This window comes from Plantactinospora sp. ZYX-F-223 (assembly GCF_039649625.1).
In the GTDB taxonomy this organism is placed as follows: domain Bacteria; phylum Actinomycetota; class Actinomycetes; order Mycobacteriales; family Micromonosporaceae; genus Plantactinospora.
On sequence record NZ_JBDJAV010000028.1, the window covers coordinates 1 to 57,671 of the forward strand.

Annotated in this window: 47 protein-coding genes (1 of these 47 running past the window's edge); 28 read left to right on the plus strand and 19 right to left on the minus strand. The window is 72.2% G+C overall.

Features of this window, described 5'->3' with window-relative positions:
• Together AAH979_RS26265 and AAH979_RS26270 are read left to right on the plus strand one after the other, a co-directional pair.
• A partial coding sequence (locus tag AAH979_RS26265; protein WP_346260795.1) for an RNA-guided endonuclease TnpB family protein occupies positions 1–391 on the plus strand: 391 nt, incomplete at its 5' end.
• A 314-nt stretch (positions 392–705) separates the two neighbouring features.
• Complete coding sequence (locus tag AAH979_RS26270) at positions 706–1,158, plus strand: DUF2000 domain-containing protein (RefSeq protein ID WP_346260796.1); 453 nt, start codon at positions 706–708, stop codon at positions 1,156–1,158.
• Positions 1,159–1,170: 12 nt separating this feature from the next.
• Here the strand turns inward: AAH979_RS26270 and meaB are convergent, their stop codons facing one another.
• Positions 1,171–2,115, minus strand: coding sequence for a methylmalonyl Co-A mutase-associated GTPase MeaB (gene meaB, locus AAH979_RS26275; RefSeq protein WP_346260906.1), 945 nt, complete (start codon positions 2,113–2,115; stop codon positions 1,171–1,173).
• 71 nt (positions 2,116–2,186) lie between these two features.
• Positions 2,187–3,386, minus strand: a complete 1,200-nt coding sequence (locus tag AAH979_RS26280) for an acetyl-CoA C-acetyltransferase (RefSeq protein WP_346260797.1) — start codon at positions 3,384–3,386, stop codon at positions 2,187–2,189.
• 67 nt (positions 3,387–3,453) lie between these two features.
• On the opposite strand from AAH979_RS26280, the gene mce reads away from it, so the two are divergent.
• Complete coding sequence (mce, locus tag AAH979_RS26285) at positions 3,454–3,924, plus strand: methylmalonyl-CoA epimerase (RefSeq protein WP_346260798.1); 471 nt, start codon at positions 3,454–3,456, stop codon at positions 3,922–3,924.
• Between the two features lie 25 nt (positions 3,925–3,949).
• Here mce and AAH979_RS26290 read toward each other — a convergent pair whose 3' ends face one another.
• Positions 3,950–4,831 (minus strand): phytanoyl-CoA dioxygenase family protein, encoded by an 882-nt coding sequence (locus tag AAH979_RS26290; protein WP_346260799.1) that lies wholly within the window; start codon positions 4,829–4,831, stop codon positions 3,950–3,952.
• 202 nt (positions 4,832–5,033) lie between these two features.
• Between AAH979_RS26290 and AAH979_RS26295 the strand changes: the two genes are divergently transcribed.
• From AAH979_RS26295 to AAH979_RS26315, 5 genes are all read left to right on the plus strand, one after another.
• A complete protein-coding gene (locus tag AAH979_RS26295; protein ID WP_346260800.1) occupies positions 5,034–6,077 on the plus strand; it encodes a TIGR03621 family F420-dependent LLM class oxidoreductase in 1,044 nt (347 codons plus the stop codon).
• 191 nt (positions 6,078–6,268) lie between these two features.
• On the plus strand, positions 6,269–7,537 hold the full coding sequence (locus tag AAH979_RS26300) for a cell division protein DivIVA (RefSeq protein ID WP_346260801.1): 1,269 nt from the start codon (positions 6,269–6,271) through the stop codon (positions 7,535–7,537).
• A gap of 192 nt (positions 7,538–7,729) precedes the next feature.
• Positions 7,730–9,958, plus strand: a complete 2,229-nt coding sequence (locus AAH979_RS26305) for a hypothetical protein (protein ID WP_346260802.1) — start codon at positions 7,730–7,732, stop codon at positions 9,956–9,958.
• Positions 9,959–10,042: 84 nt separating this feature from the next.
• A complete protein-coding gene (locus AAH979_RS26310) occupies positions 10,043–11,266 on the plus strand; it encodes an AI-2E family transporter (RefSeq protein ID WP_346260803.1) in 1,224 nt (407 codons plus the stop codon).
• Positions 11,267–11,518: 252 nt separating this feature from the next.
• Positions 11,519–12,871, plus strand: coding sequence for a hypothetical protein (locus AAH979_RS26315; protein ID WP_346260804.1), 1,353 nt, complete (start codon positions 11,519–11,521; stop codon positions 12,869–12,871).
• Here the strand turns inward: AAH979_RS26315 and AAH979_RS26320 are convergent.
• Genes AAH979_RS26320 through AAH979_RS26335 form a run of 4 tightly spaced genes read right to left on the minus strand, consistent with a single transcriptional unit; the run spans position 12,856 to position 17,070 of the window.
• Entirely contained in the window at positions 12,856–14,199 is a 1,344-nt protein-coding gene (locus tag AAH979_RS26320; RefSeq protein ID WP_346260805.1) for a Coenzyme F420 hydrogenase/dehydrogenase, beta subunit C-terminal domain, read from the minus strand. The genes AAH979_RS26315 and AAH979_RS26320 overlap by 16 nt on opposite strands.
• On the minus strand, positions 14,199–15,569 hold the full coding sequence (locus AAH979_RS26325) for a polysaccharide pyruvyl transferase family protein (protein WP_346260806.1): 1,371 nt from the start codon (positions 15,567–15,569) through the stop codon (positions 14,199–14,201). The genes AAH979_RS26320 and AAH979_RS26325 overlap by 1 nt, the downstream gene beginning before the upstream one ends.
• A complete protein-coding gene (locus tag AAH979_RS26330; RefSeq protein WP_346260807.1) occupies positions 15,566–16,201 on the minus strand; it encodes a PIG-L family deacetylase in 636 nt (211 codons plus the stop codon). The genes AAH979_RS26325 and AAH979_RS26330 overlap by 4 nt, the downstream gene beginning before the upstream one ends.
• Positions 16,201–17,070 carry a glucose-1-phosphate cytidylyltransferase gene (locus tag AAH979_RS26335; RefSeq protein WP_346260808.1) on the minus strand — a complete coding sequence of 290 codons (870 nt, stop codon included), beginning with the start codon at positions 17,068–17,070 and terminating at the stop codon, positions 16,201–16,203. The genes AAH979_RS26330 and AAH979_RS26335 overlap by 1 nt, the downstream gene beginning before the upstream one ends.
• A gap of 134 nt (positions 17,071–17,204) precedes the next feature.
• On the opposite strand from AAH979_RS26335, the gene AAH979_RS26340 reads away from it, so the two are divergent.
• Positions 17,205–18,239, plus strand: a complete 1,035-nt coding sequence (locus tag AAH979_RS26340; protein WP_346260809.1) for a transposase — start codon at positions 17,205–17,207, stop codon at positions 18,237–18,239.
• On the opposite strand, the gene AAH979_RS26345 is transcribed toward AAH979_RS26340, so the two are convergent.
• The gene (locus AAH979_RS26345) at positions 18,179–19,408 is read right to left on the minus strand and encodes a class I SAM-dependent methyltransferase (protein ID WP_346260810.1); all 1,230 of its coding nucleotides are present in this window, start codon (positions 19,406–19,408) and stop codon (positions 18,179–18,181) included. The genes AAH979_RS26340 and AAH979_RS26345 overlap by 61 nt on opposite strands.
• Before the next feature lie 179 nt (positions 19,409–19,587).
• Here AAH979_RS26345 and AAH979_RS26350 point away from each other — a divergent pair, with 179 nt between their 5' ends.
• The 4 genes from AAH979_RS26350 to AAH979_RS26365 are packed head-to-tail and all read left to right on the plus strand — an operon-like array spanning position 19,588 to position 24,324.
• The gene (locus AAH979_RS26350; protein ID WP_346260811.1) at positions 19,588–20,619 is read left to right on the plus strand and encodes an SDR family oxidoreductase; all 1,032 of its coding nucleotides are present in this window, start codon (positions 19,588–19,590) and stop codon (positions 20,617–20,619) included.
• Positions 20,616–21,833, plus strand: a complete 1,218-nt coding sequence (locus AAH979_RS26355) for a methyltransferase domain-containing protein (RefSeq protein ID WP_346260812.1) — start codon at positions 20,616–20,618, stop codon at positions 21,831–21,833. The genes AAH979_RS26350 and AAH979_RS26355 overlap by 4 nt, the downstream gene beginning before the upstream one ends.
• 30 nt (positions 21,834–21,863) lie before the next feature.
• Positions 21,864–22,757, plus strand: coding sequence for a glycosyltransferase family 2 protein (locus AAH979_RS26360; protein ID WP_346260813.1), 894 nt, complete (start codon positions 21,864–21,866; stop codon positions 22,755–22,757).
• Position 22,758: 1 nt separating this feature from the next.
• Positions 22,759–24,324 (plus strand): lipopolysaccharide biosynthesis protein, encoded by a 1,566-nt coding sequence (locus tag AAH979_RS26365; RefSeq protein ID WP_346260814.1) that lies wholly within the window; start codon positions 22,759–22,761, stop codon positions 24,322–24,324.
• Between the two features lie 18 nt (positions 24,325–24,342).
• Here AAH979_RS26365 and AAH979_RS26370 read toward each other — a convergent pair whose 3' ends face one another.
• From AAH979_RS26370 to AAH979_RS26380, 3 genes are all read right to left on the minus strand, one after another.
• Positions 24,343–26,451, minus strand: a complete 2,109-nt coding sequence (locus tag AAH979_RS26370; RefSeq protein WP_346260815.1) for a GDSL-type esterase/lipase family protein — start codon at positions 26,449–26,451, stop codon at positions 24,343–24,345.
• A 104-nt stretch (positions 26,452–26,555) separates the two neighbouring features.
• Positions 26,556–29,450 (minus strand): PQQ-dependent sugar dehydrogenase, encoded by a 2,895-nt coding sequence (locus AAH979_RS26375; protein WP_346260816.1) that lies wholly within the window; start codon positions 29,448–29,450, stop codon positions 26,556–26,558.
• A gap of 161 nt (positions 29,451–29,611) precedes the next feature.
• On the minus strand, positions 29,612–32,509 hold the full coding sequence (locus tag AAH979_RS26380; RefSeq protein WP_346260817.1) for a PQQ-dependent sugar dehydrogenase: 2,898 nt from the start codon (positions 32,507–32,509) through the stop codon (positions 29,612–29,614).
• 559 nt (positions 32,510–33,068) lie between these two features.
• Between AAH979_RS26380 and AAH979_RS26385 the strand changes: the two genes are divergently transcribed.
• Genes AAH979_RS26385 through AAH979_RS26410 form a run of 6 tightly spaced genes read left to right on the plus strand, consistent with a single transcriptional unit; the run spans position 33,069 to position 39,639 of the window.
• On the plus strand, positions 33,069–34,322 hold the full coding sequence (locus tag AAH979_RS26385) for a glycosyltransferase family 4 protein (protein WP_346260818.1): 1,254 nt from the start codon (positions 33,069–33,071) through the stop codon (positions 34,320–34,322).
• Positions 34,323–34,364: 42 nt separating this feature from the next.
• On the plus strand, positions 34,365–35,426 hold the full coding sequence (locus AAH979_RS26390) for a hypothetical protein (RefSeq protein ID WP_346260819.1): 1,062 nt from the start codon (positions 34,365–34,367) through the stop codon (positions 35,424–35,426).
• A gap of 53 nt (positions 35,427–35,479) precedes the next feature.
• Complete coding sequence (locus tag AAH979_RS26395) at positions 35,480–36,886, plus strand: O-antigen ligase family protein (RefSeq protein ID WP_346260820.1); 1,407 nt, start codon at positions 35,480–35,482, stop codon at positions 36,884–36,886.
• Positions 36,887–36,944: 58 nt separating this feature from the next.
• Positions 36,945–37,796, plus strand: a complete 852-nt coding sequence (locus AAH979_RS26400) for a glycosyltransferase (RefSeq protein WP_346260821.1) — start codon at positions 36,945–36,947, stop codon at positions 37,794–37,796.
• Entirely contained in the window at positions 37,790–38,656 is an 867-nt protein-coding gene (locus tag AAH979_RS26405; RefSeq protein ID WP_346260822.1) for a glycosyltransferase family 2 protein, read from the plus strand. Before AAH979_RS26400 ends, AAH979_RS26405 begins: the two co-directional genes overlap by 7 nt.
• On the plus strand, positions 38,653–39,639 hold the full coding sequence (locus AAH979_RS26410) for a glycosyltransferase family 2 protein (RefSeq protein WP_346260823.1): 987 nt from the start codon (positions 38,653–38,655) through the stop codon (positions 39,637–39,639). The genes AAH979_RS26405 and AAH979_RS26410 overlap by 4 nt, the downstream gene beginning before the upstream one ends.
• Before the next feature lie 9 nt (positions 39,640–39,648).
• Here AAH979_RS26410 and AAH979_RS26415 read toward each other — a convergent pair whose 3' ends face one another.
• Both AAH979_RS26415 and AAH979_RS26420 read right to left on the minus strand, forming a co-directional pair.
• Complete coding sequence (locus tag AAH979_RS26415) at positions 39,649–40,449, minus strand: alpha/beta hydrolase (RefSeq protein ID WP_346260824.1); 801 nt, start codon at positions 40,447–40,449, stop codon at positions 39,649–39,651.
• A gap of 83 nt (positions 40,450–40,532) precedes the next feature.
• A complete protein-coding gene (locus tag AAH979_RS26420) occupies positions 40,533–40,859 on the minus strand; it encodes a hypothetical protein (protein WP_346260825.1) in 327 nt (108 codons plus the stop codon).
• A gap of 322 nt (positions 40,860–41,181) precedes the next feature.
• Here AAH979_RS26420 and AAH979_RS26425 point away from each other — a divergent pair, with 322 nt between their 5' ends.
• The 6 genes from AAH979_RS26425 (at position 41,182) to AAH979_RS26450 (ending at position 48,265) form a co-directional block, all read left to right on the plus strand.
• Positions 41,182–42,276 (plus strand): Ig-like domain-containing protein, encoded by a 1,095-nt coding sequence (locus tag AAH979_RS26425; protein ID WP_346260826.1) that lies wholly within the window; start codon positions 41,182–41,184, stop codon positions 42,274–42,276.
• Between the two features lie 140 nt (positions 42,277–42,416).
• A complete protein-coding gene (locus tag AAH979_RS26430) occupies positions 42,417–43,538 on the plus strand; it encodes an Ig-like domain-containing protein (RefSeq protein ID WP_346260827.1) in 1,122 nt (373 codons plus the stop codon).
• Positions 43,539–43,571: 33 nt separating this feature from the next.
• Positions 43,572–44,699, plus strand: a complete 1,128-nt coding sequence (locus AAH979_RS26435; RefSeq protein WP_346260828.1) for an FG-GAP-like repeat-containing protein — start codon at positions 43,572–43,574, stop codon at positions 44,697–44,699.
• A 39-nt stretch (positions 44,700–44,738) separates the two neighbouring features.
• The gene (locus AAH979_RS26440) at positions 44,739–45,848 is read left to right on the plus strand and encodes an Ig-like domain-containing protein (protein WP_346260829.1); all 1,110 of its coding nucleotides are present in this window, start codon (positions 44,739–44,741) and stop codon (positions 45,846–45,848) included.
• A gap of 54 nt (positions 45,849–45,902) precedes the next feature.
• Complete coding sequence (locus AAH979_RS26445; RefSeq protein WP_346260830.1) at positions 45,903–47,003, plus strand: Ig-like domain-containing protein; 1,101 nt, start codon at positions 45,903–45,905, stop codon at positions 47,001–47,003.
• Positions 47,004–47,173: 170 nt separating this feature from the next.
• Complete coding sequence (locus AAH979_RS26450) at positions 47,174–48,265, plus strand: FG-GAP-like repeat-containing protein (RefSeq protein WP_346260831.1); 1,092 nt, start codon at positions 47,174–47,176, stop codon at positions 48,263–48,265.
• A gap of 28 nt (positions 48,266–48,293) precedes the next feature.
• Here the strand turns inward: AAH979_RS26450 and AAH979_RS26455 are convergent, their stop codons facing one another.
• The 3 genes from AAH979_RS26455 to AAH979_RS26465 form a co-directional block, all read right to left on the minus strand.
• Positions 48,294–49,970 (minus strand): 3-hydroxybutyryl-CoA dehydrogenase, encoded by a 1,677-nt coding sequence (locus AAH979_RS26455; RefSeq protein ID WP_346260832.1) that lies wholly within the window; start codon positions 49,968–49,970, stop codon positions 48,294–48,296.
• 110 nt (positions 49,971–50,080) lie between these two features.
• A complete protein-coding gene (locus AAH979_RS26460; RefSeq protein ID WP_346260833.1) occupies positions 50,081–51,130 on the minus strand; it encodes an alpha/beta fold hydrolase in 1,050 nt (349 codons plus the stop codon).
• 300 nt (positions 51,131–51,430) lie between these two features.
• Positions 51,431–51,970, minus strand: coding sequence for an FHA domain-containing protein (locus tag AAH979_RS26465; RefSeq protein WP_346260834.1), 540 nt, complete (start codon positions 51,968–51,970; stop codon positions 51,431–51,433).
• A 212-nt stretch (positions 51,971–52,182) separates the two neighbouring features.
• Between AAH979_RS26465 and AAH979_RS26470 the strand changes: the two genes are divergently transcribed.
• Complete coding sequence (locus AAH979_RS26470) at positions 52,183–53,679, plus strand: aldehyde dehydrogenase family protein (RefSeq protein WP_346260835.1); 1,497 nt, start codon at positions 52,183–52,185, stop codon at positions 53,677–53,679.
• Between the two features lie 79 nt (positions 53,680–53,758).
• The gene (locus AAH979_RS26475; protein ID WP_346260836.1) at positions 53,759–54,418 is read left to right on the plus strand and encodes a class I SAM-dependent methyltransferase; all 660 of its coding nucleotides are present in this window, start codon (positions 53,759–53,761) and stop codon (positions 54,416–54,418) included.
• Between the two features lie 12 nt (positions 54,419–54,430).
• Here the strand turns inward: AAH979_RS26475 and AAH979_RS26480 are convergent, their stop codons facing one another.
• From AAH979_RS26480 to AAH979_RS26490, 3 genes are all read right to left on the minus strand, one after another.
• On the minus strand, positions 54,431–55,264 hold the full coding sequence (locus AAH979_RS26480) for a MauE/DoxX family redox-associated membrane protein (RefSeq protein WP_346260837.1): 834 nt from the start codon (positions 55,262–55,264) through the stop codon (positions 54,431–54,433).
• A 67-nt stretch (positions 55,265–55,331) separates the two neighbouring features.
• Positions 55,332–55,934 carry a cell wall protein gene (locus AAH979_RS26485; protein ID WP_346260838.1) on the minus strand — a complete coding sequence of 201 codons (603 nt, stop codon included), beginning with the start codon at positions 55,932–55,934 and terminating at the stop codon, positions 55,332–55,334.
• Between the two features lie 14 nt (positions 55,935–55,948).
• Positions 55,949–56,359 (minus strand): hypothetical protein, encoded by a 411-nt coding sequence (locus tag AAH979_RS26490; protein ID WP_346260839.1) that lies wholly within the window; start codon positions 56,357–56,359, stop codon positions 55,949–55,951.
• A 255-nt stretch (positions 56,360–56,614) separates the two neighbouring features.
• Here AAH979_RS26490 and AAH979_RS26495 point away from each other — a divergent pair, with 255 nt between their 5' ends.
• Positions 56,615–57,671 carry the 5' portion of a winged helix DNA-binding domain-containing protein gene (locus AAH979_RS26495; protein WP_346260840.1) on the plus strand. Its footprint extends 80 nt past the window's final position, so 1,057 of the gene's 1,137 nt are visible here — the first part of the coding sequence; its start codon is at positions 56,615–56,617; its stop codon lies beyond the right edge, outside the window.

Genomic DNA, 57,671 nt, shown 5'->3' on the forward strand with positions numbered 1-57,671 from the left:
CCTGACCGTGCGTAACATGGTCAAAAACCGCCCTCTGGCCCGCGCCATCAGCGACGCCGGCTGGCGGCAGTTCCGCACCATGCTCGAATACAAAGCCGACTGGCACGGCCGGGACCTGGTCGTCGTCGACCGTTGGTACCCGTCGTCCAAGCTCTGCTCGACGTGTGGTGCTTCTGCGCAGCGGATGCCGCTGGACGTACGGACGTGGACCTGCCGGTGCGGGACCATCCACGACCGCGACGTCAACGCGGCCCGCAACATTCTGGCGGAGGGGCTCTCCGTTACGGCCTGTGGAGCCGGTGTAAGACCTCAACGGGCGGATACCCGGACGAGGCAGTCGGCATCGAAGCAGGAAAACCCAAGGGCGACCAAGGGAGTCGCCGCCCTCTAGGGCGGTGAAGGATGTCAATCTCGTCTCTCTCCCCTCCTTCTCCCCCTCGCTCGCGACGGCCTGTACGGCGCCGTCGGCGTTGACGGAGCCTATCCGCCGTGGGCAAACCAGCGGCGGAACTGACACATTCTCGGCTCTGTCGGGTCCGGCCCGCGAGCCGGCGACGGGTGACGCGGCGCACGGCGACCGGCGACCGGTGGCCGACGGGCGGCGAGGCGGAGCGCGGCCGGGCCGGACGGGTGCGAGGAACGTACAAGACCTGCGGCCGGGACCGGGACAGGATCCATCCGACGACCGACCAAGGAGGATCCTCGATGACCGCAGCCGCCCCGACGGCCGGGCCGGAGCCGGCCCGGGTCCGCTTCGACACCAAGATCGCCATACTGCTCCGGGACGACCTCGCGACCTGGCAACGGCTCAACGTCACGGCGTTCCTGACCAGCGGTGTCGCCGGGGCGGAGCCGGAGCTGCTCGGCGCCGACTACCTGGACGCCGACGGCACCCGCTACCTGCCGATGTTCCGCCAGCCGGTGCTGGTCTTCACCGGCGGCCGGGACGTCCTCGTCGGCGCGCACCGGCGGGCCGTCGACCGGGGGATGCGGGTCGCCGTCTTCACCGAGCAGCTCTTCGGCACCGGCAACGACCGGGACAACCGGGCCGCCGTCCGGGCGGTCGGGCGGGACCATCTCGACCTGGTGGGGCTGGCCGTACACGGGCCGAAGAACGCCGTCGACAAGGTATTGAAGGGTGCCGTCCTGCACCCCTGACCGCCAGCGCCGTCAGCCGGTGGCCCGGCCGAGCTGGTCCAGCAGCTCACCGGCTGCCGCGTACGGGTCGAGCGAGCCGTCGGCCACCCGGGCGGCGAGCGCCGCGAGCGACGTACCCGCGCGGAGCGAGCCGATCCGGTCCCGGAGCGTGCCCAGCGCGATCGCCTCGACCTCGGCGGCGGCCCGGGCCTCCCGGCGGCGGCGCAGCTCGCCGCGCTCGACCAGCCAGCCGTGGTGCTTCTCCACCGCCGTGACCAGGTCGTCGATCCCCTCGCCCCGGGCCGCCACCGCGCGCACCACGCGCGGGCGCCACTGCCCGGGACCGCGCTCGCCCAGTGCGATCATGCCGTTGATGTCCCGCACGGTGGCGTCGGCGCCGTCCCGGTCGGCCTTGTTGACCACGAACACGTCGGCGATCTCCAGGATGCCGGCCTTGACCGCCTGGATCGCGTCGCCCATCCCCGGCGCCAGCAGTACCAGGGTGGTGTCGGCCAGCGAGGCGACCTCCACCTCGGCCTGACCGACCCCGACGGTCTCCACCAGTACGACGTCGCAGCCGGCCCCCTCCAGCACCCGGACCGCCTGCGGGGTGGCCGCCGCCAGCCCGCCCAGGTGTCCGCGGCTGGACATGGACCGGATGTAGACGCCGGGGTCGGTGGCGTGGTCCTGCATCCGGACCCGGTCGCCGAGGATCGCCCCGCCGGTGAACGGGCTGGACGGATCGACCGCGAGCACCCCGACCCGGTGGTCCCGGGCCCGCAGCGCCCGGACCAGTTCGTTGGTGGTGGTCGACTTCCCCACCCCGGGTGAACCGGTCAGCCCGATCACCTGGGCGCGCCCGGTGTACGGCGCGAGCGCCGCCGCGACCTGCGGCAGCAGCTCGTCACCGGACTCGACCAGGGTGATCAGCCGGGCCACCGCCCGGGGGTCTCCCTGCCGGGCCCGGTCCACCAGCATCGGCACGTCCCGGCTGCGCCGCACCGACCCGGCCGGTTGCGGCGCGGGCCGGTCCGCGGCCGACGCCGCCGTCACTCCCGCCCGCCGGCCTGCCCCGGCACGTGCACGATCAGCGCGTCGCCCTGGCCACCGCCGCCGCAGAGCGCCGCCGCGCCCGTACCGCCGCCCCGGCGGCGCAGCTCCACTGCCAGGGTGAGCACCAGGCGGGCCCCGGACATCCCGATCGGGTGGCCCAGCGCGATCGCACCGCCGTTGACGTTGACGATCTCGCCGGAGACACCGAGGTCCCGGATCGACTTGACGCCCACCTGCGCGAACGCCTCGTTGATCTCGATCAGGTCGAGGTCGCCGACGCCGAGCCCGGCCTTGCGCAGCGCGTGCTGGATCGCGTTCGCCGGCTGCGAGTGCAGCGAGTTGTCCGGACCGGCCACGTTGCCGTGCGCGCCGATCTCGGCCAGCCAGGTCAGCCCCAGCTCCGTCGCCTTCGCCTTGCTCATCACCAGCACCGCGCAGGCACCGTCGGAGATCGGCGAGGAGCTGCCGGCCGTGATGGTCCCGTCCGGGGTGAACGCCGGGCGCAGCCGGGCCAGCGACTCGGCGGTGGTGTCCGGGCGTACGCCCTCGTCCTCGCTGATCACCAAGGGGTCGCCCTTGCGCTGCGGCACCGTCACCGGGACGATCTCCTCGGCGAACGCGCCGTTCTTCTGCGCGGCGGCGGCCCGCTGGTGGCTGGCGGCGGCGAAGGCGTCCTGCTCGGCCCGGCTGATCGCGTGCCGGGCGTTGTGCCGCTCGGTGGACTCGCCCATCGCGCAGCAGTCCCACGGGTCGGTAAGGCCGTCCAGCGCCATGTGGTCCTTCACGGTCACGTCGCCGTACTTGTAGCCGGCCCGCTGACCGAGCAGCAGGTGCGGGGCGTTGGTCATCGACTCCATGCCGCCGGCCACCACGATGTCGAACTCGCCGGCCCGGATGAGCTGGTCGGCCAGCGCGATCGCGTCCAGGCCGGAGAGGCAGACCTTGTTGATCGTGAGCGCCGGTACGGACATCGGAATGCCCGCCTCCACCGCCGCCTGCCGGGCCGGGATCTGTCCGGCGCCGGCCTGGAGCACCTGCCCCATGATCACGTACTGCACCTGGTCGGCGGAGACCCCGGAGCGCTCCAGGGCGGCCCGGATGGCGATGCCGCCGAGCGTGGTCGCCGGAAAGTCCTTGAGGTTGCCGAGCAGCCGACCCATCGGGGTACGGGCGCCGTTGACGATCACGGATGCCATGGGAACTGTCGCCTCCGGGGGGGGACCTGGCGGAGCACCTTAACGTCGGTTAGGTCAGACTATCCTGGTGGACGACGACAGCCCGGGTACCCCCACTGCCGACTATCTCACAGGCATCGGCCTGCTCGGCATCGATCACGTCGGGGTGGCCGTGCCTGACCTCGACGCGGCGATCGAGTTCTACCAACGGGTCTTCGGGATGCGCTGCGTGCACACCGAGACCAACCCCGAGCAGGGGGTCCGGGAGGCGATGCTCCGGGTCGGGCCGACACCGGCCGGCGGCTGCGTGCAACTGCTGGCGCCGCTGGGCCCGGACTCCACCATCGCGAAGTTCCTGAACCGCAGCGGCCCGGGGGTGCAGCAGGTCGCGTACACGGTGGCGGACATCGACGCCGCCTGCGCGGCTCTGCGCGACCGGGGCGTAGGGGTGCTCTACGAGACGCCGAGACGGGGTACCGCCGGCTCCCGGGTCAACTTCGTGCATCCCCGGGACGCCGGCGGCGTACTGGTGGAACTGGTCGAACCCGCCGCCTCCTGACCCGGGTCGGGCGGGCGGCGCCGGCTCAGGCCGGCACGGTGTCGTACGACTCGACCAGCTCGGCCGGCAGCGGTGCCAGGTCGGTGGCCCGGCGGAAGTCGCCCAGGGTGGTGCCGGTGCACTCCGAGTCGACGTTGCGGGCACCGGCCCGGGCCCGCACGTCGTGCAGGTTGACCGCGCGGAAGTCGATGGAGAACCGGGTCCGGCCGGAGGTGTTCGGCACGGTGGTGTGTAGCTGGGCGCCGGAGAAGACCAGCACCCCGCCGGGCGGCGTGATGACCCGCAGGTCCGGCTCCCGCTCCAGCTCCTGCTCCAGCCCGGGCTGCTTGCGGGTCTCGGCGTGCACCTGCGCGGCGGCGGTGGTCCGGCCGTGCGCCACCCACTGCGCGTAGTTGTAGTCCCGGGAGCTGTTCCGCACCCCGGTGTCGAAGTATCCCGGGTGGAAGGCCATCACGTTGGCCTCGGTCACCTCGTACACCGGGATCCAGAAGTTGAGCTGGGACATCGGCGCGGAGAACCAGGTGTCCCGGTGGGGCTCGAACTGGAGCGTCAGCCCCGCGTTGAGGTATTCGCTGGTCATCGAGCGCAGCCGGGGCACGTCGAAGTAGGTCTGCACCGGGTCGGCGCCGAGGTCTGCGAGGAGCCCCCGGACGAGTTCGGCGCTGCGCGGGTGGTTGATGAAGCTGGGCTTCAGCTCGGCCAGCACCGAGACGTAGTCCGGGCCGGCCAGGTGGTGCTGGGCCTCCGGCGGGAAGTGCGGCGCGAACGCGGTCTCGGTCATCTGCCGGGCGAAGGCGACCAGCGCCATCGAGTGCGGCGTCGGCGAGTAGACGAACAGGTCCCCGGCGAAGAGCCGTGCTCGACGCTCGTCGTCGGACATCGGCGAGTCGAAGTGCAGCACCGTCACTGCGGCCTCCTGCGGTAGCTCCCGGTAGGTCTGGTGCCCAGCGGATCACGCTGGGTCTGCGCAGCGGTCACGGTAGGCCGCGAGCCGGCGGCCCGGAATGCGCCGTCCGGTCGGGCCGGGGCCCGTGTCGACAATCCGACTTCGCCCCGGTACCCGGCTGGAAAGGCCGGGTGCGGCGCCCGGCGGCACATAGAGTCGGGCGATGCCGCCCGCGCAGCCCTTCGCGCCCGCCGCCACCCCGGCGACGCCGGCCCCGCGTACCGGGTCGTCCGCCGTCCCGGCCGGAGCCGCTCCCGCCGGGGTACGCCCGTTCCGGTTCACCGCCGCGATGCCCGGGCTGGACCGGCCGGCGGCGCGGTGGCGCGACGAGATCCGCCGGATCGAGGCCCTCGGTTTCGACTCCGTCTCGGTCTCCGACCACTTCACCGGCGGCTGGGCGATGGACCCGCTGGTGGCGATGACGGTGGCCGCCGAGGCCACCACCCGGCTCCGGGTGCTGGGCATGGTCTTCTGCAACGACTTCCGGCATCCGGTACTCCTGCACAAGGCACTGGCCAACCTCGACGTCTTCTCCGGCGGCCGGGTGGAGATCGGCCTCGGTGCCGGCTGGCTGCGCGACGACCACGACGCGGCCGGGCTGCCGTTCGACCCCCCGGCGGTCCGCGTCGGGCGGCTCGCCGAGTCGATCGAGATCCTGCTCCGGCTCTTCGGCGACAAGCCGGTCGACTTCACCGGCCGGCACTACCGGATCAGCGGACTGCTCGGGCTGCCCGAGCCGGTGCAGCGCCCCCATCCCCCGCTACTGGTCGGCGGCGGCAGCCGGCGGATCCTCGAACTCGCCGGCCGGTGCGCCGACATCGTCGGGATCAACCCGCGGCTCGCCCCGGACGTCGACCCGCTGGCCGCGGTCGCCGAGCTGAGTCCGGAACGCTTCGCCCGGAAGGTGGCCTGGGCCCGGGACGCCGCGACGGCCGCCGGGCGGGACCCGGCCGACCTGGAGTTCCAGTCCCGGATGTTCGACGTACGGGTGGTGCACCGGGGGGTCGCGCACCACGCCTCGTCCAGTCATGCCCGCGGAGTCGACCCGGCCGCACTGGCCGGCTCGCCGGCGGTGCTGCACGGCAGCGTGGACGAGTGCGTCGACAAGCTCCTCGCGCTCCGCGACCGGTACGGGGTCAGCTATCTGCATCTCGGCGGCAACCTGGACGCCGCCGCCCCGATCGTGGCCCGGCTGGCGGGACGATGACCGCACCGGATCCCCTCCGCGGCACCGCGGTGCGGAACCGGCCCCGACACCACTGTCCGGAGGTCCTTCGGGGACGGTAGAACCGGCAAACAGAATCGTCGTCCGGCGGGTTGAGTTGACCTTGTGAACTGGGCGCGATAGTACGGCTCGGGCCTTGCGAAGCACCCCGGTAAGTCTGCAAGTATGTCCCAATGCCCCAGCAGCAGTCCTCCCCTCTCGCGTTCTTCGACAACGCGAACTCGCAGCCAGACTTCACGGTTGCCCTGCGCGGCTACGACCGTGAGCAGGTCAACAGCCACCTGGGCCGGTTGAACGCCGCTCTGAACCAGTCCGAGCAGGCCCGTGCCGAGGCCGAGCAGCGGATGAACGACGCACAGCGTCGGCTCCGCCAGGCCGAGCAGCGGCTCGCGTCGGTCGAGCAGAAGCTCACCGACACCAACAAGCAGCTCGAGGAGAACAACCGCCCCACCCTCTCCGGCCTGGGCACCCGGGTCGAGCAGATCCTGCGCCTCGCCGAGGAGCAGGCGAACGACCACCGCGGCGAGGCCAAGCGCGAGTCGGAGGGCATCCTCTCGGCCGCCCGGCTGGAGGCGCGGGAGATCACCGACAAGGCCCGTGCCGAGGCCGCCGCGATGAAGGCCTCCGCCGAGCGGGAGGCGGGCAGCGTACGCACCGCCGCCGAGCGGGAGGCCGCCGAGGTCCGGGTGCAGGCCCGCCGGGAGGCGGACACCCTGCGCGCCGACGCCGAGCGGGAGACCAAGCAGCTCCGTACGGTGACCGCGCACGAGGTCGCCGAGTTGAAGTCCACCGTCGAGCGGGAGGTCGCCACCCTCCGGGCCACCGCCGAGCGGGAGATCACCCAGCAGCGCGCCAAGGCGGCCCGGGAGGCCGAGGAGAAGCGCGCCGAGGCGACCAAGCTGCTCACCGACGCCCGGGACAAGCGCGACAAGGACCTCCAGGCGCTGGAGCTCCAGCTCGCCGAGCGCCGGGAGAAGGCCGAGCGCGAGGAGTCGGAGCGGCACGCCGCCCAGGTCGCCCAGACCCAGAAGCTGGTCGCCGAGGCCGAGCAGCGGGCCCGGGCCGCACAGGACCGCGCCAAGGAGATCGAGCAGCGCGCCGAGGCCCGCCGGGTGGAGTCGGAGCGGAACGCCAACGAGACCATCGACAAGGCGAAGGCGCTCGCCGACAAGACCCTCAACGAGGCCCGCGCCGAGGCGCACCGCCTGCTCACCGAGGCGCGTACCGAAGCCGACCTGACCACGCAGGCGGCTCGCCGCGAGGTCGAGGACCTCACCCGGCAGAAGGACGCCGTCACCTCGCAGCTCGGCCAGATGCTCTCCGGCCTGGCCGGCATCGTGCCGGGCGTGGGTGGGGCAGCCGCCAAGCCGGAGGCGCCGAAGGCGGCCACCGACGAGAAGACCGAGGCGGAGGAGCGGGTTCCCGCCGACGCGACGAGCTGACCCGACGACGCTCGCGGGTCGGACTGCGGGGCAGCAGCACGGCCGGGGCCGTACCGGAACTTCCGGTACGGCCCCAAGTGCTGCCCGGCGTACGGTCCGATAGGTCGGGCAATGTCACCACCAGTGAGCTTCGTCCCATCAGCCCCGCCGGGTATCGCCGCAGAACCAGCCACCGCGTGTGAGGATGGGAGTATGTCGCACGGCGAGGAACTGTTTGCCCTGAACGGGGACGTGGCTACGGAGCCGAGCTTCGAGCCGGCCTTTCGGGGCTACGACAAGGGGCAGGTGGACCGATACGTCGCTCGCGCCGAAAACGAGATCGCCACTCTGGCGGCGCAGCGTGAGCACGCGTACACCCAGATCCACAATCTGGCCGGGCAGGTCGAGGTGCTGCAACGCGACCTTACGGCGGTACGCCGGCAGGTCGGCGTGGTCGACCGGGCGTCGTTCCGGCACCTCGGTCCGGTGGTCGAACAGATCCTGACGCTCGCCGAGGAACAGGCCGAGATCATCCACCGGGACACGCTCCAGGAGATCGAGGCCCGCCGGGCCGAGGCGGAGCAGGTGCTCGAGGACGCCCGGGCGCAGGCCGCCGACGCGCTGCGCGACTTCGAACTCGCGCTCGCCGCCCGCCGCGCCGAGGAGGAGAAGGTCAACACGGCCCGCCGGGCCGAGGCGGACGCCGCCGTCACCGCCGCCGCCGAGGAGGCCACCCGGCTCCGCGAGGCCGCGCAGGCCGCGTTCGAGAAGGCCAAGCAGGAGGGTTCCGAGCTGCGCAACCGGGCCGCCGAGGAGGCGAACCGGCTGCGCGAGGCCAGCCAGGCGGCGCACGCCAAGGCCCTACAGGAGGCGAAGCAGCTCCGGGACACCGCCGAGCAGGAGGCGAACCGGCTCACCGAGCTGACCAACCAGCAGGCCCGGGAGCTGACCGAGCGGACCGAGCGGGAGAGCCAGCAGGTCGTCGAGCGGGCCCGCCAGGAGTCCGCGCGGCTGCGGCACGCGGCCCAGCACGAGGCCAACCGGCTGCGCGACGCCGCGCAGCAGGAGGCGACCCGGCTGCGCGAGGCCGGACAGGCGGCGCATGTCAAGGCCCAGCAGGAGGCGCAGCGGCTCACCGACGCGGCGAGCCAGGAGGCCGACCGCATGATCGAGATCGCCAAGCAGGAGGCCACCCGGCTGCGCGAGGCCGGCCAGGGACTGCACGCCAAGGCCAAGCACGAGGCCACCCAGCTCCGCGAGGCCGGGCAGGCGGCGCACGCCAAGGCCCAGCAGGAGGCGACCCGGATCAACGAGGAGACGGCGGAGTACGTCCGCAAGTCCCGGGCCGAGGTCGAGGACTACGCCCAGAAGGTACGGGCGGAGACACAGCAGGAGCTGGGCGCCTGGCGGGCCGGTGTCGAGCAGGAGGTGAACCGGCGCCGTACCGCCGCGGAGGCGGAGATCGCCGCCCTGCGGAGCGCGGCCGAGCAGGAACTCGCCGCCGGCCGGGCCGCGCTGGAGGAGGAACTCGCCGCCTACCGGGCCGGGGCCGACCGCGAGTTCAACCAGCGCAAGTCCGAGCTGGAGCAGCAGTTCCAGGAGCGGCAGGCCGAGCTGGAGCAGCAGTTCGAGCAGCGCCGGGCAGAGCTGGAGGAGTCGTACCAGACCCGCCGGGCGGAGATCGAGGGCGGCGCCGACCGGGTCCGCCAGGAGGCCGACGAGTACGCCGAGCGGGTACGCCGGGAGGCCGACGAGCACGCCGTGGCGATCCGGCGGGAGGCCGAGGAGCGCCTCACCGAGTTGCAGCGGCAGGCCGACGAGCAGGCCGCGACGTCCCGCCGCCAGTTCGAGGAGTACATGGCGACCGCGCAGCAGCACCTGGCCACCACGCAGCAGCACCTGGCGAGTACCCAGCAGGAGGCGGCGGCCGGCCGGCAGCAGTTGGCCGAGGTGATGCAGGAGATCGCCGAGGCGCAGCAGGCGCTCGCCGACATCCGCCAGGAGACGGTCGCCTCCCGCCAGGAGTCCGACCGGATCCAGCGGCAGTTGGCCGCCGCGCGGGACCAGCTCGCCGGTGAGCGGGACCGGTTGACCGGTACGGAGCAGTCGGCCCAGCAGGCCGAGCAGCAGTTGGCACAGGCCGAGGCGGACATGCAGCAGATCGTCGAGGCCGCCGCCGAGCAGGTTGCCGCCGACCAGCACGCCGGATCGACAGGCGGTGGGAAGTCCGGGGCGACCCGGGTGACCGAGCCGGTGACCGGCGGAGCCGACGGCGGCAGCATCGACGGCGAGCCGACCGTGGCCGCGGTGCCCGGCACCGGTGGCCGGGAACCGATGCCGACCCGGATCACCAGCACCGGCGACTCCGGGAAGCGCAGCGGCAAGCCGACGGTCGAGGACCAGGGCACCAAGTCGAACAAGGTCACCGTCGACTCCGACTAACCGGACCGGGACCGGCCCGTCCCGTCGCGGCCGTTGCTCCGGCCCGTTAACCTTCGCCGAGACGATCAGTCGGGGGAGGTCAGGGTGGGCAGCGAGCAGCCATCGGTGCACGACGAGCGGCGCGACGGCGACGCCCCGGAGAACGTGCCCCGGCCGGCCGGCCCGGTCGACGGGGATCTGGCCGATGCCGGCCCGGTCGCCACCGAGCCAGCCGGTAGCGACCCGGATCCCGGTGCCGGCGCGACCGGGTCCGCCGGCAGTGGACGGTTCGGCCGGCCCGGCCAGCCGTTGCGGCTCAGCCCGTTCCTGGTCGGGCTCACCGGTGGGCTGGGCGTGCTGCTGGCGTACGCGATCTTCCTCGCGGTCCGCAACGCGGGCTCGGTGCTGGTGCTGGTCTTCATCGCACTCTTCCTGGCGATCGGCCTGCACCCGGCGGTGGTCCGGCTGCGGTCCTGGGGGCTGCCCCGTGGCCTCGCCGTGGCGGCGGTGACCCTGACCCTGCTCGCGGTCATCACCGGCGCGGTGTACGCGCTGGTCCCGCCGATCGTCAGCCAGACCGGTGAGTTGATCGGGCAGGTACCCGACTACGTGACCCAACTGCGCCGCAACGACACCGTCAACGACCTGATCATCCAGTACGACCTGGCGGGCAAGATCGAGTCGGCGGCCACCACGGAGAACATCACCCGGGCCCTGGGCGGGGTCTTCGGCGCCGCCGGGTTCATCTTCGGCGCGGTCTTCAACATCGTCACCGTGATCGTGCTGACCATCTATTTCATGGCCACCTTCGACCGGCTCCGCGACCTCGGCTACGGCCTGGTCCCGGCCACCCGGCGGGACCGGGTCCGGCTGATCGGCGACGAGATCCTCGCCAAGGTCGGCGCCTACATGGTGGGGGCGCTGGCCATCGCGCTGCTGGCCGGGGTGAGTACCTTCGTCTTCGCCATCGTCGTCGACCTGGCGTACCCGTTCGCGCTCGCCGTGGTGGTGGCGATCTGTGATCTCATCCCGCAGATCGGCGCGACCATCGGAGCGGTGGTGATCAGCCTGGTCGGCTTCGCCACCGACGTGCCGACCGGGATCGCCTGCGTGGTCTTCTTCCTGATCTACCAGCAGGTGGAGAACTACCTCGTCTATCCCCGGGTGATGCGCCGGTCCGTGCAGGTCAACGACGTGGCGGCGATCGTCGCGGCGCTGCTCGGGGTGGCCCTGTTCGGGGTGATCGGCGCGCTGGTGGCCATCCCGGCGGTGGCCGCGATCCAACTGGTGCTCCGCGAGGTGGTGCTGCCCCGGCAGCAACACCGGTGAGCCGCAACTTCTGTCCGCAATCCGTCTGAATCGAGAATAGTAACCCCTTCAACACGGCTTGTAGTATTCATTCATGGCCAGTAGATCGAGACGATCGGAATCGCACCCCTCCTGAGCTGGGAAGGTGGCTCGATCGCGCGATCGTGTCGGCTCGGGGGGAGTCGGCGCGGACCGGCCGAATCGGCGGTGGGCGCCTCGTCGCGCACGAGCGGCGGCCCCTGCCCGTGTGCGACGCGCCCGTGGGGGGTAGCCGTGACTGACACCAACGCCGAACCTCCGATCGAGCCAGCGAATCCCGTCCGCCAGCCACACCGCGACCGGCGCCGCGCGACCGTCATCGGGATCTTCGGCGTCACGGCCGCCCTCCTCGCCGCCAGCGGCTATCTCGTGCTCAACGTCGCGGGGCAGCCGGTCCGGGCCGCGCCGATGGTGCTCGACCAGCCCGGCACCGTCCTCTGGGGACAGACGGTCGACCGCCCGATCGAGGTGGCGGCCGACAACGTGACCATCCGGCGGGTGAAGGTACGCACCGGCGGCGCCGCCGCCATCGTGATCCGGTCCGGGGTGGTCGGCACGCTGATCGAGGACACCGAGATCCGATGCACCTCGGCCGGGACCGACGGCGTGGTGCCGGGTGGCTACTCGGCGTTACGGGTGCGGGTCAACGGGTGCCGCCAGGCGTTCCGGCAGACCGGCGGCAACCCGGCCACCATCGTCGAGTCCTCCCAGGACGGAAAGCCGTACCGGATCGAGGGGCCGAGCGGTCCGACCGGAGGGCCGATGCCGCCACCCGACCCCGATCCCGACTCCCGGGCGATGGCGCAGCGGCCGCCGTACGCCCCGGCCAGCGCGCCGCCCACCCCGATCACGTACTGGCCCGGGCCGGGCAACACCGGCGTACCGGCCGGTACGGCGCTGCGCAACTCCGGATCGCTCAGCCTGCGTACCGCCGGGCAGGTGGTGAGCGGGCTGAACATCGTCGGCTGCGTCACCGTCGCCGCCGCCAACGTGCAGATCCTGCGGTCCCGGATCACCTGCAACAGCACCACGTACTCGATCCGGACCCTGGCCGGGGCGACCAACCTGTTGATCCAGGACGTCGAGATCAACGGCATGGCGAAGAACTCGGCCTCGATCTGCTGCGGCAACTACACGCTGCGCCGGGGCAACGTCTACAACATGATCGACGGCCCGCGGCTGGCCGACAACACCAGGATCTTCGACTCGTACCTGCACAGCCTGGCCCGGGTCGCCGGCTCGCACAACGACGTGTTGCAGAGCACCGGCGGCAACAACATCATCATCCGGCACAACACCCTGCTGTCGTACAACCCGGTGACCCGGGACCCGTTCAACTCCTGCCTCACCATCGGCTCGGAGACCAGCCCGTCGCTGACCAACCTGACCTTCGAGGACAACTACTGCAACGGCGGCAACTACTCGATCGGGATCAGTCCCCGGCTGATCGGCTCCAACATCCTGTTCCGGAACAACAAGTACGGCCGCGACTACCGGTACGGGGTGGTCTCCGGCTGGAACCGACCCGGGGTGATCTGGGAACGGGCCACCAACGTCTACTTCGACAACGGTCAGCCGGTGGTCTGAGCGGAGTCGGCCGACGGGGCCGGCCCGGGTGCCGGAACAGCCGGCGCCCCGTCCCGGGTCGGCGGCCGGTACGCCTCCAGCACGGCCGGTTCACGTAGCCGCTTGCGGCCGATCCGGCGCAGGGTGCCGAGGGTGGAGCGGAGCTTCTCGACCGTGGACAGGTGCCGCCACCAGATCCCGGCCATCGGCAGGTTGCGCAGCCGGGGCGTCATCAGGCCGGCGGCCCGCAGCGTGCGCAGTCGCCCCCACACCGCACCCCGGGCCCGGAGCAGGTTCGGCTGCGAGGCGGGCAGGATGCCGGCGCTGACCGGGGTCAGTACCAGCGCCCCGGCCGCGATGGCGGCTTCGACCAGCCGCACGCCCCGCTCGGTACGGGCCAGCACCAGGGACTGGCCCGGGTCGTCGCCGGTCGGCCTGTACCACGGATCGCCGACCGCCACGTCGGCGAACTCGCCGGTGTGGTCGGCGCAGAGGTAGCAGCGCCACTGCCGGTGCTTCTGCAGGATGTCGCCCCAGGACTCGGCGTAGCTCAGTTCCCGGCGCAGCTGGGGCGGGTCGTCGGCGAGCCGGGCCCGGGCCGATCCGGGCCAGCCGGCGCCCCGGTAGTGCACCGACTCCAGCCGGGTCGGGTCGGCCACCCCGAGCCGGTCCAGCATCTCCAGGGTGCCCCGGGTGGTGGGGGTGCCGGCGCAGAAGATCGCGATGGTCAGCCCGAGCTTCCGGTCCAGCTCCGGCCGGACCTGCCGGGCCATCCGGGCCGCCGCCACGTCGCAGGGCTTGCCGACGAAGACGCACGGCGCCTCGGCCGACTCGACCAGGTCCAGCCGGTCGCAGGGGCTCGCCGGGGCGTACCGGGAGCCGGCGTTGGCGAGCAGCTCGGCGGGGGTGCGGGACAGCCGGGTCTCGTTCAGGTACGGCACGTCGGCCCGGGCGCCGATGTGCAGCACCCCGGCCATCCCCTCGCCGGTCAGGCAGTGTCCGGCCAGTGCGGTCGCCACGCCGCCGCTGGAGCCGGCGTACCGGATCGCCGGGTCGGCGGCGTACCCCTCCCAGATCGCCCGGACCGGTCCCCAGGCCGGGCGCAGCTCGGGGATCTCGCCCGGCGCCGGCCGGCTGCTGCCGTGCCCCAGCCGCACCCCCGGGCAGCAGTCCAGCGCCGCCGTCGCGCCGCTGCCCGCCGCCCCGACCGGGGTGATCGGCAGCGGCCGCCGGCCGTGGTCGAGCACGTCGACCATCCGCACCTCGTCCGGCGCCAGGTACGCGCAGACCCCGCACCCGGTGCAGAGCTTGCCGGACGCCACGTCGTGCACCGTGCGGGGCCGCAGCATCAGCGCACCCCGGCCGGCGCCCGGCGGTCCCGCTCGGCCCGGGCCAGCGCCACGAACTCGTCCATCTGGGCGGCGGCCCGCCCGACGGCGGCCGGAGTCCGGACGGCCAGTTCGGCTGCGGTCTCGACCCGGCCGGTCCAGGAGGTCCAGAGCGCGTCGAGCAGTGCGTCGTCGGCGAGCCGGCGGGCGTCGGCGACGTGCCGGCGCTGCCCCACACTGGCGAAGACGCCCCGCGCCTTGTCGCTGTACGCCACCACCGCCGCCGGGACCCCGGAGGAGAGTGCGGCGATCGTGGAGTGCATCCGCATCCCGCAGAACCAGCTCGTGTGCCCGATCACCCACTTGCTCTGGTGCGGGTCCAGCCCGGACGGGGCGAGCGCGACCCGGTCGCCGTACCGGGGGGCGAGCGCGGCGTAGAGCCGCTCGCTGGCCACCCGGTCGTCGTCCGTCCCGCCGGGAGTGAGCACGTGCGGGACGATGATCACCCGGGTGTCCGGCTGCTCCAGCAGGCGTTCGCAGAGCCGGTTGGCGACCCGGGAGGTGTCCCCGGCGAGTCCGAACTGGACCCGGCCCTCCGGCCGGGACATCAGCCCGCTGACGTTGATCCCGGCCACCGGCCCCGGATCCGCCTCGAACCACCCGGCCAACCGCTGGTACGCCGGTTCGTCCGGCACCCTCGGCTCCAGCGCGAAGGCCACGTCCACGCCCTCCCGGTGGCGCGTCGGGTCGAGGTCGGGGCCGAGCAGGTCGGCCAGGGCGCCGTAGCTCTCCGGGTCCCGGGCCCAGGCCATCCGCGCGCCCCGGACCAGCGCCGCCGCCTCGGCCCGCAGCCGCGCCGAGCGGAACGGCCCGTACGTCTGTGGCAGCAGCACCAGCGGGCGGCGCCGGAGCAGCGCCAGCCGCTTCGGCCAGGCCACGGTGCGGAACCGGTGTTCGCCGTAGATGTCGCTGAAGCTGTCCCCGCCGCTGACGTCCAACACCACGTCGGCGGCGTCGATCCGGGCCAGCCCGGCGTTGCCGAGCCCGCCCAGCGCCGCGCTGATCCGCATGTTGAGGTAGGACTCCGGCCGGTGGTAGCGGCGCGAGTGCCGGGCACCGGCCAGCGAGATCGGCACCGGCCGGCCGGCCACGAAGGTGTGCCCGGCGCGCTGCCCCCAGCCGTCGTCGAAGACGGTCACGTCCGCGCCCGGCTCCCGGGCCAGCAGTCCGCCCAGGGTGGCCGCCCGCAGCGCGCCGACCCCCAGGTTCAGGTGTGCGCCCGGCACCCCGAACAGGCAGGCCGACAGGGCCCTGGTTCGGGCGCTCGACCCGGTCGTCCCGCTCGCCTCGGGCGCTTCGCTCGCCTCGGTCGTCTCGCTCGCCTCGGTCACTGCTCGATCACCGCTTTCTCGCACCGGAACGCCTCGGCGTACCGGGACCGGCACTCCATCCCCCGCAGCCGGGCCAGCCCGAGGAAGACTTCGTCGTCCCACCAGTCCCGGGCCTTCTGGGACGGATAGCTCGCGTGCAGCAGCTCGACCTTGCGGCGTACCCGCTCCTCGGTCAGGGGCAGATAGACGTTGCGCCGGCCCAGGTCCCCGTCCCACTTGGGGATCTCGTAGTACAACACCGTGGCGTCCCGAAACGACGTGGGCACCAGCGCGGCGAGTGTGTGGTGGTCCTGGTGCGCGTCGTCCGGGCTGGGCGCCAGCACCAGATCGGCGTTCAGGGTCGCGGCGGCGGCGTTCACGATCTCCTTCGCCTCGCCCCACCGGGCCGGCACCCGGCCGTCCGGCAGGTCGTGCAGGGCGAAGCTCCGCCGAGCGCCGGGCAGGAAGGCCGCGGCCGCCGCCCGCGCCTCGGCCTGCCGGGCGGGACTGCCGGTCAGCAGCACGTAGTGCACCCGGAGCCCGGGTACGTCGCCGAGGGCGAGCAGCAGCCCGCCGGCGCCGATCTCGATGTCGTCCGGATGTGCCCCGAGCAACACCACCGAACGCGCCGCGGAGAGGCGCAGCGGCATCATCAGCCCGTCAGCCCCAGCTCGCGGGCTCCCCCGGCGCTACCGGCGGCGGCGAGCACCGGCTCCAGGGTCGCCGGCCGGCGGCCCCGGTTGCGGTTGGCGTCCCAGAGCATCCACGGGCAGCGGGCCGAGTGGTAGAGCTGCTCCAGCTCGGCCCGGTCCTTGAAGGTGTCGGCGGCCCGCCAGAACCCGGTGTAGCGCTGGGCGATCAGCCGCTGCTCCGGCAGCAGCCGGTCGAACGCCTGCGGCACCAGGTCCTCCCCCTCGCGCAGCACGTCGAAGATCCCCGGGCGCAGGATGAAGTAGCCGCCGTTCTCCCACTGCATCAGCTCGCGGATCGGGCGTACCCGGGTGACCTGGTCGCCGGGGGCGATGTCGATGACGTGGTGGGTCGACTGCACCGGTACGGCCAGTAGGCTGGCCACCGCGTCGGTGTAGCGGAACCGGTCGACCATCTCCGGCAGCGGCGCGTCGGTCAGGGTGTCGGCGTAGTTGGCCAGGAACATCGGCTCGTCCTCGACGTACTTGCGGACCCGGATCAGCCGCTCGCCGATGCTCGCCCCGAGGCCGGTGTCGATGAAGGTGATGTTCCAGTCGGTGATGTCGGCGGAGTGCAGCCGCACGTCCCGGCCGTCCATCGAGAGGCTGAAGTCGTTGGAGAGCGTCTCGTCGTACCGGAGGAAGTAGTCCTTGACCGCGACGGCGCCGTAGCCGAGGCAGAGGATGAAGTCGGTGTGCCCGAAGTAGGCGTAGTAGCGCATCACGTGCCAGAGCAGCGGGCGGTCCCCGATCATCGCCATCGGCTTCGGCGCGGAGGCCGCGTCCTCGCGCATCCGCATCCCCAGGCCGCCGCAGAAGAGGACGACCTTCATCAAGACCCGCCCGAAAAACCCCTGGCGTTAGCCATGGGGAGGACAGGACGGTCGGGCGTGGTGGTGGTTTTCGACACGGCGTCGACTCCTCTGCGGGGCAAAACCTGTCGGATGCGGCTGGGATGCTTGCCGGCGTGGACGAGACAGTGCGGTACACCTACCGGTTGCGTCCCGGCGCGACCGCGCGGGCCACGCTGCTGGCCGAGTGGGGGCGGTGCCGCTGGCTGTGGAACGAGGCCGTCCACCAGCACAAGACCGGGCGTAGGCCGACCTTCGGCAAGTTGTCGAAGTTGCTGACCGGGGCGCGGGCCCGCTCGTCGTGGTTGTGGGAAGGGTCCCAGGTCGCCCAGCAGCAGACGCTGCGTACCTACGCCCTCGCCCTCCAGCACTCCTTCAGAGTGAAGGGACGGGGCGGGCCGAGCGCCGACGGCGCAATCGGTGTCGACTGGGGCGTCACGACGACCGCGACGACTACCGACCCCGCCTACGACCTGCCGTACCTCGGCCACCGGAAACGGTGCGCCGCCGAGCTGGCCAGACTCCAGCGCCGGATGGCCCGCCGCCGCAGGGCGAAGGGTGTCAAGCCGTCGAATGGGTACCTTCGGGCCAGGCGGCAGGCGGCGAGGGTCGCAAGGAGGGCGGCCCGGCAGAACGCCCACGACGCCCGGGTCTGGGCAAAGAAGGTCGTCGACAACCACGCGACCATCGCCATCGAGGACTTCAAGCCGACATTCCTGGCCAGGTCCCGGATGGCCCGCAAGGCCGCCGACGCGGCGATCGGCGCCGCGAAGCGGGAACTGATCAACCGTGGCACGCGGGCGGGCCGGAAGGTGGTGCTGGTGCCGCCCGCCTACACCACGATGACCTGCTCGCAGTGCGGTACGAGAGCCAAGCACCGCCTCGGGCTGGGGGTCAGAGTCTTCCGGTGCGACACCTGCGGACACACCGCCTGCCGCGACCGGAACGCCGCGAGGGTAATCCTCACCATGGCAGAACGCGACCGTGCTGGTGCCGACGACGTAAGACATGCGATCACCTCCTTCCGAGACGGTGCTCGGGTGCGGTCCGAGCCAGAAATCCCCCGGCTTCCAGCGATGGGGAGGCGTTATCAGACCACCTCCAGGGCGGGGATCGGGAAGACGAGCCGCCCGCCCCAGTGCCGCACGTAGGCGAGCTGCGCGGAGATCTCGGTGCGCAGGTTCCAGGGGAGCACGAGTACGTAGTCGGGGCGGTCCTCGGCGATCCGCTCCGGCGGGTGGATCGGGATGTGCGTGCCGGGCAGGAACTTCCCCTGCTTGTGCGGGCTGCGGTCCACGGTGTATTCCAGCAGGTCGGCTCGGATGCCGCAGTGGTTGAGCAGCGTGTTGCCCTTGCCCGGCGCCCCGTAGCCGACCACCCGCAGGCCCTGGGCCCGGGCGGTGAGCAGGAAGTCGAGCAGTTCCCGCTTGATGTCGAAGACCGCGTCGGTGAAGCCGAGGTGCCCGGCGACGGTGTGCAGCCCGGCCTCGGTCTCGGCGTCCAGCACCGACTTGACGTTGCCGGACGGCTCCCCGGCCGCCGCGGCCGGCCGGGCGTGCACCCGCAGCGAACCGCCGTGCGACGACAACTCGTCCACGTCGGTCACGATCAGGCCGGCGGTGGCCAGCGCGCGCATCGCGGTACGCAGCGTCAGGTATTGATAGTGCTCGTGGTAGATGGTGTCGTACTGCCGGCGCTCGATCAGCCGGAGCAGGTGCGGCACCTCGCAGGTGACCAGCCCGGTCGGCTTGACCAGCGCGGCCAGCCCGGCGGTGAACCCGATCAGGTCGGGCACGTGCGCGTAGACGTTGTTGGCGGCCACCAGGTCGGCCCGGCCGTACCGCTCCGCCAGCTCGACACCGCTCTCGGCGCCCAGGAACCGCACCTCGGTCCGGATGCCCCGGCGCCGGGCCACCTCGGCGACGTTGCCGGCCGGCTCCACCCCGAGCACCGGTATGCCGCTGGCGACGAAGTGCTGGAGCAGATATCCGTCGTTGCTCGCCACCTCGGTCACCAGGCTGTCCGGCCCGAGACCGAGCGCCTCGGTCATCGTGTCCGCGTACCGCCTGGCGTGCGTCACCCAGGAGTCGGAATACGACGAGAAATAGGCATAGTCGGAAAAGATTTCCTCTCCGGACACGTACGCCGGAAGTTGTACGAGCAGACAGTTCGAACAGATTCGGACGTGCAGGGGATAGAAGGTCTCGGCCGAATCGAGTCGGTCGGCGTCCAGATAGCTCTCGCAGAGCGGCGACATGCCGAGGTCGACAAACGTTTCGGTCAATACCGCCGCACACAGCCGACATTTGGCATCGGTCATGCCCCACCCACCCCGATATGATCGGAATACCGGCGCGGCGCCCGCCCGCCTGCGCGCCACGCTAACCAGCACTCCGGCGCGGCGGGAGCGGTTGAGTAAAAAGTCCGACAATAGCCCGGCCGGTCAGGGGGCCACCCATAAACTCGCCTTCTCACCCGGTCGACGACGGGAGCTTTGCCGTGCGTGTTCTCGTGACCGGCCACCATGGTTACCTCGGCGGCGTACTCACCCCGATGCTGGGGGCCGCCGGGCACGACGTGACCGGCCTGGACACCGATTACTACTCCGACTGCCTGCTCGGCCCGGCACCGGCGGCCGTGCCCTCCCTCGCGATGGACCTGCGGGACGTCCGGCCGGAGCACCTCGCCGGGTTCGACGCGGTCTGCCACCTCGCCGCGCTCTGCAACGACCCGATCGGCAACCTCAACCCGGAGCTGACCTACGAGATCAACCACCGGTCGACGGTGCGGCTGGCCGAGGCTGCCAAGGCCGCCGGGGTGACCCGGTTCCTCTTCTCCTCCTCGTGCAGCCTCTACGGTGCGGGCACCGACGACCGTCCGCTGGACGAGACCGCCGGCTTCGCGCCGGTCACCCCGTACGGCGAGTCGAAGATCCGGGCCGAACAGGACCTCGCCGCGCTCGCCGACGACGACTTCTCCCCGGTCTTCCTGCGCAACGCCACCGCGTACGGCTTCTCGCCCCGGCTCCGCGGTGACCTGGTGGTCAACGACCTCACCGCGCACGCCCTGCTCACCGGCGAGGTACGGCTGCTCTCCGACGGCTCGGCCTGGCGGCCCCTGGTGCACGCCGAGGACATCTGTGCGGCCTTCCTGGCCCTGCTGGAGGCGGACCGGGCCACGGTGCACGGCCGGGCGTACAACATCGGGGTCACCGGCGAGAACTACCTGATCCGGGACGTCGCCGAACTCGTCGCCGAGGTGGTACCGGGCTCCCGGGTGACATTCGCCGGTGGCGCCTCGGCGGACACCCGCAACTACCGGGTGAGCTGTGACCTGGTCGCGGCCGAGGTGCCCGGGTTCCGTCCCCGCTGGACGGTGCGCAAGGGGATCGAGGAGCTGGTCGAGGCGTACCAGCGGTACGGGCTGACCATCGACGCGTTCCAGGGCGAGCGGCACCAGCGGCTGCGCCGGATCCGGGCGCTCACCGAGGCCGGCCGGCTCGACGCCGAGCTGCGCTGGAGGGCCCGGTGACCGGTGCCGGCGGCTCCGGCGGACGGCAGCCGGTGCACCGGTGCACGGCCTGCGGGCGGCACGACCTGGTGCCCTTCGCCGACCTGGGCGAGATCCCGGTCTACTGCGGCGTGCACTGGGCCAGCCGGGCCGAGGCGTTGGCCAGCCCGCTGGGCCGGATGTGGCTGGCGTACTGCCCGGAATGCGGGTACGTGCGCAACCTCGCCTTCGACCCGGCCGTTCTGGTCTACGACACCACCATGGACACCAACCTGCACCACTCGCCCGCCTTCGGCGTCTTCTCGGCGGAACTGGTCAAGCACCTCGCCGGGCGGTTCCCGCTGCGCGGCGGCACGGTGCTGGACGTCGGCTGCGGCCAGGGCGAGTTCCTCCGCGAGCTGTGCCACGTCGCCGGTTGCCAGGGCATCGGCTACGACGCGATGTACGCGGGGACCCCCGGCCCGGACCCGTCCGGCGCGACCTTCCACCGCGGGCACGCGCCGCTGGACGCCGACACCGGCGAGTTCGACCTGGTCACCTCCCGGCACTGGTTCGAACACCTGGACGACCCGTACGCCTTCCTGGTCCGGCTCCGCGAGTTGGCCGGCGACCGGCCGGTCTACGGCTACCTGGAGGTGCCGGACGCCGGCTACGACCTGGCCACCGCCGGCTGGGAGGTGATCTACCCGCACGTCTCCTACTTCGACGGGTACTCGCTGTGCCGGATCGTCGAGCGGGCCGGCTGGCGGGTGCTCGCCACCGGGCGGCTCTTCGCCGGCATGTTCCGGTACGTCGAGATCTCGGTCAACGCGGCACCGCCGGTGACCGGCACCGAGCTGCCCGGAGCGGAGTTGCCGGGCCCGGCCGACCGGGACCGCCAGCTCGGCTCGATCGCCGGCTTCGCCGACCGGCATGCCGCCGAACGGGAGCGCTGGCGCGGCACCATCGACCGGCTGCTGGCCGCCGGCGACCGGCCGGTGCTCTGGGGGGCCGGTTCGCGCGGGGTGCAGTTCCTGCACCTGGCCGACCCGGACCGGCGACTCGCCGCGGTGGTGGACGTCAACCCGCGCAAGTGGGGCCGCTACCTGCCGGTGACCGGGCACGAGGTGCAGGATCCGGCCACCCTCGCCGGCTCCGGCACCCGATCGGTGATCATCACCAACCCGGCCTACCGGGACGAGATCGACGCCGCGCTGCGCCAGCTCGGCGTGCGGGCCGAGCTGCTGGTCGCCTGAGCGGAGGAGATGATGGAGCCAGCGCCACGGGTGAGTCTGGGCGTGCCCCTCTACAACGCCGAGCGCTACCTCGAAGGCTGCCTCGACGCCCTGCTCGCCCAGGACTACCCCAACTTCGAGATCATCATCAGCGACAACGCCTCCACCGACCGGACCTGGGAGATCTGCCAGCGGTACGCGGCGAAGGACCCGCGGATCCGGCTCTACCGCAACCCGCGCAACTTCGGCGGGCACGTCAACTACGCCCGGGTGGTGGAGCTGGCCCGGGGCGAGCTGTTCAAGTGGGTGGCGTACGACGACGTCTGCCTGCCGGCGTACCTGCGCACCTGCGTGGCGGCGCTGGACGCGGCCGGGCCGCACGCCGTACTCGCCTATCCGCGTACGGTGCTGATCGACGAGGCGGGCGAGGTGATCGGCCCGTACGCCGACCGGCTGGACCTGCGCGACCGGCGGCCGTGGCGCCGGGTGGCCGGAGTGGCGAAGAACATCAACCTCTGCCACGCGCACTTCGGGGTGTTCCGGATGTCGGCGCTGCGCCGGACCGGGATGATCCGCCCGTTCCTCTCCTCCGACTACACGCTGATCGCCGAGGTGGCCCGGCTCGGCGAGATCCACGAGGTGGCCGAGCCGCTCTTCCTGCGCCGGATGCACGGCGCCTCCACCCGGCAGGCGAAGGACGCCACCCCGGCCTCGGCACTCGCCTGGTTCGCCCAGAGCGGCAAGCGGGTCCGGGCGCCCCGGCTGCGGATGCTCGCCGAGACGCTGCGGACCCTCTCCACCGGCTCCGAGCCGCTCGGCACCCGGCTCAGTTCGGCGGTGGCGTTCCTGGCCACCTGGTGGGCCCGCCGGGTCCGGGTCCGGCTCGGCCGGCTGCGCCGCCGGTTGGTCCGTCGGCGTACCAGCGCGGCGAAGGGCAGCGCCTAGGGTGGCCGCGCTCCAGCCCGCCCGGACGGCTCCGGAACAGCCAGCCAGCACCCCGGCAGATGACCCGGCGTCGCTCCCGTCGGACGGCGCCGGTCGGGTGCGCTCGGCGATCGGCTGGTCGTACCTGCTCACCGCCGGCCGGATCGGTTCGTCGATCCTGGTCACCTTCCTGCTCGCCCGGCTGCTCGGGCCGAGCGAGTTCGGCTTGGTGGCGATGGCCACCGTCTTCATCACGGTCGCGCAGACGCTGATCCAGCAGGGGCTGGTCTCCGCGATCGTGCAGCGGGACGGGCTCACCCGGGAGCACCTGGACGGCGCGTTCGTGGTGCTGGTACTGGCCGGGGTGGTGATCGGCGGGCTGACCGCGGCCGCCAGTCCGCTGTGGGCGATGGCCAACCGGGCCCCGGAGCTGACCGCGATCTGCGTCGCGCTCTCCCCGCTGGTGCTGTTGCAGGGCCTCTCCATCGTGCCCGAGGCGGTGTTGCGCCGGGAGCTGCGGTTCCGCGCGGTCGCCATCCGTACCCTGCTCGCCTCGCTGCTCAGTGGCGTCGTCGGGGTGGTGCTGGCGCTGGCCGGCGCGGGCATCTGGGCCCTGGTGGCGCAGCAGCTGGTGAACGCGGCGGTCGGCCTGGTGGTGCTCTGGTGGGTCTGCCCGTGGCGGCCCAGCCGCCGGCCCCGGCTGGCCGGCATCAAGGACCTGCTGGTCTTCTCCGCCCACTCGGCCAACGCCGGGCTGGGCCTGATGCTCAGCTCCAAGGCGGACGTCCTCTTCACCGGCCTCTTCTTCGGGCCGGTGGCGACCGGGATCTACCGGCTGGCGGCCCGGCTGCCGGACATGCTGGTGGACGTGACGGTCCGCTCGCTCCAGCAGGTGGCGCTGCCGTCGCTGTCCCGGTTGCAGCGGGACCGGGCCGCGCTGGCCGCACACCTGGGCCAGCTCCAGCACCTCGGCGCGCTGGCCGGGCTGCCGGTGCTCGGCGTACTGGCGGCGGCGGCGCATCCGCTGGTCACGCTGCTGGGTCCGCAGTGGGCCGGCACCGAGGTGCCGCTCCGGCTGCTCTGCCTCTTCGGCGCCGTCAACGTGTACGGGGTGCTGCTCGGTCCGGCGCTCCAGGCGATCGGCCAGCCGGGCAAGCTCGCCGCGATCCTCTGGACCCGGGGGGTACTCGGGGTGGCGACGCTGGCCGCCGTCGGCACCCTCTTCACCGGGTACGGCGACGTGGCCGAGGCGACCGCGGTGGCGCTGGCCGGGGTCGGGATGCAGGTCGTGGTGACCGCCCTCGCGGTCTGGGTCACCGTGCGCCGGGCCGTGAGGGCGTCGATCGCGGCCTTCCTCGCTCCGACGGTGCCGGCGATCCTGGCCGCGGTGGTCGCCGCACTGGTGCCGCTGGTGGTGGCCCGGACCGGCCTGGACGCCGGACCGGTGGTCGAACTGCTGGTGCTGGGCGGGACGGCCGGGCTGGCCGCCGGAGTGCTGCTCTGGGTCACCGACGCCCGGCTGCGCCGGCTGGTGCTGGCCCGGCTCCCCCGCCGCCGTACCGCCGGGAGCGGTGCCACCGGCAGATGAGCACCAGATCCTCGTGCCTCAGAGCACGCGACGCACCGCGCCGTTGGTGTTCACCAGCACACGCCGGTCGTTGAGCGCCAGCGCGTACGCCAGATTCCCGGGCTCGAACGGGTGGAACGACGATTCCCGGTAGCTGAAGACGAGGTCGTTGATCCACGGATCGTTGCCGCACGCGGCGTGCTGGTTGCCCGCGAACCGGGCCATCACCTCGCCGGTGAACGCCACCACGCCGGCGTCGAAGGCGGCTTGCTGGATCACATTGTTCAACCGCACGCCGAGCCGCACGATCATCCGCCGTTCGTCGTCGTCGAGCGCCGCGTTGATGGCGAGCGGGCAGGGCAGACCTGGCGCGACAAGCTGCGGATAGCCGGCCACGAAGATGTCGGCGCCCGGCGCCCGCAGCCGGAGGTCCCGGTAGAGCAGGCGCAGCGGGTTGTAGAGAGCGTCGACCGTCGCGTTGAGCGCCGGCTCCCGGTGGGTGCACTGCACCGGAAGCAGGATGCAGTTGGTCAGCTCCGGCGCGAACCCGGCGTCGTTGCCGCCGATCGTCATGGTGATCAGCGTGGGGCCGGGGGCGTGCCACGGAATGAGGCCCTTCTGGTACAGGTCCACGTCAACGGTCGTGGCACCGGAGCAGGCGAGCAGTTCGGGCTGCGGGTCCCACGGTGCCTTGGCCAGGTAAGCCCAGGTGTTGGGCGAGACTCCGCATTGCGCGTCGGCCTTCGAGTCCTGGTTGCCGATCCCGGCCGAGTAGGAGTCGCCCAGCGCGAAGAACCTGGTGTACTGCGGCACGCCGGTGGTGCGTATCTCGATGGGCACGGAGGCCGGCCCCTCCAACAACCCGTTGACCGGCACGATGCGCCAGCGGTACCAGTTTCCGGGGTACAGCAGCCCGGGGTTGAACGACGTCGCGGAAACCGCCCAGGGCAGCCGGGTCCAGCTGGCGGGGTTGCGCGCGAGGTCGATCACCTCGATGTAGTAACCGGTGGCCTCCGCGGTAGAGGACCACCACAACTGAGAATCGTTGTCGGTGGGGCCGGGCGAGCCATTCAGCGTTACATGACCCGGCGCGACACCGCCGAACACCGCGCGCGAATGGTTGCCCGGCTGGCCGGTCATCAGCCCCTTGGTCGGCACGAGACGGTAGTCGACCTGCGCACCGGCCAGGCCCTCCGTGGTCCATGTGGTGTCCGCGACGGGGTACGGCAGCCGGGTGAAGGTCGACTCGTTCGACGGTTTGACGACCCGCTGCTCGATCAGGTAGCCGGTGGCACCCGGCGTGGCCGACCAGTTGAGCCGGGCCGCCCGGTTCAGCGACGTGGTGCTCACCGCCGGACCGGCCGACGGCCACGTCACATTCGTCGGTCCGGTGAAGCTGCGGCCGATGCCGACGCGGTTCAGCGCGTTGGCGAACGCCGCCGCGATCCGCGCCTCACCGGTCGAGTTGGGGTGCGTGCCGTCCCAGGTGTGTACCGCCGGATCCCAGCCGGCCGGGTCGGTGGTGGTCACCACCCTGGAGGCGGAGGTCGACATCGACGCCGCAAGGGCGTCGTACCGGGCGTTGAGGTCAGCCGTGTCGGCCTGGTTGAGGTACACCTTCTGGAAGATGTCGTAGCGCGACAGGGTGTGCCCGATGACGATGGTGACCGAGGGGTTGGCCGCGCGCGCGTTGCTGACGAAGGTGCGCATGTCGTCGGCGACCCTCGCCGGGCTGTGCGAGAACCAGATCAGGTCGTTGATGCCGAGCAGGACCAGGACGACCTGCGCTCCGGTGCTCGACACAGCGGCCTGGATGGTGTCCTTCTCCGACGTCACCGGCCGTCCCCACTGCGCGTGATGGTGCCGGTCGAACGGATACGCGTAGGTCTGGTCGCCGTGCTGGTTGGTGATGTTGTTGTAGAGGTCCGTGCGGTCACCGACGAGGTCGAACGAGACCCCGGCGTTCAGCAGATGCTGGTACAGGTGGTAGCGCCAGGTGATGTCGCCCGACGATCCCTGGGTGATCGAGTCGCCGACGACCATGATGGGTAGCGGAGCGGCGGCGAGCGCCACTCCACCGGCAGGCAACACCATCGCGAGCACCAATGCCGCGATGAGCCCGGTGCGACGCCAGATCCCGCCGTTCATCCCCGACCCCTCCAACCATCGACGAGTGAGAGCATCCAAACACACCGGTGTGGAGGCAACGTGGAAGATCAACAGCGGCCGGGGACGTAGCTGCCTAAGCGTGGTCAGTCGAGCAACGGAGTGAATTCCTGGTCGGTTGGCGCCGCCGCGACGGTCGCGGCCGGCGGGGTGAAGGCGATCGCCTTGCCGTTGGCCAGCACCAACTGGTTGACCGAGTACTGCACCGCGTCGGTGCCGGTCGGGTTCTCGATGCCGATCGTCGCCGAGTTGCCCAACTCGCGTCCGGCGTTCAGCGCGGTGTAGTTGAAGACGATCTGGCCCCACTCGGAGAGCACCACCTGGAAGGTGATCCGCGCGGCCGGTGCGCCGGAGAACCCCACATCCTTCCACTCGACCACGAACTGCCGGTCCGGCGCGGCGCCCAGCACGGCGGTCCGGACCCGCGACTCCGGGTGCATCACCAGGTCGTCCCAGAACGGATAGAGCGCCGCGTTCGGTGTGCCGGCGTACGGCAGCGCCCGGTTCGCCGGCCAGGAGCCACGTGGATCCACGAAGGACAGTACGCCGTTCACGTCCACCCACGCCCTGGAGTGGGTCTGCCCGTAGTACGGGAACGGGAACGGCAGCATCACCGATGCGGTGTCGTTGTCCCCGGTCAGTGGCAGCTCGGTCGGACCGGCCGGCAGGTACGCCCGGAAGGAGTGTGTCGTACACGCGTAGCCGAAGCCGTCCGCGCAGCTACCCGGCGCGCCGTCGTAGTTGGCCGTGTAGGTCGCGGTGGTGGTGGCCGGCGCGGTGATCACATGGGTCGCGGCACCCCCGTCCGACCAGTTCTGGAAGGTGTACGCACCCGGACCGAGCCGCTGCGGCCCGGGCGCGCTGAGGGTGTTGGTCGAACCGACGATCACCTGCCCGGCGTTCGGGGTGGTGAGACTCCGGCCGTTGAGGTTGACCCGCAGCCCGGCGGGCTTGGTCGCGAGCTTGAGCTGCACGGTCTTCGGGTCCAGCCGGAGCGTGGTGCTGCCGGTCAGCCCGCCGCTGTCCCTGGCGGTCAGGGTCAGCTCCAGATAGGACGGGTACTCGTGGTCCGGGGCCAGGAACGTCCCGGAGGCCACCCCGGCCACCTCGCGCACCGGGTGGCTGTGGCAGTTCTCCGGTGTGCTGCAGTGCATGTTGACCAGTGTCCAGCGCAGCGCCGAGGCCGGCAGCGCACCCTGCTGCGGGTCGGTGGCCCCACCGCTGAACGTGACCGTCTGGCCGGTCGCCCAGCGCAGCGCGGCGGTCGGCTGTTCGATCACCGGCACCGGCGCACTCGTACCGACCCTGATCTGCACCGTCGCCGTGTCGCTGAGCCCGGCGAAGTCGACCACCCGCAACCGCGCGGTGTAGGTGCCGACCGACGGGTACCGGTGGGTCACGTTCAGCCCGGTCGCGTCCACGGTGCCGTCGTTGGTGAAGTCCCACTGGTATTCGAGGATGTCGCCCGGGTCCGGGTCGGTCGAGCCGACGGCGTCGAAGGAGACGTCCAGCGGCGCCGGCCCGCTGGTCGGGGTCGCCTCGGCGGCGGCGTTCGGCGGCTGGTTGCCGGAACTGTAGTGGAACCGGCGTACGGTGCCACCGAGCAGGTCGACGTAGTACAGGTCGTTCTCCGGCCCGATCCGCAGGTCCACCACGCCGGGGGCGATCGCGAACGGCACGATCCGGGCCGGGTCGGGCAGCCCGTTGACGCCGGTCCGCATCGCCCAGATGCAGCCCCGGGAGTAGTCGGCGAAGAACAGCGCCCCGGCGTACGCCGTCGGGTAGTTTCCGCCAGCGCCCGGATAGAACGCCACCCCGGCCGGGGATGACCCGCCGGTCGGGCAGCCGTCACCGGCCGCCACCTGCTGGCTGTGCTGGTAGGTGTAGTACGGCGAGGTGACCGTGCCGGCGGGCTGCGGGTAGAGGGTCTCGCAGAGCGACAGGTTGGCCGCGTTGTAGCCGCCCTGCGGCGCGTTCCCCTCGTAACACGGCCAGCCGTAGTTGCGGACCGGCCCGACCGCCGGGTCGACCACCCGGTTGATCTCCTCCCAGGTACGCCAGCCGACGTCACCGATCCAGACCTCGCTGCTGCCCGGCCGGAACGTCCACCGGTACGGGTTGCGCAGCCCGTACGCGAGAATCCGCCGGTTGTTCGGGTCGGGGCTCGCCGCCAGCGGGTTGTCCGGCAGCGCGGCCCCGGTCGACGGCGAGATCCGGATCAGCGTGCCGGAGAGCCCGGTCGGGTCGGCCGGGGTACGGATGTCCTGGGACCGCAGCCCGCCGCCCTCGGCGCTCGGCGGCGTCATCGCGGCACCGGCCGGTGCGGGCGGGTCCGCGCACGGGTTCGACGGGTTGCCCGCCTGCCCGTAGTCGGTGAAGGTCGCCGACGCCCCGTCGCCACCGGCGACGTAGAGCGCCCCGTCCGGGCCGAACGCGAGGTCACCGATCGAGTGGCTCTCGATCTGGTGGCACCAGTCGTGCAGCAGCACCTGCTCGCTGCCAATCATCACGTCACCGTCGGCCCGCAGCCGGGAGACCCGGGCGCTGGCCCGGCAGTTCCCGATCAACGCGCAGCTGTCGTGGTAGGTCGGCGCGCCGCCGCCGACCACGCCGTCGTAGGTGTAGCTGAGGTAGACGTACGGGTCGGCGGGGAAGTTCGGCGGCAGGGCCAGGCCGATCAGGCCGAGGTCCTCGTAGTCGTACACCTTCGGGCGCAGGTCGGCGAAGACCGTCGCGGTGTTGTCCGCCAGGCTGTCGAAGACCTTGACGAGGCCGCTCTTCTCCGCGACGAAGACCCGGCCGTCCGGTGCGAAGACCAGTTTGGTGGGGCGGGTCAGCCCGGTGAAGACCACCTGCTGGGTGAAGCCGGGCGGGATCGCCGCCGCGGGTTCGGGCTCCAGCGGGGGCAGCCCGACCACGACCGGTACGCCCAGCACGGGTGCCAGGGTCAGTGCCCAGATTCGCCGCACCGCTCGGGACATGGTGACCTCCCTCCACGGCACCGCCGAACGGTCGGCGGCCGCTGCACTCCAGGATCACCCTCCGTAGCGGAGCGGGCTGTCGCGAGGTTGACCAGGGCGGTTAACTGACCGGCCGCTACTTAACGACCGATCATCTTCCCTGGTCAACCGTTCGCACATCCCTACCCGGGTTGTCGGTCAGGAATCGGCGGGCGGCTGCGCCGACCACTGGCGGCTACCAAGGGTTGCGAACCGTCCGGACGGAAGACGACCGACGTACCGCTCACCAGGGCCGGCTGGTTGACCGAGTACGGCAGCGCGACCGCACCTGTCGGATTCTCGATGCCGACCGTCGCCGAGTCGCCCCGCTCCCGCCCGCTGGTGTTCAGGTCCTGGTAGTTGAAGACGATCTCACCGTTCTCCGCGATCACCACCTCGAAGCTGATCCGCGCGGAGGTGGAACCGTACATTCCGCTGTTGCGCCACTCCACCACGAACCGGCGGTTCGGTGCGGTACCCGTCACCGCGGTGCGGACGCTGGAGTCCGCCCGCTGGTAGAGGTCGTCCCAGAACGGATAGAGCGCCGCGTTCGGCGCGCCGGTCGCCGGCAGCACCGTGTTGACCGGCTGCGGCCCGCCCGGGTCGGTGAAGGAGACGAACCCGTTTCCGGAGACCCAGGCGGTGCGGTGGTACTGCCCGAAGAACGGCACCGGGAACGGCAGCGCCACCGAGGTCACCGCGTCGTCACCGGCCAGCGGCAGCACCGTGGCCTCCGCCGGCATCCAGGCCCGGCCGGTCTGGGTGCCACAGGTGTAGCCCGGTGCGGTGCCGCAGCCGGCCGCGCCGGCGTACGTCGCCGTGTAGCTGGCCGCCGTCGCGGGCGCGGTGACGACGTGCGTCGCCGCGCCGCCGTCCGACCAGCCGGTGAAGGAGTACGGCAGCCCGCCGACCGTCTGCGGGCTCGGCGCGCTGACCGTGTTGGTCGAGCCGACGATGACCGTACGGGTGAACGGGGCCGTCCCGGTGGTCGCCCCGACGGTCAGCCGCAGCCCGGGCGGGTTGCTGGCGAAGGTGAGGTCGACGGTCCGGGGGTCGAGCCGGCGTACCACGGTGTTCGACAGGCCCTGCCCGTCGGTGGCGGTCAACTCCAGTTCCAGGTACGACGGGTACTCGTGGTCCGGCGCGACGAAGGATCCGGAGGCCACCCCGGTCCACTCCTGGAGCTGGTGGGTGTGGCAGTTGCCGACCGACTCGCAGTGCTGCATCCGCAGCCGCCAGCGCAGTGCCGACGCCGGCAGGTTGCCCTGCTGCGGGTCGGTGGCCCGGCCGGCGAAGCCCAGGGTGTCCCCGACCCGCCAGGTGGTGCCGACCACCGGACTGTCCAGCAGGGCGGTCGGGGCGGCGTTGCCGGGCTGGATCTGCACGGTGCTGCTCGCCGAGACGCCCAGGGTGTCGGTGACGGTCAGCCTCGCGGTGTGGTTGCCGGCGGTCGGATAGCGGAACGTGGCGGTCGGTGTGCTGGCGTCGACCGTACCGTCGCTGGTGAAGTCCCACTGGTAGCTGAGCCGGCCGGCGTCGGCCGGGTCCGGGTCGGTCGACGCGGTGCCGTCGAAGGTCACGTCGAGCGGGGCGGGGCCGCTGGTCGGGGTCGCCTGGATCACCGCGGTCGGCGGCTGGTTGCCCGGGAAGTACCGGATCCGTCGTACGGTGCCGCCGCCCAGGTCGGCGTAGTAGAGCTCGGCACCCGGCCCGACCGCCAGGTCGACCGGGCTGGCGGCGGCCTGCCCGAAGGCCTGCAGGTTGGCCGGGTCCGGCAGCCCGCCCGGGGTACTCGGGCGCATCGCCCAGATGCAGCCGCGCGAGTAGTCGGCGAAGAAGAGCGCCCCCGCGTACGCCGCCGGATAGCTGCCGCCGCTTCCCGGATAGAACGCGAGCCCGGAGATCCCGTCTCCGCCCGACCCGCAGTTCTCCCCCGGCACCACCGCCGTACCGTGGTGGTAGGCGTAGTACGGCGCGGTCTGCCCGGCCCCGGCGTAGAGCGTCTCGCAGAGGTTCAGGTTGGCGTTGTCGTAGCTGGCCATCCGGCCGGCACCCTCGTAGCAGGGCCAGCCGAAGTTGCTGACCCCCGCTGTGGGGTCGACGATCCGGTCGACCTCCTCCCAGGTGTTCCAGCCGACGTCGCCGAGCCAGATCTCGTTGGTGCCCGGCCGGATGGTGAACCGGAACGGGTTGCGGGTGCCGTGCCCGACGATCCGCCGGGTGTTCGGGTCGGCCGCCCCGATCGCCGGGTTGCCCGGTGCCGCCGCCCCGGTCGCCGGGTCGAGCCGCAGCACCGCGCCGTCCAGCCCGGTCGGGTCGGCGCCGCTGCGGACGTCCTGGGAGCGCAGCGCCCCACCCTCGGCGGTCGGCGGCCTCATCGTTCCGCCGGGCGGGTCGGCGCACGGGTTGGCCGGGCTGCCCAACTGGCCGTAGTCGACGGCGCTGAAACTGGCCCCGTCGCCGGCCGTGGCGTAGAGCATGCCGTCGGCACCGAACCGCAGGTCGCCGACGGAGTGGCTGGGGTACTGCTGGCACCAGTCGGAGATCAGCACCTGCTCGGCGCCGGTCATCACGTCGCCGCCGGCCGGCAGCCGGGAGAGCCGGCCGGTGACCAGGCAGCGGCCGTTGTTGGCGTCGCCGCAGGTGTCGTTCCACACCGGAGCGTTCTGCCCGGGGGGCGCGTCGTAGGTGTAGAGCACGTAGACCCACGGGCTCGCCGGGAAGTCGGGCGGCAGCGCCAGGCCGAGCAAGCCCCGGTCCCACTGGTTGTGCACATTGGTGGAGAGGTCGGCGAAGACGGTCGGGGTGGGGTCGGCCAGGTCCGCGTAGACCTTGATCCGGCCACCCTTCTCGGCGACGAAGACCCGCCCGTCCGGGGCGAACTCGACGTTCGTCGGCTGGTTCAGCCCACTGAACACCACCTGCTCCTGGAACCCGGTCGGCAGCGTCACCGCCGACGCCGGGGTTCCGCGCAGCGGCGCCAGGACGCTCGCCAGCAACGCCAGTACCAGACCCGTTCGCAAGCCGCGCCGCAGCCGCATGGCCCACTCCTCTCCGCGTGGCGAGCGGCAGTTCCGAACCCGACCGTGAACGGCGGCTCACCTTTGTCGGCACAGAGTAGTTTTCGGCGCAAGACCCGCCACCCGGCCGCGACAAATCGCGAATCCGGACGAAGATCACGGAATCCGCGCTCTCCCGACGGTTCGTCCCTGATGCCGCCGAATTAGCGTTGATCTGGGCAGTGAACCCTTTTCACCCTGAACCGCGCGGCGCGTGCGCCCCGACCTCCCCTTGCGGCCACGACGGACCACAAGGGGAGGTTGAAAAAGGTTCAGTGACGTGCCCTTGCACCGCAGTACGCGGATGAGCGAGTGAAGGAACAATCGTACGATCGGTCGCGACCTTGTAAGTAACTCGACACAACCACCAATCCGCGGTCCTTGCCCGGGCCGGGTTGGTAGAGCAATGTCTTGGTAGGCACCGGGCCGGTAACGGGATCGCCCGGTGCGAGAAGCGTGTTCATTCGGGTCGCGGCGTAATTGCGTACGCCGCGACCTTCCATCGAAAACGTCGTCCGAGCTGCGCGGATGGGAGTTAGAGATGGCCGATCAACGCCCCCACGTGGTCATCGTGGTGGTAAATCTGCCAGCCGAGCGGGACCGCCGGGTAATCCGGGAGTGCCAGGCCCTGGAAGCGGCCGGCTACCGCGCGTCGGTGATCTGCCCGCGGGGGCCACGACGCCTCACCGTGCTGCCCGGCACCGCCGCCACCGGGATCTATTCGTTCCCCCAACCGCTGGCGGGCAAGGGGGTGCTCTCCTTCGCGGCCGAGTTCGCCTGGGCACTGATCGCCGTCACCACCCGGCTGCTCGGACTGATGCTGCGGACCCGGGTGGACGCCGTCCAGGCGTGCAACCCGCCGGACGTCTTCTGGGTGGTCGGGCTGCTGATGCGGGCTCTGGGCCGGCCCTTCGTCTTCGACCACCACGACCTGAGCCCGGAACTCTACGAGTGCAAGGCGGGTCAACCCCGACCGAGTGTGCTGTGGATGCTCCGGCTCTTCGAGCGGCTCTCCTGGCGTACCGCGACCGCGGTGGTCGCCACCAACGAGTCGTTCCGGGAGTTGGCGCTGCGCCGGGGCGGCTGCCCACCCGAGAAGGTGGTGGTGGTGCGCAACGGTCCGGCCCTGGCGGAGGTGCGGCGCGGCGACGGCCGGGGCGCGGACGGTCCCCGGCAGAAGGTGGTCTACGTCGGCGTGATCAATCCGCAGGACAACGTCGAAGCCACCGTACTGGCCGCCGAGCGGCTGGCCGGGCTGCGCGGCACCGACGACTGGGAGCTGGTGGTCGCCGGGGACGGCGAGAGCATGCCGGAGCTGCGCCGGCTGGCCGCCGAGCGGGGCGTGGACGACGTCGTACGGTTCACCGGCTGGCTGGAGGCCGAGGAGGTCGACGCGCTGCTCTGTTCCGCCTCGATCGCCATCCAGCCGGACCGGCCGAGCCGGATGGCCGAGATGTACACGATGGCCAAGACGGTGGAGTACGTCGCCCGGGGCGTACCGGTGGTCGCGGTGGACCTGCTGGAGACCCGGCGTACCGCCGAGGCGGCGGCGAGCTATGTGGAGACCGGCAGCCCGGACGAATTCGCCAAGGCCATCGACCAGCTTCTCAGCGACGAGCACACCCGGGCGGCGATGAGTGCGACCGGGAGACAGCGGTTCGTCGATGAACTCGCCTGGGACCACCAGGTGAAGTCGTACATCCGACTGTGGGATCGATTGCTCCGCCCGTCGCTCAGCGACTACAACGAAGTTCCACACGGTAACGGGGCCGATGCCGCGCGTCTGCCGACCTGACCATCCGTACAGCACTTCCGCGCCTTTCGAAAGGGCCGCCCGATGGACCTTCTCGACCTGCTGAAGCTCATGTTTCGGCGGTGGTACGTCTCGGCTCCGATCGTCGTCGTGACGCTCGGCGCGGCTCTCGGGTTCGGGCTGGCGATCCAGCCCGAATACAAGACCGAGGTCGCGATCCTGCTCGTCCCGCCGACCACCTCGGCGGCCCCGGCGCCGAACGCGACACCCCGGCCGGGCAACCCGTGGCTGCGGATCGGCGAGAACGCGATGGCCCAGGCCGTGCAGATCTCCACCTCCGCGCACGACGCCCGGACCAGGATCGCGGCGGCCGGCGGCGACCCCGACTACGAGGTCGGGCTGGTGACCCGCAGCTCGATCCTGACCGTCGCGGTGACGGCGACGAGCGAGGAGAGCGCCCGGAAGACCGTTGAGGCGGTGACCCGGCTGATCCACGACGAGGTCGCCGGGCAGCAGGCGCCGTACAAGCCCAACCCGGGAGAACAGATCACCACCGAGGTGCTGGACCCCGGGCTGAACATCGTGCAGTCCCGGTCCAACGTGCTGCGGGCACAGGTCGTGATCACGGCGATCGGCATCCTGCTGGCCGCGGTCGGCGCCGTGGTCTACGACGCGGTGGCCCGCCGCCGGGCGAGCGCCCTGCTCGGCCAGCGCCGGGACGCGCGTACCCCGATGGCCTGGAACGCCGGCCCGGCGGTGAATGCCGGCCAGGCGGTGGTCGGCACGCCGCGACCGGGGGCGGTCTCGCCGGCCCCGGTGGCCCGGGCCGCGCCGGTCTCCCCGGGTCCCGGCCGCGAGGCTACCCAACCCCTCTCCCGGCGCGGCCCATACGCCCCGGACGGCGGGGTCGCCGCGCAGCCCGTCGACGACCGCCGCCCCGGCTCCCCGGCCGACGACCGGCACGCCGGACCGCCCGCCGACGAGCGCTACCCGGGTTCGGCGGTCAACGAGCGGGCCGGTGGGCACCTGCCGCACGACCGGGGGGCCGGGCAGGGCGGCAACGGACGGGCTGCCGCGGCCACGGGCGAGGAGACGATCCTGCTCACCACCACCGCCCGGAACGTCGTGGACGATCCGGGCCGATGAACCCCGGGAAGCCCACGAGCGCCGGCTGACGGCGCACGGACGAGACGAGCGACGTGCCGACCTACCTATCCGCGCGGCGGTCCGACACGGTGTACGACGGCATCACCCCCGCCGTACGCCACTTCCCGGATGCCACCGCCGCGGTCATCGCGTCGATCATGCTTGCCTACCTGCTCCCCTTCCGGCTGGTCTTCCCGCCACTGAGCGACCTGGGCAAGCCGGGCCTGATGGTCGGGTTCGGCCTGCTGGTCTGGTGGGCGCTGAGCCGGCTGCACCCCACCCTGGTCACCCGGGGCCAGCAGCCGATGCGCTGGGCGATGGCGATCTACCTGGTCACCCTCTTCCTGTCGTACGTCGCCGGGCAGGGCCGCGGGATGCCGGTGCTGGAGGCGAACGGTGCCGAACGGACCCTGCTGATGGCGCTCGCCGGGGCCGGCATCCTGCTCGCCGCCGCCGACGGCGTGCTGACCCGGGAACGCATCGACAAGGTGCTGTGCTGGTTTTGCTGGGGCGCCAGCTTCATGGCCTTCGTCGCGCTGGTCCAGTTCGTGACCCGGATCGACCTGACCACGTACATGAAGCTGCCGCCGCTGCTGACCTTCCACAAGGAGGTGGTCGGGTTCCGGGACCGGGGCGGCGACGGGCTGGTCCGGGTCGCCGGCACCGCCGGGCACTACATCGAGTTCAGCGTGCTGATGGTGATCGGCCTGGTGGTGGCGATCCACTTCGCCCGGTTCTCGTCGACCCGGCGGGACCGGCAGATCTATGGCGCGCTGGCGATGTTCCAGGCCGCGGTCATCCCGATCTCACTGTCCCGCACCGGGGTACTCGCGCTCGGCGCCGCGATCCTGCTCTTCGTCCTGGTCTGGCCGCTGCGGACCACCTTCAACGTGCTGGTGGTGGGCTGTTTCCTGACGGCGCTGATCCAGGTCGCGCGGCCCGGCCTGCTGGCCGCGATCAAGTCGTTGCTGCTGGCCGGGGAGAACGATCCCAGCGTGCAGGCCCGGGTCGAGGACTACGACTACGTGACCCCGTTCATCCGGGAGCGTCCCTGGCTGGGGCGCGGGGTCGGCACCTTCCTGCCGGAGCTCTACCAACTGCTGGACAACCAGTGGCTGACCACCCTGGTCCAGGGCGGCATCATCGGGGTGGCCGGGCTCGCCGTCTTCTTCCTCTCCGGAGTGGTGGTCGCCGGCCGGGTACGCCGGTTCGCCCGTACGGACCGGGACCGCGACCTGGCCGCGGTGCTGGCGGTGGCGATCGGGGTGGCCGGCGTCTCCGGGTTCACCTTCGACTCGATGTACTTCACGACGTTCTTCATCACGGTGCACGTGCTGCTCGGCCTGACCGGGGCACTGTGGCGGCTGACCAGGGCGGAACGCACCAACCGGATCGAGTCGGGCCGGCCGGTCCGGCAACCCGACGAGGCCGGGCCGGTGCCGGCGGCGGCGCAGGCATGACGGAGCGGGGCGCGGGCAGCGGCCACCTCCGTGAACCCGAGCGGAGGTGAGCGGTCTGATGACCGGTGACGGTGGCATCGACATCCTCATGATCACGTACGACCGGCCGGAGTACGTCCGGCTGTCGCTGCCGCACCTGCTCGACACCTGCCCGGCGGACGCCCGGGTGTGGCTCTGGCACAACGGCACCGACCAGCCGACGCTGGAGGCGGTCGAGGAACTCCGGCACCACCCGCGGGTGCACCGGTTCCGGCAGAGCCCGGTCAACGCCGGGCTGACCGAGCCCACCAACTGGCTGTGGACCGAGGCGACCGGCTCGTACCTGAGCAAGGTGGACGACGACTGCCTGCCCGATCCGGACTGGCTGACCATCCTGCGCAAGGCCCACCAGGACGTGCCGGGGTTCGGGGTGATCGGCACCTGGCGGTTTCCCGCCGAGGACGTCGACCAGGCGCTGGTGGCGGCGAAGCTGGCGGACTACCCGAACGGGCACCAACTGTTCCGCAACCACTGGGTGCAGGGCAGCGGCTATCTGATGAAACGCGAGACGCTGGCCCAGGTCGGCCCGCTGGCCGGCGACGAGACGTTCACCGCCTGGTGCCTGCGGGCCGCCCGGCTCGGCTGGCTGAACGGCTGGTACCACCCGTTCCTGCCCGAGGACCACCTGGACGACCCGCGCAGCCCGCACACCATCTATCGCACCGACGCCGATTTCATGGCCCGCCGGCCGCTGTCGGCCCGGCGTACCGGGGTGACGACGGTGGCGGAGTGGACGCAGCAGATGCGGCACTCGGCCCGGGTGGTCCAGGCCGCCCCGCTCGACCTGCGGGAATACCAGGGCTGGCGGCTGCGCCGCCGCAACGCCACCCGGCGGATCCGGCTCGCCCTGACCGGGCGGGCGCCATGGTGACGAGCGTGGTCGTGGCCGCGCACGACGAGGCGGCGGTGCTCGGCCGGACCCTGCGGACCCTGCTCGCCGACGCGGAGCCGGGCGAGTTCGAGGTGGTCGTGGTGGCGAACGGCTGCACCGACGCCACGGCGGCGGTGGCCCGGTCGGTGCCCGGGGTCACCGTGCGGGAACTGCCCGAGCCGGGCAAGCCGGCCGCGCTGAACGCGGGCGACGAGGCGGTACGCGGCTTTCCCCGGATCTACCTGGACGCCGACATCACCCTGGACACCGCCGGGGCCCGTGCGCTGGCCGCCGCGGTCGCCGCGCCGGGGATACTGGCCGCCGCGCCGCGCCGCCGGCTGGACACCACCGGACGGCCCCTGCTGGTACGCGCCTACTACGCGATCAACGGGCGGCATCCGGCGTACCGGAACGCGCTCTTCGGCCGGGGCGCGATCGCGCTGTCGGCGGCCGGCCGGACCCGGTTCGGCCGGTTTCCCGACGTGGTCGCCGACGACCTCTTCCTGGACGGGCAGTTCACCGAGGCGGAGAAGCGGGAGGTGGCCGAGGTGGCGACCGTGGTGGCCACGCCCCGGCGCACCGCCGACCTGCTGCGCCGGCTCGGCCGGGTCCGGGCCGGCAACGCCAGCCTGCGCGCCGCCGACGACCGGGTACGCCGGGCCCGCCGGACCTCCTGGCTGGTCCACGTGGTGCTGCCCCGGCCGTGGCTGCTGCCGGCCGGGGTCTGCTACGTCGGGCTGACCCTGCTGGCCGCCGGGGCGGCGCGGCGACCGGCGGTCCGTGACCGGTGGGGACGCGACGAATCCAGCCGGGCTCCGGGACCGGCCGAGGCCGACGGCGTGACCGGAGCGGCGCCGTGACGCCGGTGGTGAGCGTGGTCGTGGTCTCCTACCAGACCCGTGAGCTGATCCTGACCGCGCTGGCCACGCTGCGCACCGCCTGCCCGGCCGAGCCGTACGAGGTGATCGTGGTCGACAACGCCTCGACCGACGGGTCGGCGGCGGCGGTCGCGGCGGCCTTCCCGGAGGCCCGGGTGGTCCGGCTGGCCCGCAACGTCGGCTTCGGCCGGGCGGTCAACGTCGGCGCGTCCCGGGCCCGGGGCGACTGGTTGCTGCTGTTGAACCCGGACACCGAACCGGTCGGCAACGTCATCGGCGAACTGCTGGCCTTCACCCGGGACCGGCCCGGGCACGGCATCTACGCCGGGCGGACCCTCGGGGCGGACGGCAGCGACGACGGGCACTCGGTCTTCGGTCCACCCTCGCTCTGGACACTCACCTGCTTCGCCACCGGACTGTCCAAGGTGTTTCCCCGGTCCCGGCTCTTCAACCGGGAGGCGCTGCCCTGGCTGGACCGGTCCTCGCCGGTCCGGGTGCCGGCCGCCTCCGGCTGCCTGCTGCTGGTCCGGCGGTCCCTCTTCAGCCAGCTCGGCGGCTTCACCCCGGACTACTTCATGTACAGCGAGGATCTCGACCTCTGCCTCCGGGCGACCGCCCTCGGGGCCCGCCCGGTGCTGGTGCCGGCGGCCCGGGTACTGCACGTCGGCGGGGCCGCCTCGACCAGCGCGGGCAAGCGGGTGATGCTGCTGCGCGGTCAGGTCACCTTCCAGCGGCTGCGCTGGGCACCCGGCCGGGCGGCGCTGGGCCGGACACTGCTGCGGATCGGCATCGCCGCCCGGGCGACCGCGGCCCGGCTGACCGGCCGGGCCGGCTACTGGCGGGAGGTCTGGCGGCAGCGCCGCACCTGGCTGGCCGGTTGGCCACCGGCGGCCGGACTGCCCCCGGTGGAGGTCACCGAGCCGGTGCCGCCCGGCCCGCGCGGCAGCACCGACACCGACGGCTGAGCCCTCGGTTCAGGCCCGCTTCTCGCCCGGCACCGGCAGGTCGGCGAAGGCCGCCACCGTGCGGTCGGCGTACGCGCTGGCGTCGCCGGTCTCCATCGGCCCGTCCCACTCCGACGGCAGCGGTACCGGCACCGCCGGGTTGACCCGCCGGACCACCTCGTCGAGTACGGTCTCGGCGTCGCCGACCCAGAGGTGCTTGGCCCCCGGTACGCCGACCACCTCGGCCTGCGGCACCGCCGCGAACCGCCGCCGGGCCTCGTCCGGCCGCAGGTAGTCGTCGAACTCGGGAACCAGCGCGGTCAGCGGCTTGCCGGATTCGGCCCAGGTGGCCAGGTCGGCCTCGGTGCTGCTGCGCAGTGGCGGAGAGAGCAGGATCGCCCCGACGATTCCCGGGTCGCAGCCGTGCCGCAGGGTCAGGTCGGTGCCGAACGACCAGCCCAGCAACCAGATGTTCGGCAGCTCGGCGAACTCGGCGTACTCGATCGCGGCCGCGACGTCGTACCGCTCGGCGTCGCCGCCGTCGAAGGTCCCCTCGCTGGTGCCGCGCACGCTGCTGGTGCCCCGGGTGTTGAAGCGGAGCACCGCGAGGTCGGCCAGCGCGGGCAGCCGCCAGGCGGCCTTGCGGAACACGTGGCTGTCCATCATCCCGCCGTGGGTGGGCAGCGGGTGCAGGCAGACCAGGGTGGCGACCGGGTCCCGGTCGGCGGGGAGCGCCAGCTCGCCGACCAGCCGCAGGCCGTCGGCGGTGTGCAGCTCGATCTCCTCCCGGCGGGCGGGCAGGATGCTGGCGGCGCGGATCGCTGTACTCACAGGGATCAGTCTTACCCGGTCCGCCCGGGGAGGGCAGCGAACCCGGGTCGGCGTGACGAAGATCCCTCGGATCGGGCGCCCGGTCAGCCGTAGCGGGGGGCGCTGCGCGAGCGTTCCACCCCCGGGCCGCGCCGGTCCCGGGCCCGCCAGCAGCCGGTGTGCCAGTGCCGGCGGTCGGTCAGGTCGCCCTGCCCGTCGGCCGGCCAGGCGACCAGGTGGGCCACCCCGGGGCGGATCTCCTGGACGCAGCCGGGGCAGCGGTACGTCTTGGTCGCGGCGCTGCCCGGGATGTTGCGTACCTGCCACTCGCCGTCCCGCCAGGTCTGCACCGAGCCCACCCCGCGCTCCAGCCGGGTGCGGTCCAGCGGCGGGGCGTCGTCGGGACGCGGACGGTTGCGACGCGGACTCACGTTCCCCAGCCTACGGCGCGGGCCGGCGCGCGCCCCGGGACCGCCGCACCCACCCGGTCGGCCATGACCGCCGGGGCACGACATCGCGACAAACCGCTCAAAGTGCGCGAGTTAGTGACCAATCAACACGCCTGCTCCACGCTGCCACCGGACGGCCCGAGGGCCGTCACGGCAGGCCACCGAAACGGCTCTGAGCTGCGAATACTTTCGCACCGGTCAGGCTGTCGGATCACGGTCAGCACCGCCACCGAGCCCATGAACGGGGTTAACGTTCGCAAATAGGACCGGTCGGATAGCTGATCGATCCGGTGCAGGAGGAGTTATGTGGACCGGACGCATCGTCACCACCGCCGGGATGGCTCTGCTGGCCGCCACGGTCACGGCATCACCCGCGCGGGCCGCCGGCCCGGGCGATCCCATCCCCGGCGACTTCAACGTCGACGGGCGCCAGGACGTCGTGGTACTCGGCTCGGTCGAGCCGGACCTCTGCTCGGTCATCGTGCGTTACGGCAGCAGCCCAGGCGTCTACCTGCCGCCGGTGGCCACCGTCTACGCCCGGCCCGGCGACAGTCGCGGCACCTCCTGCCCGGACATCGGCGTGGGCTTCGACGCCGACGGCGACGCCGGTGACGAGCTCTGGCTCGGCTGGAGCGCCGGCCCGCCGCCCTCGCTCACCTACAACCGGTTGGTGATCGACAACAACCTCCGGACCATCCTCACGTTCAGCTCGCCGATCACCCCGAGCTATCTCGGTACCGCCGACTTCGTGGGCGACGGCCGGCAGACGGCGTACTCGGTGGGTGCCGGCGGGTTCGCCACCTACGTGATCGTGAACGGCGTGGGTCAGCTCGGCCCGGAGCGGTGGTGTTCGGCGGGCGCCCCGGCCTACCAGCTCCGGAACCTGGACGGGGACCGGGCGGCCGACGCGGTGCTCGCGTACACCGACGGGTGCGCCGACGGGGCCAACGGGGTGGTCGTGGTGCTCGACGACGGCACGACCCGGCACCTGGAACTCGATCCGGCGGGCCTGACCACCTGGCGGCCGCGGGTGCTGGACGCCAACGGCGACCGGTTCCCGGATGTACGCACGGAGAACCTGGCCACCGGAGAGATCAGCTACTTCATCGGGCGCGGCGACGGCAGTTTCGTCGAAGGGCCGGACGCCAACACCGACACCGTCTTCCTGACCAGCGTCAAGCCGCTGGCGATCGACGTACTCGGCAACGACCACGTGGCCGCCGACACCGACGTGGTGGTCACCGTGCCACCCCGGTACGGCACCGTGCAGGTGCTGTCGGACCGGCGCATCCTCTACCGGCCGGACCCGGAGCACGGGCGGACCGACCGGTTCAGCTACCAACTGCGGCGGGAGGAGAAGCGGAGCAGCGCGGCGGTGAACATCCGGTTCCCTAGCTGATCACGACATACCCCCTGAGCTGCGGTTCCGTCATGCCAGTCCGGTGTCGGATCGTGGTCAGCACCGGCCAATGCCCGCAAACTCGGTCTAGCGTCCCAAATACGGGTTGGTCCGCCATAGCACTACATAGGGGGAGCACTATGTGGAGCAAGTGTTTTGCCCTGACCACCGTCCTGGTCACCAGTGCGGCACTGACCCTGCCGGGCCCGGAGTCCTGGGCCGGGACGCGCGACGAGGCACTGCTCGGTGACTTCAACGGCGACGGCCTCCAGGACTCGGCCACCCTCGGCCGGATCGCCCCGAACCTCTGTTCGACCATCGTCGAGTACGGCACCGCGGCCGGCGTCTACCTGCCCCCGGTCGCCTACACCTACCTCACTCCCAACGGCGGCGGCACGCCGAACTGCCCGGACATCGGCGTCGCGCTCAACGTCGACGACGACCCGGTCGACGAGCTCTACATCGGCTGGACGGGCGGCCCGCCGGCCACCGTCGACTTCAGCCGGATGGTGCTCCAGCCGCCGGCCTTCGTCCCCAGCGCCTTCTACACCTCGCCGATCACCCGCCCGACGTTCATCGGCGCCGGCCGGTTCGGTGAGGGCGGCCGGGAGAGCCCGTACGGGGTGGGGCCGGGCGGAGTGATCAACGTGGTCGTCGACGGCTCCGCGGTCGCACCCGGCCCGATCAGCTACTGCTCGGAGACCGCTCCGACCGTCCAGCTCACCGACTGGAACCGGGACGGCGTGCACGGCATGCTGGTCAGCTACACGGACGGCTGCGAGCCCGGCGCGACCGGCAGCAGCGGTGTGGTCCGGATCCATCACAGCGGCGCCGTCCAGCAGCTCGAACTCGATCCGGCCGGGCGGGCCTCCTGGACCGCGCAGGTGGTCAACGCCAACGACGACCGCTGGCCGGATGCCCGGACCATCGACCGGGCCACCGGCGAGGTCGACTACTTCATCAACGACCGGGCCCCGGTGGACTTCACCCTGGTCCCCTCGCCGGACGCGAACACCGACCGGATCGATCTCACCGAGATCCGGCCGCTCGCCATCGACGTACTCCACAACGACCACGCCAGCCGGTACGCCGACGTCACCGTCACCACCCCACCCCGGTACGGGACCACCCAGATCCGGTCCGACCGCCGCATCGTCTACCGCCCCCGGGCAAACCACGGCCGCACCGACCGCTTCAGCTACCAGCTCAGCGAGGCGGGAAAGCGGAGCACCGCCACCGTGACCATCCGGTTCCCGGGCTGATCCGGTCGAACGTCGAGGCATCAGGGAGGGACCATGTGGCGCAAACGCACCGCGATGGTGGTGGTGATGGTGGTCGTGGCCGCCGTGGGCGCTGTCGTGGGCGCCGCGCCGAATCCGGCCTGGGCCGCCGGCCGGGGCGAGCAGGTCCTCGGCGACGTCAACGGCGACGGCCTCACCGACCTGGTCACCCTCGGTCTGGTTCAGCCCGACTACTGCTCGGTGATCGTCGAGTACGGCACCGCGTCCGGCGCCTACCGCCCGCCCGTGGCGTACGTCTATCTTCGCCCCGGCGGCTCCGGGATGGGCACCCGCTGCCCCGAACTCGGCGTCGCCGTGGACCTCGACGCGGACCGGACCGAGGAGCTGGTGGTGGCCTGGTATCCGGGCCCGCCGCCGACCGTGCCGTACAACCTGATGGTGTTGAACACCGCGTTCCAGCCGTCGTTCGGCCTGGTCCAGGCGATCTTCGCGCCCTACTATCTGGGCACCGCCGACTTCAACGGCGACGGGCGGGAGGACGTCTACTCGATCACCGACCAGGGCCAGGGGATCGAGACGTACCTCAACCTCGGCAACGGCACGCTGACGCACGGCCCTGAGCAATGGTGCGCTCGGCCGCTGGAGTACGACCTACGGGACTTCGACCTGGACGGCCGGACCGACCTGCTGAACAGCTACGTCGAGCGCTGCCTCTCGGCGACCTTCGCCAGCGGGGTGGCGGTGGTGCTCGACGACGGCACGCCGCAGGAGTTGCAGCGCGATCCGGTCGGCATCGACACCTGGACGACCCGGGTGGTCAACGTGAACGGGGACCGGTTCCCGGACATCCGGACCATCTCCCGGCTGACCGGGGCGGTGGACTACTTCATCGGCACCGGCGGCGGCCGCTTCGTCCGATCGCCGAAGGCGAACAGCGACGTCGTACGGCTCACCGGCAACCGGGCGGTGACGATCACCGTACGGGACAACGACTTCGCCACCAGCCAGGCCGAGGTCAGCATCACCGTCCAGCCGAGATACGGGACCGCCCGGGTCATCAGCCGTGGGCGGATCATCTACACACCCCGGCCGAACCATGGCGCGACCGACCGGTTCACGTACCAACTCACCGAGGGCACCCGCCGCAGCAGCGCGGTCGTGTACATCCGGTGGAGCGGATAGCCCGATCCGGGTGGGTTGGCGAGCCTTTAGGAGCGTGCCATGAGGGGTAGAGGGATCGCCGCGATAACGGTGGCAATCATGGCGACGGCCGGTGGCGTTGGCGTACGGGCGCCGCACGTCTGGGCGGGCGGCCCGGGTGAGCCCGTCGTCGCCGACGTGAACGGTGACGGCCGACCGGACCGGGTGGTACTCGATCTCACCGTGGGAGCCGCGACCACCTGCCGGGTCGTGGTCAGCCTGGGACAGGCCGGCGGCGGGTTCGCGGCGCCGCAGGCGTACGACTACCTGACCCTGCCGGCGGAGGAGCCCAACTGTGCGGACATGGGCGTGGGGCTCAACCTGGACGCGGACGTCGCCGCCGAACTCGCGGTGACCTGGTTCGCCGGGCCACCGACGACCGTCCCCCACACCCTGCTGGTGCTGGACAACTTCCGGGTGACCCGCGGCTTCAACACCATCTTCCAGCCCAGCTTCATCGGCACCGCGGACTTCGACGGCGACCGGCGGCAGGACATCTACGAGTGGACCGACCAGGGTGAGGGGTTCGTCAGCTACCTCGCCACCGGGGCCGGCACCCTGGTGCCCGGCCCGGTCCGGCACTGTTCCGGCCCGCTGCACCACCAGCTTGCCGACTTCAACCGGAACGCGGCGATGGACGTGGTGATCGCGTACATCGAGGGCTGCGGCGCGTATTTCAGCGGCGTGGTGGTGGTCCGCGACGACGGCAGCCTGTTCCACCTGCACTCCGACGTGCTGGGCTTCGCGAGTTGGACGCTGGAGACCGGCGACGCCAACCACGACGGCCTGGTCGACGTGACCACCTACAACCAGTTGACAGGGGAGATCGGCACCTTCATCAGCCTCGGCAACGGCTCCCTCGTCCGGTCGCCGGTGGCGATCCGCGACTATCCCACGGTCAGCGGCAGCAAGGCGACCGGCATCCAGGTGCTGGCCAACGACTACGCCACCGACCGGACCAGGGTGACCATCTGGACCCCGCCGCAGCACGGCACGGTCAAGGTCACCACGAATCGCACGATCATCTACACCCCGGACCCGACGCACGGCACAAGCGACACGTTCGTCTACCGCCTCACCCAGGACGGCCGGACCAGCAACGCCGCGGTCAGTCTGCGGATCACCGACTGACCGGGCCGCGCAAGCCCTGGCCGTGCGGCCCCTCGACCCACACGGAGGAGCGCCATGTGGAGAAGACCGATCGTGGCGGGAACCGCCACGGCGACGATCCTCGCGATGGCCACGGCGGTGCCGCCCGCCGGGGCCGCCGGCCCGAACGATCCGCTGTACGGCGACCTGAACGGCGACGGCCTGCTCGACCGCGCCCGGCTCGGCACCGCGACCCGCACCTGCGCCGTACTGGTCGAGTCGGGCCGGCCGGAGGGCGGTTACCTGCCGGTGCGCAGCCACCAGTACCGGGTCCCCGGCGCCGGCGCCCCGACCGCCTGTCCTGACCTGGGGGTGGCGGTCGACCTGGATGCCGCCCCCGGGCCGGCGGAGTTGGTGGTGGGGTGGTACGAGGGCAACCCCGGTCGGTCCGGCCACGACCTGCTGGTGTTGCGGGACTACCGGGTGGTGACCGCCCTGCCGGCGCTGCGGCAGCTCAACTTCGTCGGGCTGGCCGACTTCGACGGCGACCGGCGGTGGGACGTCTATCTCTGGACCGACCAGGGCGAGGGCTTCGTCAGCTTCCTGAACACCGGCACCGGGACCCTCACGCCCGGCCCGGTGCGATACTGCGCCGGCCCGCTGACCCCTCGGCTCGCCGACTTCGACTCCGACGGCGCCGCCGACGTCGCCATCGCGTACGTCGACGGCTGCGCGGACGACTCGCACGGGGTGGTGGTGGTGTACGGCGACGGCAGGGTGGTCGACCTCCAGCGCGGCGTCGACGACCGGTCGAGTTGGACGATGCACGTCCTGGACGCCGATCGCAGCGGCGTGCCCGACGTGCTGACGTACCACCGGCCCAGCGGGGAGCGGCGTACCTTCCTGGCCGCCGGCGACGGCACCTTCGTCCGGTCGCCGCTGGCGACCCGGGACGTCGTCACGGTCGTTGCCGGCGGCTCGGTCCGGATTCCGGTGCTGCACAACGACTGGGCCAGCCGGCGGGCCAGGCTGAGCCTGCTCGTCGCGCCCGCGAACGGGACCGTCGAGATCGGTGCCGGCCGGGTGATCGTGTACCGCCCGGACCCGGATCCCGGCCCGGTCGACCGGTTCGTCTACCGGATCAGCCAGGACGGCCGCACCAGCGACGCGGCGGTGTCGATCAGGATCACTCCGTGAGCTTCGGGGCCGGTCGCCAGGACCGCCGGGCCGGCTTTCCTACCCCACGGCAGGCCCGCCAAACACGATGTCAGATTACGGTCAGCGCACGCGACATGACGATGCGTGCATCCTAATCTCCTGCTGAGAACATCCAGGCACGGCGGGGGAACTAGGTCCGAGGAGGCACCATGTGGGGCCGACGCATCAGCACCTTCGCCGTTGCGATGGTGGCCGTCACCGGATTGGCCGTACCGGCCGCCCGGGCCGGTTGGCAGGGCGAACCGATCATCGCGGACGTGAACGGGGACGGCCGCGCCGACCGGAACGCCCTCGGCACCCTGCCGGGCACCGCCGACTGCGCCGTCCAGGTCGAGCTCGGCCTGGTCGGCGGCGGCTACGGCCCGGCCCGGTCCTACCGCTACCTGACGTCGGCGCTCTACTGCCCCGACATGGGCGTCGGCCTCGACCTGGACAGCGACGCCGCGAACGAGCTGGCGGTGACCTGGTTCTCCGGGCCGCCGCCGTCCATCGACGACACCCTGCTGGTGCTGGACGACTTCGCGATCTCGGCCGGCTTCGACACCATCACCCAGCCCAGCTACATCGGCACGGCCGACTTCAACGGCGACGGCCGGCAGGACGTCTACGAGTGGACCGACCAGGGCGACGGTTTCACCACCTACCTCAACACCGGCACCGGTACCCTGACGCCCGGCCCGGTGCGGTACTGCTCCGGCCGGCCGCAGTACCAGCTCGCCGACTTCGACGCCGATGGCGCGATGGACGTGACCCTCGCGTACGCGGAGGGGTGCGGCACGTACTTCACCGGGGTGGTCGTGGTGCTGGACAACGGCACGGTGGTGGACATCCAGGGGGACGCCTACGGCGACGACTTCTGGACGGTGGCGGCGGCGGACGTGAACGGCGACGGCATCCTCGACGTGCGCACCACCAGCGACGTGACCGGGGTGCGGAGCGTCTTCATCGGCACCGGCACCGGCACCTTCGTGCGGGCACCGACGGCGGTCCGGGACAGCCCACGGGTCAGCGCGGTCCGGGCGACCGGGATCCCGGTGCTCGCCAACGACTTCGCCACCAGCGGCACCCGGGTCAGCATCGTCACCAGTCCGGCACACGGCACGGTGCAGGTCACCACCGGCCGTACGGTCATCTACCGGCCGTACCCGCACCACAAGGCCAGCACCGACCGGTTCGTCTACCGGCTCACCGACTCGGGCCGGACCAGCAACGCGGCGGTCAGCCTGCGGATCGCCCGCTGACGCCTCGGCCGGTGGCACACGCCAGCGGTCAGTCCGCCACTCCGTCGCGGAACCGCCGGCCGGCGGTGACCACCTGCTCCAGCAGCGGCGCCGGGGCGAGCCCCGGTTCCCGGAACTCCCGGTAGAGCGACCGCTGTACCCGCAGCGCCACCTCCGGACCGAACCTGTCCAGCATCTCGAACGGGCCCGCCGGATAGCCGCAGCCGAGCGTCATCGCATGGTCGATGTCGTCCACTGTGGCGTACGACGCCTCCAGCATCCGCACCGCGTCGTTCAGGTACGGGAATAGCAGCGCCCGCACCACGAACCCGGCCCGGTCCCCGCAGACCACCCCGGTCCGGCCCAACCCGGCGCAGACCGCCCGGGCGGTGGCGACCGCCTCCGCCGACGACCGGACGGTACGCACGATCTCCACCACCGCCCCGGCCCGGGTCGGGTCGAGCAGGTGCAACCCGACCACCTCGGCCGGCCGACGGGCGGCCATCGCGATGTCGATCACCGGTAGCGTGCCGGTGGTGGTGGCCAGCAGCGTCTCCGGCTTGCAGACCTCGGCCAGCTCGGCGAAGAGGGCCCGCTTGACCGCCAGGTCGTCGGTCACCGCCTCCACCACCAGGTCGGCGTCGGCCAACCTGGCCAGCCCGCCGTTCCGCCCGGCGTCCCGGGACACCACCACCACGTCGTAGCCGGCCTGGCCGAAGAGCTCGCCGAGCCCGGTGACGGCGTCACCCACACCGACCACGCCAACCCTGCGCACCGGTCGGGCGCCGTCGAGCGGTGCCGCCGCCGGGGTCTGCCCGTCGGGTACGACGGTGGCCGAACCGGGCCGCTCGTACCGGTAGAAGCCCTGGCCGGACTTGCGGCCGAGCAGTCCCGCCGTGACCATCTGGCGCAGCAACGGCACCGGCGCGTGCCGCCGGTCCCGGCCACCCCGCCGGTACATGGTGTCCAGGATCTCGTACGCCGTGTCCAGGCCGATCAGGTCGAGCAGCGCCAGCGGCCCCATCGGCAGCCCGCAGCCCAGCCGCATCGCGGCGTCGATCTCCTCGCGGCTGGCGTACCGCGACTCGACCATCGCGACGGCCTGGTTGAGGTAGCCGAAGAGCAGGGCGTTGGCGATGAAGCCGGCCCGGTCGCCGATGGTCACGCCGACCTTGCCCAGCCTGGCGCAGAGCGCCTGCACCGCGCCGACCACCTCGGTCGAGGTGGTCACGGTCCGGACCACCTCGACCAGCTTCATCACCGGCGCGGGGTTGAAGAAGTGCATTCCGACCACCCGGTCCGGCCGGCCGGTCGCGACGGCGATCTCGGTGACGCTCAGCGAGGAGGTGTTGCTGGCCAGGATCGCGGTCGGCCGGCAGATCCGGTCCAGGTCGGCGAAGAGCCGCCGCTTGAGGTCGAGCCGCTCGGGTACCGCCTCGACCACCAGGTCGACCTCGGCCAGCGCGGGCAGCCCGACGGCGAAGGTGATCCGGCCGAACAGCGCGTCCCGGTCGGCGGTGCTCAGCCGGCCCCGCTGCACCGCCCGGTCGGTCGAGCGGGCGAGGGTGGCCCGGCCATGTTCGAGCGCCTCGGCGGTGATCTCGACGGCGACCACCCGGAGACCGCCGCGGGCGAAGACCTCCGCGATCCCGGCGCCCATCGTGCCCAGTCCGACAACGCCGACGGTGGAGATGGTGCCGCCGGCACCGGTCGTCTCGCCTGCCACCCCTTGGCCTCCCGCTCCGTCCCGGGCAGCCGACTGAACGGCCGCTAGGTCACCTGCGGCGAGTCTGCCACGGGCCGCCCGGACGCCTCGGCCCGGTGCCGGTAGGTGCCTTACCGCAGCTCCAGCAGGGCGGCGGCGAACTCGACGGGGCGCTCGATGTTGGGCGAATGGCCGCAGTTCGCGAAGACGATCTCGCGGTAACTGCCACCCGCCGCCGCGTACCGGTCCAGTACCGCGCGGGTCTGCCCGATCATCGGCTGCGGCGGGCACGCCTGCGCACCCGGCCAGTCCGGCAGCACGCCGAGCGCGCCGAGCTGGGCCAGGTCGAACAGGGAGGTATCCGAGACGATCACGTCGGAGTCGCCGCGTACCCAGGTGATCGGTGGCTTGTCCGCTACCGCGACCAGTTCGTCGGCGATCCGGAAGTGCTTCGGCGCCAGGGCGTTCAGCACGCCCCGGTCCCCCGGCGCCATCCCCGGCCAGTTGTCGCTGCGCTCCATGGTGCCCGGGTAGTTGTCAGCGCCGGTCGCGGTGGAGAGCACCGAGTCGAGCAGCAGTTCCTCGTCCGCGCCGAGGCTGGCCGGGTCGGCGACGTACGCGCTGCGCAGGACCGTACGCGGGCTGGTCCGCTCGTCGGCGCTCCGGTCACCGGCGGCCAGCCGGGCGACGAAGTCCTGATTTCCCGTGCCGCCCCCGGTGCCGGCGAAGTCCGGCGTGGTCGGCGTGCCGACCAGGTCCCGGGTGCCGCCGAAGCCGTACGGCGAGACCGGCGCCGCCAGCAGCAGCCCGGCCACCCGGTGGGGGTGGTCGACCAGCAGCCGCATCGCCACTCCCCCGCCCAGCGAGTGCCCGACCAGCACCGGCCGAGCGCCCGCCGTGCCGAACAGGGCCGGCTCGTCGAGCAGCGCGGCGACGTCGTCGGCGAAGACCCCGAGGCCACGGGTCGCGTCGACCGGTGCGACCTCGGTACCGCCGTAGCCGCGCAGGTCGGGGGCGACCAGCCGCAGGTCGGTCGGCAAGTGCCGGATCAGCGGCTGCCAGAAGTCGGCGGAGGAGCAGTTGCCGTGGATCAGCAGTACCGGGCGGCCGTCCTCCGGGCCCGCCACCAGCACCCGCTGCCGGATGCCGTTCGCCGAAATCTCGTGTCGCCGGATCTCCATCGCAGCGATGATGCCAGCCGGTGCCGGCCGGAAACATGTGGCCGCCCGCCATATCCTCGGGCCGGAAACCGTCTCGGCACCCACTCCGCGCCGGCCGGGCCCGGACCCGGGCTGGACCGGCCCCAGGCTGGCCCGGACCAGACCAGACCGGACCCGATCCGCAGACTGTCGAGCTGCCCCGCCTGTGCGCCCATGGAAGGGCTGCTGGTAGGCCCATTCGTCTAGGGCTTCCCGGCGCCCCGTTCGTGCGCCCAGCTCGACAGTCCGCACGACGAGGTGTCCCGGCCCGGCCGGCGACGGTCACTGGAGGGCTAGGTATGCCCAGGTCATCCCGCCGAGGAGGGCAACACAGCCGCCGATCACCAGCAGCATCCGCCGGGAGCGCCGCGCGGGCGTACCCATCAGCTCGGTCGGGGCGGTGAGCGCACCGGACGCCGGAGCCGGGCCGGTCGCCGGAGTGGGGATCGAGGCCGGCGCGGGTGGCGCCAGCGAGCGGCGGAAGGTGCCCAACTGGTCGGTGGCGGCGGCGCCGGGATCGAAAAACCGCAGCTCCAGGTTGCCGAGCCGGATCCGGTCCCCGTCCCGCAGCTCGGTGTGCCCGGAGAGTCGCTCGTCGTTGAGCCAGGTGCCGTTCGTCGACCCGGTGTCGGTCAACAGCACCCGGCCGGCGGCGAGTTCGACGGTGGCGTGCCAGCGGCTGACCTTGGGATCGTCCAGCAGCACGTCAACGCCGTCCTCCCGGCCGATCCGGCGTACCCCGGGACGCAGCCGGAAGCTGGCACCCCTCAGTGGCCCACTGGTCACGGTCAGTATCGGCAATAGATCAAGTTGGTCGGACATGGATTTCTCCATCCGGCTTCGCCCCCCACCGACGCGGCAACGTCGGCCCCCGGGTCAGCTTCCCATCCGATCCCGCCCGGTTCCACGTCCTGCCGGTTCAAGTCGCGCTGGCCGGGGAGTGGATCCGGGCTCGCCGGTTCGGCCGATGGGACATCGGGACCCGGCGATCCGCATACCTACCCGTGGGTAATCTTCGGGTCTAGACTTCCGCCATGACGACCGTGAACGCTCCCGGCGTACCCGGAATCTCCGACGGCGAGCTGGTCTCCACCAATCCGGCCACCGGGGAGCTGGCCGGGCGGTTCCCGGTTGCCGACGCCGACGCCGTCGGTCGGGCCGTCGGTCGGGCCCGGGAAGCGGCGCAGTGGTGGGCCGGGCTCGGCAACGCCGGCCGGCGGAGCCGGTTGCTGCGCTGGCGGGCGCTGCTGGCCAACCGGATCACCGAACTCGCCGAGCTGTCGCACCTGGAGACCGGCAAGCCGGTCGCCGACGCCGTGGTCGAGGCGTTCAGCGCCATCGACCACCTCGACTGGGCGGCCCGGAACGCCAAGCGGGTGCTCGGCCCCCGCCGGATGCGGTCCCGGCTGGTGGTGGCCGAGTTCTCCGCCCGACTCGAATACCGGCCGTACGGCGTGGTCGGGATGATCGCGCCGTGGAACTATCCGGTACTGACCCCGCTGGGCGCCTTCGGCTACGCGCTCGCCGCCGGCAACGCGGTGCTGCTCAAGCCCAGCGAGTACACCCCGGCGGTCGGGCAGTGGCTGGTCGACACCTTCGCCGAGATCGTCCCGGAGCAGCCGGTGCTACAGGCCGTGCACGGCCTCGGTGACGTCGGTGCGGCACTGTGCCGGTCCGGCGTCGACAAGATCGCCTTCACCGGCTCCACCCGCACCGCCAAGAAGGTGATGGCGGCCTGCGCCGAGACCCTCACCCCGCTCGTCGTCGAGGCCGGCGGCAAGGACGCGGTGATCGTCGACGACGACGCCGACCTGGACGCCGCCGCCGAAGCCTGCGTCTGGGGCGCCCTCACCAACGCCGGCCAGACCTGCATCGGCATCGAACGCGCCTACGTCACCGCCTCGGTCTACGACGCCTTCGTCGACAAGGTGGTGGCGAAGGCCGGCCGGCTCACCGTCGGCCCCGACGGCACCGACCTCGGCCCGATCACCATGCCGGACCAGATCGCCACGATCCGCCGGCACATCGAGGACGCCATCGACCGGGGCGGACGGGCCGTGCTCGGTGGACCGGAGGCGGTCCGGCCGCCGTACGTGCACCCGACGGTCCTGGTCGACGTACCCGAGGAGGCCGACGCGGTCCGCGAGGAGACCTTCGGACCGACCCTCACCATCAGCAGGGTGACCGACGCCGAGGAGGCGCTGCGCCGCGCCAACGCGGTCCGGTACGGCCTCGGCGGCGCCGTCTTCGGCCGGCGCCGCGCCGCCGAGATCGCCGGCCGGATGCGCTCCGGGATGACGGCGATCAACTCCACCCTGACGTTCGTCGGGATGCCGACACTCCCGTTCGGCGGGATCGGCGACTCCGGCTTCGGCCGGATCCACGGCGCCGACGGACTGCGCGAGTTCGCCCGCAGCAAGGCGGTGACCAGACGGCGCGGACCGTCGCTCCTGCCGGCGATGACCTTCGAGCGCACTCCGGCCCAGGTGGAACGCATCGTCAAGGCGGCCAAAATTCTGTACGGGCGGTGACCCTGGACTGACCGATCGTAGGGACAAAAGGACGACTAAGACATCCCTGGCCGTCTCCCGCATCGGTACCGTTCGCCCAATGGGGCTGCACGCGTTGCGATTCCGCCTGGTCGACAGCGAGAACTCCTGGGGTGCCCGGCGGCGCGCACGCCGGGCCGGATGGCTCGCGGAGACGTTCCCGGACCTGGCCCAGATGTCCGTCATCGACCTGGGCGGCCGGGTGAGCACCTGGGCACAGGCCGGGGTACGCCCGAAGCACGTACACGTGGTGAACCTGGAGGAGGCCCCGGCCGACGTACCGGACTGGGCGGAGGTGGACCGGGGCGACGCCTGCGCGCTGCCCCGGCACATCGCCAACCGCCGCTACGACCTGGTCTTCTCCAACTCGGTGCTGGAGCACGTCGGCGGGCACGAGCGCCGGCTGCGGTTCGCCGAGACGGTGCACGCACTCGCCGACGCGCACTGGGTGCAGACCCCCTACCGGTACTTCCCGATCGAGCCGCACTGGATCGCCCCGGGCATGCAGTTCACCCCGGTCCGGCTGCGGATCGCGCTGGCCCGCCGCTGGCCACTGGCGCACACCCGGCCGGACTGCCGGGAGACCGCGATCCAGCAGGTGCTCTGGACCGAACTGGTGGACCGGTCCCAGATGCGGCACTACTTCCCGCACTCGCAGATCCGGGCCGAGCGGCTGGCCGGGCTGATCAAGTCGCTGATCGCGGTCCGTACCGGCGGCTGAGGCGGGGGCAGCTCACGCCGGATCGACCAGGCTGACCAGGGTGGCCCCGGTCGAGTCGTCCACCAGGGCGACCCGGACCCGGTCCGGCGCCACCTCCCCGGCCGGCACGGCGAAGACCGCCGTCGCCGGCCGGCCCTGGTAGCGGGCCGAGTAGCAGACCATCCGCCAGGACTCCTCCAGCCAGTGTTCCCGCACGTCCGAGGTGAGCAGCGCGGCCACCTGCCGGTATGCGGCACTGAGCTGGAGTTGCTGCACACTGGCCAGCAGCGGCACCCCGGAACCGCCCCGCAGCGGATGGGTGAGCCGGGCGCGGAGTCGGCGCAGCGGCAGCAGCCAGTACGCGTCGCACTCCGGCGACAGCGCGACGATCAGCGCCGCCTCGGCCAGCAGCAGTCCGGCCGACGCGGCCGGGGCTCCGGTCAGCGCCGGCAGCCAGTACGTGCCACCGGCCGCGACACCGAAGAGCCCGGCCAGCACCAGCAGGCCGGCCCGGGCGATGCCGCGCCCGGTGACCGGGGTGGCCTTGGCGCTCAGGTAGCCGCACGAGGCGCCGGGTGCGACGCGGCGGGCGTACCCGAGATAACCGACGAAACCGGCGGCCAGCGCGGCGGCCGCCACCGGCTCGGCGACCGGGGCCGGTGGCAGCACCAGCAGGACGCCGAGCAGCAGTTCGGCCCCGCCGAGCACCCGGTACGCCGGCACCGCCCGCTCGACGCCGAGCAGCGTGCCGAGCGCCGAGGTACGCGCCTGCTCGGCCGCCCGCCGGTCGACGAGCTTGATCCGGGCCGACCAGATCAGCACGACGCCGACCAGCAGGGACTGGAGCGCCGCCAGGGACTGGAGCATGGATGCCCTCCTCTCGTTCCAGGCGTCGGGAAGGGCCCCTCCGCGAACGGACGGGCCCTTTCCGGCGTCAGTTGGCGGCGTAGACCGTGGCGATGCTGATCTCGTTGGTATCGGGGTGCCAGGCGCCGATCACCTGGACGTGCCCGCCGACCTTGAGCAGCGAGACGTCGGAGATGGCCGGGGTGCCGTTGTAGACGGCGGCGGTGGTGCCGGGCACGACGTGCCCGATCAGCCGCTTGCCGTGGTGGTCGAGGTGCAGCACGTTGCGGCCCACCGAGACGATGTGCGCGGTCAGGTTGACGATGTTGGCCCAGAGCGAGTCGGCGGCGAGGGTGCCGTCGGGCAGCCGTACGCCCCGGACGTACATGCCGTCGCCCTTTTCCAGCCGGTCGAAGGTGGTCGGCTGGAACTTCCAGATGCTGGTGCCGTTGGTGACCTGGATCCGGTGCAGCGCACCGTCGGAGCCGGCCAGCAGCACCACACTGCCGGTGATCGAGGTGACCCGGCCCTCGGCGAAGTTCGGGTCCGGTGCCCCGGGTGAGACCTTCACCGGTTCGGCGGCCAGGGCTGCCTCCGGGGCGAGCGAGCCGAGTGCGGTGGCTCCGGCGATGCCGGCGCCGCCGAGTACGGCCGTGCTGAGCAGACGTCGACGGTCCATCGTGGTCGCCATCGTGGAGTCCTCCCCTACACCGAGTCGACAGAGCAGGGCCGCAGCCCGGTGGAGAGGCTGGCGATCGCGCTGTACGCCGCCGGCGTCAGGTCGATGATCCGGTTGGTGCCACAGGACGAGCCGCAGCAGGCGCGCTCACCGCAGAACAGGTCGGTCTGCGGCCCGCAGTCGGCGATCGAGGTGCCGACCCGGGCTCCGTTGCAGAGGTTGGTGGTGTAGTGCACGAACCCGCAGGTCCGGCGCGCCAGGCTGGTGCCGCAGACGTCGGGCCGGGTGATCGCGAGGCAGGCGGCCGAGGCGTTCGGCCAGGCGTGCTGGAAGTTGCCGGAGGTGCAGGTGCCACAGGCGCCCCGGCCGGTCGACGCGCACGGGCCCCAGGCGCTACCGCAACAGAACCAGGACACCTCTCCGGTCACAGCTGCCATGATCGGTCCTCCCTTCGGGGGTTTAAGGGAAACGACGTTGATCAATATTGATGACAATTATTACGGCGGAAATCCACACAGTCAATCGATGCTCCTGAAAGTTTTCTTCAACTTCGCGACCGGGTTCTCCGCACCCTCCCGCCTCGACGCCTCGGCGGACAGGTGTCAGGAACTGGCCTCAATAGCCGCTAGCGTTCCCGGCATGACGACGTGCCAGACCCACCCGTCGCACACCGGTCCCGCGAGGCTCCGCTGATGCGGCGGCTCACGTACGAGCAGGTCCGCCGCCGACGCCTGGACCGGCAGGGCTTGACGGCGCCGCTGCCCGCAGCGGGCCCGGCCGAGGTCGCGGCCCGGCTCGGCGGGGTGCACGCCCAGGTGCTCTCCGCCGCCGAACTCGCGATCGGGCTGCGCACCACCGGGACCACCCGGCTGGACGTACGGACGGCGCTCTGGGACGAGCGCAGCCTGGTCAAGACCCGCGGCCCCCGGTTCACCGTGCACCTGCTGGCCACCGCCGACCTGCCGATCTGGACCGGTGCCCTGTCGGCGCTGCCGGCACGCCCGCTCGACCTGCTCACCGAGGAGCAGGCCGAGCAGGTCGTCGTGGCGATCGCCGAGGCGCTGCGGGACGCGGAGCTGACCACCGACGAGCTGACCGAGGCGGTGGTCGCGGGTACCGGGCCGTGGGCGGGAGAACCGGCGATGGCGGCGTTCCAGGGCTGGTGGCCGCGCTGGGTCGAGGCGATGTCGCTGGCCACCCGGCGCGGGGCGATGTGCTTCGGCCCGAACCGGGGCCGGCTGGTGACGTACACCAACCCGGCCCGCTGGCTGCCCGGGTTCCGGCCCGCCGACGGGCGTACCGCCCTCGCCGAGGTGCTCCGGCGCTACCTGTACGCGTACGGGCCGGCCACCCCGGCACACGTCGCGCAGTGGCTGGCGGTGCCGAAGCGATGGGCGGTGGAGCTGTTCGACTCGCTCGGCGGAGAGCTGGAAGAGGTCTCCATGGCGGGCTCCCCGGCCTGGGTGCTGGCCGGCGACACCGACGTGCCGGAGGAGCCGCCGCGCGGGGTGCGGCTGCTGCCGTACTTCGACGCGTACCCGGTGAACTGCTTTCCCCGCGCGGAGGTCTTCCCCGGCCCGGCCGCCGCACGTGCGCTCGCCGGCGGCCAGGCCGGCAACTACCCGGTGCTGCTGGTCGACGGCCTGGTGGCCGGGGTCTGGCACCAGCGCCGCTCCGGCCGGCGGATCGACGTCACCGTGGAGTCGCTGGTGGAACTGCGCCCCCGGCAGCTCCGCGAACTCGACGAAC

Coding starts and splice junctions, on each gene's coding strand:
- AAH979_RS26425 (WP_346260826.1), top strand. CDS start 41,182: ATGTGGACCGGACGCATCGTCACCACCGCCGGGATGGCTCTGCTGGCC.
- AAH979_RS26380 (WP_346260817.1), bottom strand. CDS start 32,509: ATGCGGCTGCGGCGCGGCTTGCGAACGGGTCTGGTACTGGCGTTGCTG.
- AAH979_RS26320 (WP_346260805.1), bottom strand. CDS start 14,199: ATGCTGCGGCCCCGCACGGTGCACGACGTGGCGTCCGGCAAGCTCTGC.
- AAH979_RS26430 (WP_346260827.1), top strand. CDS start 42,417: ATGTGGAGCAAGTGTTTTGCCCTGACCACCGTCCTGGTCACCAGTGCG.
- AAH979_RS26435 (WP_346260828.1), top strand. CDS start 43,572: ATGTGGCGCAAACGCACCGCGATGGTGGTGGTGATGGTGGTCGTGGCC.
- AAH979_RS26330 (WP_346260807.1), bottom strand. CDS start 16,201: ATGATGCCGCTGCGCCTCTCCGCGGCGCGTTCGGTGGTGTTGCTCGGG.
- AAH979_RS26485 (WP_346260838.1), bottom strand. CDS start 55,934: ATGGCGACCACGATGGACCGTCGACGTCTGCTCAGCACGGCCGTACTC.
- AAH979_RS26440 (WP_346260829.1), top strand. CDS start 44,739: ATGAGGGGTAGAGGGATCGCCGCGATAACGGTGGCAATCATGGCGACG.
- AAH979_RS26450 (WP_346260831.1), top strand. CDS start 47,174: ATGTGGGGCCGACGCATCAGCACCTTCGCCGTTGCGATGGTGGCCGTC.
- AAH979_RS26305 (WP_346260802.1), top strand. CDS start 7,730: ATGTCGCACGGCGAGGAACTGTTTGCCCTGAACGGGGACGTGGCTACG.
- AAH979_RS26300 (WP_346260801.1), top strand. CDS start 6,269: ATGCCCCAGCAGCAGTCCTCCCCTCTCGCGTTCTTCGACAACGCGAAC.
- AAH979_RS26345 (WP_346260810.1), bottom strand. CDS start 19,408: ATGACCGATGCCAAATGTCGGCTGTGTGCGGCGGTATTGACCGAAACG.
- AAH979_RS26280 (WP_346260797.1), bottom strand. CDS start 3,386: ATGGCATCCGTGATCGTCAACGGCGCCCGTACCCCGATGGGTCGGCTG.
- AAH979_RS26480 (WP_346260837.1), bottom strand. CDS start 55,264: ATGCTCCAGTCCCTGGCGGCGCTCCAGTCCCTGCTGGTCGGCGTCGTG.
- AAH979_RS26470 (WP_346260835.1), top strand. CDS start 52,183: ATGACGACCGTGAACGCTCCCGGCGTACCCGGAATCTCCGACGGCGAG.
- AAH979_RS26475 (WP_346260836.1), top strand. CDS start 53,759: ATGGGGCTGCACGCGTTGCGATTCCGCCTGGTCGACAGCGAGAACTCC.
- AAH979_RS26385 (WP_346260818.1), top strand. CDS start 33,069: ATGGCCGATCAACGCCCCCACGTGGTCATCGTGGTGGTAAATCTGCCA.
- AAH979_RS26400 (WP_346260821.1), top strand. CDS start 36,945: ATGACCGGTGACGGTGGCATCGACATCCTCATGATCACGTACGACCGG.
- AAH979_RS26270 (WP_346260796.1), top strand. CDS start 706: ATGACCGCAGCCGCCCCGACGGCCGGGCCGGAGCCGGCCCGGGTCCGC.
- AAH979_RS26490 (WP_346260839.1), bottom strand. CDS start 56,359: ATGGCAGCTGTGACCGGAGAGGTGTCCTGGTTCTGTTGCGGTAGCGCC.
- AAH979_RS26295 (WP_346260800.1), top strand. CDS start 5,034: ATGCCGCCCGCGCAGCCCTTCGCGCCCGCCGCCACCCCGGCGACGCCG.
- AAH979_RS26390 (WP_346260819.1), top strand. CDS start 34,365: ATGGACCTTCTCGACCTGCTGAAGCTCATGTTTCGGCGGTGGTACGTC.
- AAH979_RS26445 (WP_346260830.1), top strand. CDS start 45,903: ATGTGGAGAAGACCGATCGTGGCGGGAACCGCCACGGCGACGATCCTC.
- AAH979_RS26465 (WP_346260834.1), bottom strand. CDS start 51,970: ATGTCCGACCAACTTGATCTATTGCCGATACTGACCGTGACCAGTGGG.
- AAH979_RS26405 (WP_346260822.1), top strand. CDS start 37,790: ATGGTGACGAGCGTGGTCGTGGCCGCGCACGACGAGGCGGCGGTGCTC.
- AAH979_RS26335 (WP_346260808.1), bottom strand. CDS start 17,070: ATGAAGGTCGTCCTCTTCTGCGGCGGCCTGGGGATGCGGATGCGCGAG.
- AAH979_RS26375 (WP_346260816.1), bottom strand. CDS start 29,450: ATGTCCCGAGCGGTGCGGCGAATCTGGGCACTGACCCTGGCACCCGTG.
- AAH979_RS26370 (WP_346260815.1), bottom strand. CDS start 26,451: ATGAACGGCGGGATCTGGCGTCGCACCGGGCTCATCGCGGCATTGGTG.
- meaB (WP_346260906.1), bottom strand. CDS start 2,115: ATGCTGGTGGACCGGGCCCGGCAGGGAGACCCCCGGGCGGTGGCCCGG.
- AAH979_RS26460 (WP_346260833.1), bottom strand. CDS start 51,130: ATGGAGATCCGGCGACACGAGATTTCGGCGAACGGCATCCGGCAGCGG.